Genomic DNA, 55,707 nt, shown 5'->3' on the forward strand with positions numbered 1-55,707 from the left:
GATCGCAAGGCCAAATATCTCCATTCGACGCAAACGAAAACGATCCGGATGGTCCGACGAATTCGCAAGAACTGTCATCGCTCAAATGCGATAGCCCTGAGGGCATGGACTCTCCCCATTGACAAATCCGTCGTTCCAGATCATTTATGCGCCCATGATCACGCACGCGCTCCATAATCGCTCGTATTTTTGGCTGTACCTGTAAGGGGCGGCCGAGACAGATCATATTGTCAACAAGCCGCCGTCAGGCGGCTTTGTTGTATCGGCAGCGTCCTGACGGCATTTTAGAAAAGGACGCAGAACCCTATGCTGGACGATAGCGAAATCTCACTTCTCCGCCCGCCTGTCATCACGATCCGCAATGCGCATCCGCGCGACTTGCCGGAGTTGAACGATATGATCCGGCTGCTCGCCGCCCATCACGGTGATCTCTCGGCGGCGACCCCGGAACAGCTCGAACGCGACCTATTCGGTCCGGTGCCGTGGATCACGGCGCTGGTGGCGGAAGGTGAAAACGGGCTGATCGGCTACGCCATCCTCGTGCCGCTCTACCGGGCGCAGGAGGGCCAGCGCGGCATGGACCTGCATCATCTCTTCGTGCGCGACGGCCATCGCGGCCATGGCATCGGCCAGCATCTCGTCGACCGCGCTCGCGACGTTGCCCGCAAGGCCGGCTGCGGCTATCTCTCCGTCAGCGCCGCGACCGGCAATGTCCAGGCGCACCGCTTCTACGAACAGATGGATTTCAAGGCACGTCCGGTCACCGGAATGCGCTATCTGCACGCGCTCGCATGAGAGCGGTCCACGGCAGGATCGCCGTTGACCTTCCTGTCGTCAGCGTCGATGGCGATCCCGCGTCCAGCGAAGAACCGGTCGAATGTCTCCAGGGGAAGTTCGACATTTTCGCGCGTTGCAGCCTCGTGCCCGGAGGGATTATGAAAACGGATCACGCCTGAGTTGAGCGCCGTTACCAGGACGAGATGTCCGCCCCTTGCCGGCGGCTCGGTCTCCGGCCAGCGGATGGAGTGGTGGACGGAGGCGATGAAAAATTCCGATTGCGTCAGCACTCTATGGCGACGCTCGCCCAACCTATCCCCGAGTCCGTTTTTGATGACATCGCCGCGTTTTCCGGTTTGGACAGCAGCGATGCGGTCCTGGAGATTGGCTGTGGCACGGGACAAGCAACGCAGGGCTTTGCACGCCGTGGCGTTTTTATTCTTGCGCTTGATCCGGGCGCGGAATTGATCGGCATCGCGCGGAAAAACCTCGCGGAATTTCCCAACGTGCGTTTCGCGCAAACCACCCTTGAGGCTTGGCCGGGTGAGGCGACAGCGTTCAAGCTCGTGATGGCCGCGCAGTCCCTGCACTGGGTTGCATCAGAGGTCCGACTTGCCAAATCTGCCGAACAGCTCGCGCCGGGTGGAACGCTGGCTGTCCTTGGAAGTGTGCCCATGCCGTTGGCGCCTCCGCTTGCCGCCGAATTCGCGCGTCTCTATTCACTATACGCACCGTCGCTCTCCGACCCACCGGCGGAGGCTTGGTATCTGCCGGACGGTCCCTTCGCGAAATTGCTCGGCGAGTCCGAATATTTCGAGCCGACAACGCACCGATGCTATCCTTGGAGCCGCATGCAAAGCGCTGCAAGCTATAGCGACCTGCTTCGCACGCTTTCAAGCTACCCGCTTCTGGCGGCGGACCAAAGGGAGGCGCTGCTTGCCGCGCTCGGGGAGACGATCGCCACACATGGCGGAAAGTTCGAGTTGCGATACGAAACGCATCTCTATCTCGCAAAGCGACGCTAAGACAGCCACTCAGCTGCTCACCGCGCCGGCACCGCCTTCAGGTAGGCGGCGATCGCATCGCGGTCCGAGGCCGGCAGGCGGGCGATGTTTTGCTGAACTTCTGTCATCGAGCCGCCGACACTATCGAAATCGGGGGTGAAGCCGGTCTCTAGGTAGTTGGCGATATCGCCAGCGCTCCACCCGCCCAAAGGCTTCGAGCCGGGAGTGATGTCGGGGATGCGACCCTTGCCTTCCGGATTCGGAGCGCCGGCAAGCCACTGGTCCCTCAGAAAGCCGCCAAGTCCGTCGCGCGGGGTGTGGCACTCGCCGCAATGGCCGGGGCCTTCCACCAGATACTGGCCGCGCTTGATCTTATCGTCGGCGTTGGCGATGACAACGCGGGGCTGATCGTTGAAATAGAGGAACTTCCAGCCGCCGAGCGCCAACCTGACGTCGAAGGGGAACGGCAGCTCATGCGGCGGCGCGACGTTGCTGCTCTTCGGCAAGGTCTTCAAGAAACCCCAGAGGTCGTTGATGTCCTGGTCGCTCATGCGGGTGTAAGAGCCGTAGGGGAAAGCCGGATAGAGATGTTCACCGTTTTTGCCGACGCCACGCTTCATGGCGTTGCCGAAATCCGCAAGCGTCCAGTTGCCAAGGCCCGCCTTTTCATCCGGGGAGATATTGGGAACATGAAAAGTGCCGAAGGGGCTGTTCAACGCCAGGCCGCCCGACAGGACCAACTTCGCATCGCCTTGCGCGCCCGGCGCGGCATGACAGCTCGTGCAGCCGCCCGCCCAGAACATTTGTTCGCCGTTCTTGGTATCTGGATCGCCGAGATTTGCCCAATGGCTCGCCGGTAAGGGCGATGGGGCGGCGATGACATAGAAGGCGCCGAAGCCGAAGATGACGAGGCCGACAAGGCAGAGCAGCCACCGGACAAATCGCGCAACCATGCCTCGCACTCCCCATATTGAGCGTGTATCGAGAGATACTAAAATCCGCACCGGCAGCAAAGCCGATGCGGATGCTTAAATCGTTCTTCAGTCGAAGCCGGCCTACGCTTAGTTCTTGGTGATGCGATAGGCCTGGTGACAGGCGCCACAATTGCCGCCGAGGGTTTTCAGCGCCGCGCCGACACCAGCCTGGTCTGCCGGCAACTGCGCGAGCGCGACCTCGGCGTCACTCGAAAGCTTGTTCGCCTTGGCCTTGAAATCATCGAAGTTATCCCAGACCTTGGGATTGACCTCGGTATCGGTCTTGTCGCTGTTCGGCCCGAAGTGGTCGGGGAAAGCCTTGGCGTTTTCGGCGATCGTCATCAGCGCGGCCTTGACGACACCGGCGTCGTAAGGCTTGTCACCCTTGGCGATGGCTCCGAGAGCGCCGGCAGCGCCGCCGACCTTCTTCATCAACGCAATGCGGGAATCATGCGTGCCATCGGCCGCAATGACGGAACCAAGAGCCACGCCGGCCAGGACCGTCGCGGCCACAATCGCTTTCCACTTCATCTATCTCTCCATCCGTGACCTGGACCGCGAAAGCGGCCGGCGCGTTGTTACGGCGCACATATTTGCCGCGTTCCACGCCGGCAATGAAGTCACAAAGTGGTGAGAACTGAGCAAAATCAGTGTCATATTTAAGACATATGCCAGATTTCACGCCGTTTTCCACCCCTCCCAGATGGTGAACATCGAAACCGCAAAGAGAAGCAGCCCTGCGGCCCGGCCCGCGAGGACGGTCGCCCGGGGATTAGCGACCAGCAAATCGCGGCTGCGGCCGGCGGTGACCGCAAGCCCGCCATAGACGGCAAATTGCGTCGCAATGGTCATGAGCCCCATGATGGTCGCCTGGATCCAGATCGGGCCGTAGTCCGGCTTCAGAAATTGCGGATAGACGGCGAGCATAAAAAGATAGGCCTTGGGATTGATCAGGCAGGTAACCGCACCTTGAAGAAAAGCCCGCCAGGCGGAACGACTGCCGGCAGGTCCGTCGTGGCCGACGGTGATCGAACTGCGCATCAGCGTGATGCCGATGAAGGCCATGTAGGCGGCGCCGGCCACGAGCAGCGGATTGAACAGGATCGGCACGAAATGCATCAGCAGACTGACGCCGAGCGCACCGTTTAGCGAATGCACAGCGCCACCGAGCATGATACCGCCGGCGGCAGCAAGGCCGCGATTGCTACCGCCGGTCAGGGAATTGGCAAGCACAAATAGCATGTCCATGCCCGGCACGATGATGATACCAAATAGAAGGAGAAAGTAGAGCCAGAGGTTTTCGCTATAGTTCATGTCAGTTGCCCATCGTCGCTTGCGTGCGATCCGCGGAGGAATGTGTTGATTTTCAAATCGATAGGCAGTTTATGGATCAACCCAACTGACAGGGTGCTGTCAGGAGCCTTCAAATCGCGAGGATGACATGCGCAAGGCGTCGCGCCTGTTCGAGATCATCCAGATATTACGGCTGGCAAAAAAACCGGTGACGGCTGCTGCCATCGCCGAGCGGCTGGAGGTCACAGTGCGTTCCGTTTATCGCGATATCGTCGCGTTGCAGGCGATGCGCGTGCCGATCGAAGGCGGCCGCGGCATCGGCTATATCCTGCGCCCTGGCTTCGATCTACCGCCGCTGATGTTTTCGATCGAGGAGATGGAGGCGATCGTGCTCTCGCTGGCGCTCTTGGAGCGTACCGGGGACAATGAACTGAAACTCGCCGCCAAGCGCGTCAGCGCCAAGATCGCCGGCGCAGTGCCGCAACCGCTTCGCCAGACGCTCGATGCCAATGCCTTGCACGCCTGGGGCTTTGCCGCACCTTCCACCGGCGCCATAGACCTCGCTTTGGTTCGCCGCGCCATTCGCGACGAGGAGAAACTCGAACTCTCCTATCGCGACGAATTGGGCCGCGCCACCGAGCGTGTCATCCGCCCAATCGCACTCATCTATTATGCCGAAACCGCCAACATCGTCGCCTGGTGCGAGTTGCGCCAGGCAATCCGCAATTTCCGCAGCGACAGGATTGAAGGCTGCGAGGCGACGGGACGATGGTTTAAGGGCGAAGGTGATGGACTAAGGCAGGCCTGGGTGAACGGGTGGCAAATAAACACCCCAACCGCGACCGGCTGAGGTGCTACGACATCGAGGATGCGACCGGTATTAGAGGACCATGCCGCCGGAGACTTCGATGCGCTGAGCATTGACCCAGCGGTTGTCCTGCGACAGCAGCGAAGCGATCATCGGGCCGATATCGTCGGGCAGACCGGCGCGGCCGAGCGCCGTCATGGAAGCGACGAGGTTGTTGAGTTCGGGATTGTCGCGAACGATGCCGCCGCTGAAATCAGTCTGGATCGCACCCGGAGCTACCGTGTTGACGGCGATGCCGCGGGAGCCGAGCTCTTTGGCGAGATATCGTGTCAGAACCTCGATCGCCCCCTTCATAACCGCATAGGCCGACGAACCTGGAAAGCTGAAGCGGGCAAGGCCGGAAGAGATATTGACGATGCGGCCGCCATCACCCAGGTGCGGCAACAGCTTCTGCGTCAGAAAGTACACGCCCTTGAGATGGACGTTATAGAGCTTGTCGAACTCAGCTTCCGTCGTTTCCGTGAAAGCGGCGTGATAGCCCATGCCGGCATTATTGACCAGAAAGTCGAAGCGATCGCGACCCCAATTTTGCCGCAGTGCGCGGCTGACTTCGGAGATGAAAGCGTCAAATGAAGCAACGTCGCCGGCATCGAGTTGCAGCGCCACGGCTTTTCTTCCAAGAGACCCGATCTCGGCGACTGCGCCTTCCGCTTCTGCCCGATTTGAGTGATATGTCAGGATGGTATCAACCCCGCGACGGGCGAGATGAATGGCCGTATTTCGACCGAGACCGCGGCTGCCGCCCGTGATAATTGCAATATTTGTCTTTGATTTGTCTGTATTTTCAGTCGTCATCACCGTTTCTCCAAGGAATGTTTTGTGGCGGAAAGTTACGCCCGCCGAGCCCTCTCCTTGAATGCCGGAACTCTCGAATTTCTTGCCTATTCCTCCAACTGTCTTGTCTGGCGCAATCACGCAGCTATGATGACGGCCAAGCAACACTCAGTCCGGAGATTAAGCATGTCGTCCGCCCTTAAGGATGCGCTTATGCAATTCATCGAGGCCAGCGATGGCGACGACACAGGGGTATTTCCGACCGGCATCGACGGCCTTCACATCATGCGGTCGACAAAGCTGAAGATGCCGCATCCGATGGTCTACAAGCCGTCGCTCTGCGTTGTAGTGCAGGGTGCGAAGCAACTGATGCTGAACGACAGGATGATCGACTATGGTGAGATGCAGGCCCTCATCATCAGCATCGAGCTGCCGGCATCCGGCCGGGTGATTGAGGCAAGCGCTGAGGAGCCTTACATCGCCATCTCCCTCGAATTCGATGTCGGCATGATGCGCGAGGTGATGGAGCAACTCGATGTGCCGCCAAAGCCGACAGGCGGGACAGGCCTCGGCATCTTTGTCGAGGACCTCGGTCAGCCTCTTGCCGAGTGCCTGGTGCGATTGACCAGCCTTCTGGCGACACCGAGAGCTGTTCCGGTGCTCTATCCGGCGATCATGCGCGAAATCTGTTACTGGATGCTCACCGGCCCGAATGGCGGTGAAGTCTGCAAGCTGGTTCTTCCGGACAGCCAGACGCGCCGCATCGCCGACGCCATTCACCTGCTGCGCAACAACTTCACTCAGCCGATGCGTATCGAGCAGCTTGCCGACGCCGCGCGCATGAGCCCCTCCTCATTCCACCAGCATTTTAAAACGCTGACCTCGATGACACCGTTGCAATATCAGAAGCAGATGCGGCTGCTGGAGGCCCGCCGCCTCATGGTCGCCGGCAGTGCCAACGTGGAGAATGCAGCCTATCAGGTCGGTTACGAAAGCGCCTCGCAGTTCAGTCGGGAATACGCCCGCATGTTCGGCGCGCCGCCGAAGCGGGACGTGGCGCAGATGCGAATGGCAGCGGAATGAGCATCGGCGCTAGAGGGCAACAGCGGTCACCAGCAAAATAAACGCCAGCAATCCCAAGGCAGCGCGCGCGGCATGCGACCATTCCCAGCGGTCGCGCAGCATGGTCCAGTCCGGTTTGACGGCGGTCTCGGTCCGACGACCACCAAATGGATCATGCGAGAAGAAACCCGCGCCTAGCCCTTTGAGCTCGATATCTTTGAGCCAGAAATTGTTTACTGGCTGTACGAGCAACCAGAAAACGGCGTGCATGGCAGCCATAGCGGCAAAGGCAGCAGCAGATAGCCAGAACGCGACCGTGCTGATTGGCGTCAAGAACAGAACATGTAGGATCAAAAGAACACCTACCGGCTCGGTAACACCGCCGATCGTAAATCCTGGATAATAGATCCGCTGGACCGTCAGATAGTCTTCTTTCGACAGTCGCATTTTTCCGGGCAGCTCCAGCAAATGCGCCAGTGCCATCGCCATGGCGACGGCGACGACTAAGATTGTCAGGATTTGCAATGTCGGAAACATCAGCTCTGCCTCGTAGCGGACCCTCCCGTCCCTAAACCTTCAAAGGTGCGGATCGTTCCCTATAGGCTCAAATGCCCGAGATCTCGTTAAGCACCTTGCAGCGTCAGCAGCCTGCTTTCCTCGCGTCCAAATCCCGCAATTTCCAGCCGGTCTTCGTACACCGACACAATTGAATAAGCGTTGCTGTCCTCGGTATCGACCATGCCTTTGAAGTTCAAGAAATAGGTGCCGTCCATGACACCGAAATTGCCTTCGTGGTTATGGCCGCTGAGATAGGCGACGACGTGATCATGTTCGGCGAGCAGCGTCAGCATACGATCGCTGTCGAGAGCGTTATGCGAATTCCTGGGGAAAATCGGGTAGTGGTTCATGACGATCGTCTTCTCGCCTGCAACTTTTGCCTCAAGCAGTTTGGCAGCGAGCCAGGTATATTGCGTATCGCTAACAGCAGCATTCCAGCGATGCGAGTTTGGCGCGCCGGCCTCATGCAATGCCTTCATCAGCGCCTTGGCCTCTGCCCGGCGCGGATCGCCCTCCGGCGGCGCGAAGAGGCTGATCTCATTGCCGTCCAGCGCGATGAAACGATAGCCGGCATGGGCAAAGTCATAAAAGGCCGACGGCATGCCGAGACGGTTTGCAACTTTGGTCAAATGCTCCGCCGCGACCGCAAAATCGTGATTGCCGAGCAGGAAATGCCGTTCGTGCCGCAAGGTCTCGTAGACGGGCAAAACCGCATCGAAGCTCTCCCAGCCGCCGTCGATAATATCCCCGAGGGTGACGACGAAGGCGAGATCATGCCGGTTGAATTCGGCAATCGCCTCCGCAAGCTTGGCGAGGCTCTTGGCCGGGTAGCGGTTAAGGGAAAAATTGGGTTCCAAGGCGGCATATTGCGGATCGGCGACGACACCGAAACGGAAGAGCGGGGCAGACGGAGACAGCATGTAGCCTCCCTTGGGCTAGCAGGAATGAAAACACCCGACGCCTGGACAGCGCCGGGTGCAAAAGCAAGCCTAGACAGCAAACTTACTTCGTGGCGGCTTCGTAACGTTCCAGGACGTAGTCCCAGTTGATCAGGCTATCGATGAAAGCTTCGAGATATTTCGGGCGCAGATTGCGGTAGTCGATGTAGTAGGAATGTTCCCATACGTCGACGCCGAGGATCGGCGTGGCGCCATGAACGAGCGGGTTTTCGCCGTTTGGGGTCTTGGAGATCTCCAGCTTGCCGTTCTTCACGGAAACCCAGGCCCAGCCGGAACCGAACTGGGTGGCGCCAGCAGCGGCGAAATCGGCCTTGAACTTGTCGTAACCGCCGAGGTCGGAGGCGAAGGCTGCTTCCAGCTTACCGGGTAGCTTGTTGCCGCCGCCGCCCTTCTTCATCCACTTCCAGAAATGGATGTGATTGTAATGCTGGGCAGCATTGTTGAAGAGGCCGGCGTTGGTGCCGAAGGACTTCTTCACGATCTCTTCGAGAGAAAGATCAGCAAGACCTGCTTCCGCAGCGAGCTTGTTGCCGTTGTCGACGTAAGCCTTGTGGTGCTTGTCGTGGTGATACTCGAGAGTTTCACGCGACATGAAAGGGGAAAGCGCTTCGTAATCATAGGGAAGTTCAGGCAATTCGAAAGCCATGGTCATATCTCCTCTTGGCAATAGATTGCGTCGGCAGGTGATCGGGAACATAGGAGGGGACGCAGTGAAGGGCAACCGGCGGCGTGGCAAAAAATCATGAGGTCGAGGAAAATTTACCCTTGTTTGCGCTGCAATTTTTGCCGCTCCTGACATGGGGACGCGAATGGTGAAAAAAACGATCAAATCGAGCCATGGTGAAGCGCAAGCGAAGCGGTTAGGATTCCCTGCCATATCCCCCGATTTTCAAAGATTGCCCATGATCATCGCCTGCCTGCATACCGCCGAAAGCAACATCGCCATCTATGAGGGTGCTGCAAAGCAGCTAGGTCTTCCGACCGACTGTCTTCTGCACCATGTCCGCGCCGATCTTCTCTTCGCCGCTGAGCGGGCGGGCGGACTGACGCCCGAAATCGAGGCGGAAACGGCTGCAGTCATTCTGCGCCTCGCCCAGGATGCTGATGCCGTGGTGCTCAATTGCTCGACCCTCGGACCCGCTGCATCGTTAGCGGCGGACAGATGTGAGGTACCTATTGTCAGAGCGGACTGCGCGCTCGCTGAATACGTCGGGAAGTCTTGCGGTAAAGTCACCGTCCTCTGCACAACCGAGACGACCATCGCCCCAACGACCGAACTCTTCGAAGAAGCGGCCAAGACCACGGGCGCCGAGATTGATGTCCGCCTGATCTATGGCGCATGGGTGCTGTTCCGGGCCGGCAAACAGGAGGCTTATCTGGCAGGGATCGCCGAGGCGGCGGAGGCAGCCTATCGTGAAGGGGCCAAGACGGTGGCCTTCGCGCAAGCCTCGATGACCGGAGCGGCCGCCCTATTGGCTGACGACTATCCGCGGCCGCTGGCCAGTCCGACCGCGGCATTACAGGCGGCGATGACGGCAATAACCGCGCGCTGAACCAAGACGCAGTCCGGACTCGCGGCTTCAACACGGAATGAAGGCAGTCATTCACTCATTGACAGCCTACCAACTAGTAGGTTATGGATTCAGGCGTGGAGGACCGAGGAGGAGCCGAAAGCGTCCATGGCTCGCCTCTTTAGCCTACCTACTAGTCGATACACAAAGGAAACCGATTATGCCCGCTCCTCTCTCCTTGCTCGGCGAACTCCATACCGCCATCAGCGTCGTCCCGATCGCCGCAGGGCTCTATAGCTTTGCGAAGCATGGCGGCATCCAACCGCAGATGCGATCGGGACAGATCTATCTTGGTGGATTGGCGCTGTCGGTGGTGACCTCCTTCGGACTTTCCTCTACAGGCGGGTTCAACCCGGGACACGCGCTCGGAATTGTGGCTATACTGGTGGCATCAGGTGCAATTCTAGTGGAAAGGATAAGCTTTCTTGGTCGACTGCGGGCTTATCTGAAGGCGTTCGGCCTGTCTTTCACCTATTTCCTGCTCTGGGTTCCCGGCATCAACGAAACGCTCTCGCGGCTGCCGCCGTCGCATCCGATCGGCAACGGTCCGGATTCGCCGCCGGTACAGACGGCCTTGCTCGCCTGGGTGATCCTGTTTGCTGCCGGCAGCCTCCTGCAGGCCTGGACGATCCATCGCGGCCATGCGCTATCCCGAGCTCGGGCCTAGCGCGAACGAACGGGCCGGCTATCGCGCTGGCCCACTCCTTCCTAAACATTGCGTCCGAAATAGACATTTACCTCGGCGATCCTGTCGCCGGTAAAGCGGATCATCTCCATATTGCGAAAGCTGCCTCCGTCCATCTTTTCGGCGCGATAACCAACGATCACCTCGTCGCGGTCGGGTACCAGATGTTCGATATGAATGGCGCGAAAGACCTTCTCCTTCGGCCAGCAATTCTTAAAATATTGGTCGCGGTCGATGTGATCGTCACGCGGGCTGGAAAAGGTAAAATCGCTGGTCAGCATCGGGCCGACGACATCAGGATGTTGTGCGACATAGGCGGCATATAGCCGCCGCACCGTGTCGCAACGGGCATTATCAAGAGTGCTCATGGTGCATCTCCTCTCTATCCGGCCACCGCTTTGAATGTGGATCCGGCCGTCGGCAATCCGATTGCAAAATGCAATCAGTTTTATATCATGAGACGAAGGAACCGACAAGGCGCTTTGCCGGCTTGGCATCGACTGTGGAGTGGTCCAGACTATCGCTGTTGTGGACATCAGCAGGAAGCCGCCGTCATGCCCGAGGCTCAGCAAATATTGGATAGGTTGCGCCGCCTGGCGGGCAAGGACAACCGCCCGGCCACCATGCCGGTTGGCGAAAAAAGCTACTCCGCGCTTTTCACCTTCGTTACCCGGCAGCGCGAGCGTATTGGCGGCTCGACCTTTTCCCAGGTCTCGATCGTCGCTCTTGTCGAAGGCTTCAAGGATGTGCTGAGCATGGGGCGCCATCGGCGCTTTCCTGCCGGCACGGTGCTGGTCTTGCCCGCCGGCTGGCGCGGCGATGTCGTGAACGACCCTGATCCGCAGAGCGGCGTCTATCGCGCCATCTTCATTAGCTTCCCCGACCAATTGGTGCGCCGCGCTCTCAGGGCCTTTGAGCCGGGGCGCGTGGCGTCGCAGGTCGACCTGCCGCTCGATCCGGTACTCGCCGCAGCTATCCATCATGCCGGCGAAGGGATCGCGTCTGGCGAATTGCCAACGGCGCTGATCGAGCATCGCCTGATGGAAGTGCTGATGGTGCTCGGCATCCGCGGCGCCCTGCCGGCATCGCCCGAAACGACGGCCGAGGCGGTGCGCGCGCTGGTGCGCTGGCAGCCGGACCGAGCCTGGACCGCCGACCTCATTGCTGCCGAACTCGGCACCAGCAACGCAACGCTGCGACGGCGCCTGTCGCAGGAAGGCTCGTCGCTGCGTGAAGTGATGGCAAGCGAACGCGTGGCCCTGGCAACCACGCTTTTGACAGAAGATGGACTGTCGCTGCGCGAGGCAGCGCTTGCCACCGGCTATCGTTCACCCCGCCGCTTTGCCGAACGACTACGCAACGCTTGAGCGTTGTCGGACGAAATTTGAGCGTTTGCGCGCGCCAGAGCGCCAGGACGATCTGTTAGACCCTGCCCAATGAGAGCTCAAAAGGCTGAAACACGAAAGGGCAAGACCATGCGAAACATTCCCATCTCCTCGGAGCTATCGCCGCCATCGCAACACTTGCAGCCGGCCGGCCGGCATTCGCTGCTGATCTCAAAGTCACATTCGATAAGAGCGATGGCCGTATGCTGTTGCCGGAAAACGCGTCCTGTATTGCTACGGCGAACGGCAAGTCAGCGCCTGGGCCGAACAAGAGCCTCGCGCTGTCGTGGTCAAAGGGGCCGACAGGTACGCGCTCCTACGCGCTGACGATGGTCGACCCTGATGTGCCGGCCGATTTCTCATTATTCAACAAGGATAACAAGAGCATTCCCAAGACGTTCAAGCGGATCGAATTCGTTCATTGGGTGCTCGCCGATATCCCGGCCTCGCTGACCAAACTTCCGGAAGGCGCCGATGGCGATGGTCCTCCGGAGGCCGGATTACCGCTCGAACGCACCGCCCACGGCAGGCGGGGACAGAATGGCGCAGGCGGCGGCTCCTTGGCGAATGGGCCGCATGGGGGTTATATGGGTGCCTGTCCGCCCTGGAACGACGAACGGGTCCATAGCTATCACGTCACTGTCTATGCACTCGATGTCGACCGGCTCAAACTGCCCGATCTCTTCACCCGCGCTGATCTGCTTGCCGCGACGAAGGGACACGTCCTCGCGTCGGGCAGCCAGGAACTATTTTATACGACGAATGCAAAGGCCAAGAGATGACTGTTCAGACAAGATGGGATGCGGCCGCGCCGGCTGAGCCGGAAACAGCTTATTGGATGCGGAATCTGATCATCTGCCTCCTCGGCTCCTTCACCACTATCGTGGCGATGACGCTTTTGCTTCCCTTCCTGCCCCTCTATGTCGAAGAACTTGGCGTCATCGACAAGGCCGAAACCGTGCAATGGTCCGGCATCGCCTATGGCGCCACCTTCTTTGCCGCTGCCTTCGTCGCGCCGCTTTGGGGCAGGCTCGGCGATATTTATGGCCGCAAGCTGATGCTGGTGCGCGCGAGTCTCGGCATGACCGTGGCCATCTCGCTGATGGGGATGGCGGGCAACGTTTGGGAATTGGTAGCGCTGCGAATGTTCACCGGGCTTGCCGGCGGTTATGCCTCTGGCTCGATGGTCCTGGTGGCGACCCAGACGCCGAAACATCGCTCGGCCTGGGCGCTTGGGATGCTGTCCTCCGGCGTCATGGCCGGCAATCTGGTCGGACCGCTGATCGGCGGCGCGCTGCCGCCTGTCATTGGCATTCGCCGCACGTTCCTGCTCGCCGGCGGTGTGATCTTCTTGACGTTCCTGGCGACCACCTTCCTGATCAAAGAAGAGAAATCGCCGGCGCGGAAGAAGGCGGCGAAGGCAAGCCGCAGCTGGGCTTCCATCCCTGACAAGCGGCCCGTTGTCGCGATGTTATCGATCGGGCTGTTGCTGATGCTTGCCAACATGTCCATCGAACCGATCATTACCGTCTACGTCGCGCAATTCGTCGATGATGCACATGTCACGATGGTTTCGGGTCTGGTCATGGCCGTTGCCGCGCTCGGCAGCATCCTTTCAGCCTCCTGGCTCGGCAAGCTTGCCGACCGCATCGGCCATTGGACCGTGATCATGGCAGCTCTTGCGGTCGCCTCGCTGCTGTTGATCCCACAGGCGTTCGTAACGGCGGCCTGGCAATTGATTGCATTGCGTTTCCTGATGGGTATTGCGCTCGGCGGCCTACTGCCGTGCATCACCGCCGTTATCCGTCATAATGTGCCGGATGCAGCAGCCGGCGGTATTCTCGGCCTGGCCACCTCCTCGCAATTCGCTGGTCAGGTGGTCGGCCCCGTCATGGGCGGCTTCGTCGGCGGCCACATCGGGATGCGCGCCGTGTTTCTCGGTACCTGCGTGTTGCTGGCGATCGGCGCGGTCTATTGCTGGTGGGTCAGCCCGAAAGAGGAGACGGCCCCATAGGGGACGCGTCAATCACTTCCGACGTCACGTCACCACGTCAATCCGAACAGCATCGAATAAATGACGAACCCGGTCGCCGCGATGACACAGAGCTGCAAAAACAGCCTGTAATAGTCGAAAACATAGACAGAAGCGGGAATAGAAATTTTCATGGCGGCCTCCTCGGTGATTTTGCCGACCAACGTCATTTTACCACAAATACCACTTTCGCATCGCCTAATTTAACTACTTCCGACCGCAGATGAGATCGACGCCGGAACGAGCGAGTGCCTCCAGCGTCTCGCGCGTATCGCCTGCGCGCGCGCGCACGGCGAGCGAATGCATCACAGCGGAAGCAAGTCTTGCGAGGGTCGCCGGATCGGCATCCGTCGGGAGTTCGCCCCGCTCCACCGCAAGCTCCATCCGTTCCTTGATCGCGTCGTCGAAGTCATTGAGGCTGCGGCCCAGCACCTCCCGTATACGGGCATGCTGAATGGCCTCCGCTGTTGCGGTGCTGATCAGAAAGCATCCGCGTGCCGCGGTATCGCCGTGCAGATATATTTTCAAAGCTCTGGCATAAACGCTCGCTAGGTTCTCCCGCAGCGGCAAAGCTGGATCGAGAGCTTCCGACAGCACATCCATGCTGTCTTCGCGATAGTCCTCCAAGGCATCCAGATAGAGCTCTTCCTTGTCGCCGAACGCGCCGTAGAGGCTCGGTCGATTCAGCTTCGTCGCAGCACTCAGCGTATCAAGCGAGGCCGCGGAAAATCCCTTGTCCCAAAAAACCTCCCGCGCCCGCCCGATCACCGTCTTGGCATCAAAGGCACGGGGGCGGCCCTGCTTTTTCTCGCTCTTCATATTTTATACCGTTTCGCATAAAAATCTTGACCGAGCGAATTTTATGCGAGATGGTACAAATGTTCAACGGATATTAGCGCGAAGCTTCATGCCTGCGCCGAGAAGGAGAGAGACCCGATGAAACTCTATATGCACCCTGCTGCATGCTCCCTGTCGCCGCACATTGTTTGTCGGGAACTCGGTCTCGAAATCGAGCTAATCGAAGTCGATCGTAAGACGCATCGGACGAATTCGGGTGACGACTACCTTGCCATCAACGGCAACGGTTACGTACCGGCCTTGATGCTGGATGACGGCAGCGTACTGACCGAGGGGCCCGCGATCGTGCAGCTCCTCGTGGAACGCTCGCCGGAAGGATCACGTCTGTTTCCGAAGGCCGGGACCTACGCCCGCAGCCAAGTGCAATCCTATCTGAACTTCGTCACCTCCGAGCTGCACAAGCCGATGGCGATGTTGTTCAACTCCGCTTACGAAGGCGCCCATGCCGGCATCCATGAGCTGGTGTGCAAACGGCTGGATTGGTTGAACAGCCGGTTTGCCGGCGCCTATCTAACCGGCAACAATTTCACGATCGCCGACGCCTATCTCTTCGTCTGCCTGAATTGGTCGCCCTGGATCAAGTTCGACCTCACCCGCTGGCCGGCGTTACATGGGTTCATGGCCCGCGTCGGCGCAAGACCAAAAGTCCGCGAGGCGCTCCAGGAAGAGGATCTCGAAGCATTCGAGGCCGATGGCATCTTCTTCGCGCCGCAGTCCTACATCGACTCTGCCGGTCGTTCCGGAACGCCGGTGCGGCCGTAAAGTCCTCTTGGAATTCCTCGGGCCGAGCTTGAACGGCCCTGCCCCTTTTTGCTGCCGTGCGCTTTGCCTAAGCTCGGCGCGTTCGTCGCTGCAATCGATTCACGGGAATCGATTGCTCGGGCAAAGCCCGATCACTCTTCGCTGGCGCTCCGTCCATAAGCCCAGTCCATGTAGAGCTCCAGCGCCTTGCGGGCGATCGGACCCTGTTGGAATTCGCGGTCATCGAGGCGGTTAACGGAGACGACCTTGGAGTAGTTACCGGTGGTGAAAATCTCGTCGGCAGCCATGAATTGCTCAACAGAGAGTGTCTCCTCACGCACATCGAAACCTGCCTGGCGCAACAGACCCATGACGCGGGCTCGCGTGATGCCGGCGAGGAAGGTGCGGTTGGCGACCGGCGTGTAGATAACACTGTCCTTCACCATGAAAACGTTGGAAGATGCAGTCTCGACGACATTGCCGTTTACGTCGCGCACCAGCGCATTGTCGAAGCCGCGCTTTCTCGCCTCCAGAATCATGCGGCCGCTGTTCGGATAAAGCGAACCGGTTTTGGCGTCGGTCATCGCGGTTTCCGGCGACGGGCGGCGGAAGGGCGAGACAGTGAGAGTCACGCCGCCATGACCACCGAGCGGTGCTTCGAATAGGCACAACGCGAATCGAGTCGATTCCGGATCGACAGCAACGACGCTGCCGGGCGAGCCATGCTCGCCCCAATACATGGGCTTGATATAGATCGGGATCTTGCCGTCGAATTTCTTGACGCCTTCCAAGGCGAGCGCCTCGATGTCCTCGGCCGTCTTGAGTGGCTTCAGGCCCATCGCGAGCGCAGAGCGGTTGATGCGCTGGCAATGGAGGTCGAGATCGGGTGCGATGCCGTCGAACCAGCGCGCACCGTCAAACACGGTCGAACCCAGCCACATGGCATGCGAAGTCGGGCCGATCAGCGGCGGATTACCGGAAAGCCATTCTTCATCGACATAGGTCCAAGTTGCTGTGCGGGGGGATGTATCGACGACCATGATGAGCTCCTCCTGAAAGCGGGAAGAAAATGCCCATGCAACCTGGAGGTCAAGCCGAAAATTCGATCCAAAATCCATTCGCAACAAAGCACCGGAAGCCGCATTCCCCGCGCAATTTTCATGCGCCGAAACAATAGCTTGACGAATGGGTAAACCAGGAAAAATGATGGAACATGCCAATAGCAGCAGGATAGGCGGGATTCAGATGAGAGCTATGTATTATGAGGCCTTTGAGGCCAAGCCGGATATTCGCACCCTCCCCGATCCCACGCCAGGGGAAGACGGGGTCGTCATCGCCATCGGCGCGACAGGACTTTGCCGCAGCGATTGGCATGGCTGGATGGGCCATGACCCTGACATCAAGCTGCCGCATGTGCCCGGCCATGAACTGGCCGGCAAGGTGGTGGCGACCGGCCGGGGCGTCGTTCGCTTCAAGGTTGGCGATCGCGTAACCGTGCCGTTCGTTTCCGGCTGCGGCCACTGCGCCGAATGCCATTCCGGCAATCAGCAGGTCTGCCCGAACCAATTCCAGCCCGGTTTCACCCATTGGGGTTCCTTTGCCGAATATGTGGCGATTGATTATGCCGACACCAATCTTGTGCATTTGCCCGAGACGATCGACGATGCGACGGCGGCAAGCCTCGGCTGCCGTTTCGCCACGTCGTTTCGCGCAGTTGCCGATCAGGCCAGAACGCGGCCGGGAGAATGGATCGCCGTGCACGGCTGTGGCGGCGTCGGGCTGTCTGCAATCATGATCGCGAGCGCGCTCGGCGCAAATGCCATCGGCATCGATATTTCCGACGAGAAGCTGGCTTTCGCACGCGATTGCGGCGCCGTCGCAACGATCAATGCGGCCAGCGTCGCCGATGTCGCGGAGGCCGTGCGCGAAATTACTAAGGGCGGCGCGCATGTGTCGATCGACGCGCTCGGCCATCCAGTCACCTGCTTCAATTCGATCAAGAATCTGCGCCGCCGAGGCAGGCATGTGCAGGTCGGCTTGATGCTCGGCGAACATAAGGCGCCACAGATCCCGATGGCGCAGGTGATCGGCCATGAGCTGGAAATCTATGGCAGCCACGGCATGCAGGCCTGGCGCTACGACGCGATGCTGGACATGCTTGCCGCGGGAAAGATCGCCCCGCAAAAGCTGATCGGGCGCAGGATCAGCCTGGAGGAAGCCGTGCCGGCGCTGATGGAGCTGACCAAGGCGGAGGGTGCGGGCATCAGCGTCATTACACGTTTTTAGGCATCCTTTCCCCTCCGGAAGAGGTAGGCGAGAACGCTCCCCTTTCATTGATCGACGCGATGCCGCTGCTATCTTTGCCGAGGGGCAGACATAGGAGGGGAATTCCATGACAGTGCGGTTCATCCTATCAATTGACGGCGGTGGTATTCGCGGGCTCGTTCCGGCGCTGGTCGTTGCCGACCTCGCGAAGCGGCTCAACGGCCTGCCGATGCACAAAGCCTTCGATCTGATCGCCGGCACGTCGACGGGCGCCATCATCGCAGCCGGGCTCACCTGCCCGCACCCTTCCGGCAACGGCGACGCCGCTTGCGTGCCGGACGATCTGGTCAATCTCTACGCCAAAGAGGGACAGGATATTTTCGGCACAACGCTGCTGTCGAAAATCATCAATCTCCGCGGACTGACGGAAGAGCGCTACGATGCCACGCCATTGGAAACGAAGCTGCAGGCTCGGTTGGGAACCGCCGAGATCGCCGCCGGACTGACCAAAGTGCTGATTACGGCTTACAACATCAAGGCGCGCCAGGCGCTGATCATGTCCAACTCCGACGATCAAAACAGCCATTTCCGCTTTTGGCAGGCCTGTCGCGCCACTTCCGCCGCGCCGACTTATTTCGAGCCGGCGCTGATCGAAAACTTCGCGAAAGCCGCCGATGATCCCGACCGCTTGGTCCCCTTGGTCGACGGCGGCGTTTTCGCCAATGATCCTATTCTGGCAGCCTATGTCGAAGCGCGCAAAATGGGCTGGGAGAAAAGCCGCGACTCTGTCTTGGTTCTGTCGCTCGGCACCGGTCAGCAGAATAGGCCGATCCCCTATCAACAGGCAAAGAGCTGGGGTGCGCTCGGCTGGATCAACCCGGCGAACGGCACGCCGCTGATTTCTGTTTTGATGCAAGGGGAAGCATCGACCGCCTCCTATGAGGCCAATTCCCTGCTCAACCCTGTCGGGACGAAAATGATTGATGGTTCGACACAGGTCACGTCGGGCAATGTCGGCAAGCTTGCCTATTTCCGCATCGATGGCCCGCTCGTCGGCGCCAACGACGAAATGGACGATGCATCAGCCGGCAATATCGCGGCTCTGACGAACGTCGCGCAGCAATTCATCATCCGCAATACGGCAGCGTTGGACGAGGTAGCGAAACGGATCCTGGCGGCGAAGGGAAAATAAACGGCATCGCCAGCGGACCATCGATCGCATCTCCAAACTGGTGGACGCCGATCGCATCGATGATGCCGACCGCTACTCCACGCTTGCCGGCTTCATTCTCTGGCGGCTGCGCCATTTGCCGCATGAGGGCGAGAACTTCACATCTGGCAATCTCACCTTCGAGGTGATCAAACTCGCCGGGCGCAATATCGACAAGGTCCGGATTGTCCGGATGGAATATCCAATCTGATGAAGAGGATTTTATCATGGCGTGGTCTGCCGGCCAGTATGTGAAATTCGAAGATGAACGCACACGCCCAGTGCGCGATCTCCTGGCGCAGGTGCCGCTGGAGCACATCGACCGTGCCATCGATCTCGGCTGCGGGCCCGGCAATTCGACGGAAATGATCGTGGAGCGCTACGGCGCAATTGGCGTCTCCGGCCTCGATAGCGACGAAGACATGCTGCAGGCGGCCCGCAAGCGCATGCCCGGCACGGAATTCGTCAAGGCCGATCTGGCCACTTGGCGGCCGGAAGAACCTGTTGATCTGCTTTTCGCCAATGCCGTCTTCCAATGGCTGCCTGATCACCTCGACATTTTCGAGCGGCTGATGGACGGGCTCAAGCCAGGCGGCGTGCTCGCCATCCAAATGCCGGACAATCTGACCGAACTCAGCCACCTCATGATGGAGGAAACCGCGAAAAACGGCCCCTGGAGTGAGGCTTTCGCGAAAAGGAGCGTACGCCGCAGTCCCCTGCCCTCGCCATCGGTTTATTACAACCGCCTGATCGGTAGGTCGGCGCGCCTCGACATCTGGCACATCAACTACAATCACCCGTTGGAAAATGCCGCGGCCATCGTCGAATGGGTCAAGGGCACGGGCCTGCGCCCCTACCTCGATCATGCCGGCGCCGAGTACCGCGAAGCCTTCACGGCCGACTATCTCGCACGCATCGAAAAGGCCTATCCCCCGTTGGCCGATGACAAGGTCTTGCTGCGGTTTCCGCGGCTGTTCATAATCGCCGTGAAGAAGTAAGGCCCCTTTAGCATTTATGCCGCGGGGGCGCCGGCTGACGGGATCGCATCTCGGATCGCAACCCCTTTCGAAAAGCGATTCCGGTTTGCGCGATCTTGGGTTAGAACATCTTTGCCCAAGCACGAACGCAGCCGCTGAAGGAGAAGATGAATGTCGTCCAAAAACCTGATCTCCCAACCTCAGACGGAGGTGCATTCATGACCGGCTTCACCGTCCCCCCCGCTCCGCCGCTGACGCTCGTCATCTTCGGTGCAACCGGCGACCTGACGCGCCGGTTGCTGATGCCAACGCTGATCAACATGACTAAGGCGGGCATGTTGGGCGACGATCTGCGTGTGCTCGGCGTCAGCATCGAACCTGGCGGCGACGAGTTCCTGGTCAAGCATCTTGACACCTTCCTCGCCGCCAACGGAATGCAGCAAGCGCAGCAGAGCGACGCCTGGCAAAGGTTGAAGACACGCATCTCGTATATTTCCGGAGACTTCACCCAGGGCGCAATCTATCAGGAAATCAGCAGGCGGCTGCAGCGTGCGCCGAGCGCCAATGCCGCCTTCTATTTTGCCGTGCAGCCGCGATTTTTCGGCGACATCACCAGCCGTCTCGCCGAGCATGGGCTTCTTGACGAAACCGCCGGCGTCTTCCGACGCATCGCTATTGAAAAACCGTTCGGCCATGACCTCGCATCCGCGCAGATGTTAAACGCGACGCTTCTGCATAGCGCGGACGAGAGCCAAGTCTATCGCATCGACCATTTCCTCGGCAAGGAAACGGTGCAGAACATCATGACGACGCGCTTTGCCAACATGATGATCGAAGCACTGTGGAACAACAACTACGTCGACCATGTGCAGATCACAGCGGCGGAGTTTGTGGACGTCGGTACGCGCGGCAAGTTCTACGACGCGACGGGTGCTTTGCGCGATATGGTGCCGAACCATTTGTTCCAGCTTCTTGCCATGGTGGCCATGGAGCCACCGAACAGCTTCGACGCAGAATCCGTCCGCAACGAAAAGGGCAAGGTGCTAAAGGCGCTGCGCCACTATTCGCAAGAGGAGGCGGCGAAAAACGCGGTGCGCGGCGCTTATACCGCCGGGCCGCTCGACGGCAAAGATCTGCTGGCCTTCACAGAGACGCCCGATGTCGCGCCAGACAGCAATACCGAAACCTACGTCGCGCTGAAACTTTACGTCGACACCTGGCGTTGGGCAGGCGTGCCCTTCTATCTGCGAACGGGCAAGGCCTTGAGGGCGCGTGACACTGAAGTCGTCATCACCTTCCGGCAGGTGCCTTTCGCGCAATTTCCCCGCGCGCCCTCGCGACCGGACTTGCCGCCGAACAAGCTGATCATTCAGGTGCAGCCGAACGAAGGACTGCAGATGGGCATCTCCATCAAATCGCCGGGGTTGGTACTGAAGACCGCACCGATCGAGCTCGACTTCCGCTATGCCGATCATTTCGACATCAGCCATCAGACGGGCTATGAATCGCTGCTCTACGAACTCTTCCTTGGCGACCAGACCCTGTTCCAGCGCGCCGACAGCATCGAGGCTGGCTGGGCCGCCGTGCAACCCTTTATTGATCTCTGGGCCGCCAATGGCAGCAAACCCGATCCCTATGCGCCGGGGAGCATGGGACCGGCCTGTGCGGACGAGCTCATCGGGCGCGACGGCCGCGTCTGGCATAAGATTGGAGACGATTGAGGCGTAAAGCGGAAGGCAGCGCGCTCCTATCCTCCGGCAAAGGCTACCTCCAGCCCCACGCCCATAAAGGCTCGGTCTTCAGTACCGCGCTGACCATGGCCAACACTCCATCGCGTCGGCCAGAGCAAACGTTCGAGCCCCGTGGCGGAGGCGCCGTCCAAGGAGGTCCATAGCGGATTGCCATGGGGGCGGTATAGCAGGCCGCCAGGTCCCATGCCGGCATGCAGAGCGATCTCGATGTCGAAAGCCTCCCCTACCGCAAGATCGGGTCCGAACCAGTAATGCGGGCTGCGGCCGGGCTCACCGCCGAGGATCAAGGTTAGGGTTTGCCGTGCACCGCGTAAACCGACCCAGAGCGGGGCGATGGCATCGGAATTGAACGCAGAGAAGAGGGTTTGGGCCGGCGGATGTACCGCCTCCGGCATATGGCCCGATATTCGCAATTCGATGACGCGATCACTGTTCATCGGGCCGGTAAAGCCGGCCGGATGCATCCCGGTCGATAGGGTTTGCCAGCTTTCAGGGTCGGCTGGCTTGAAAGGCCATTTCAATCGTTCACGGACAACACCGTCTGTATCCAGCACCTGATAGCGAAAGCTGTCCGCATCGAGCGCCGCCTGGATGCAATGAAGATATTCCACGCCCTCCGGCATTCTATGCGCGGTACCCGCGCCGGCGGTACAAAGCTGCAGGACGCCGTGATAAACTTGGACGTCGAAGGCGAGGATATGGCTGCAGACATAGGCGAGAACATCCGCCTCGACCAGAATGTCCCAAAACCGACTGGCGTGATCCCGACCGATCTCTCGCTGATACGATCCGGAAAATCCGTTGATTGGGAAAACCGGGTGATGGCCGAGGACGATCTTATGACGCGCGTCGCCGTGCTGTTTCAGCGTCGCCTCCAGCCACTCCGTCTCGACATGGCCCTCGCCGCCGAGCCTGGTCCATAGCGTATGGACGAAGACCAGAAGGAGATCACCGCGACGCACCCAGTAAGATAGCCCTTCCTGGCCAGGGGGCCCGTTTTCCGGAAGCCGGAGGACCTCGCGAAAGACCTGCTCGCTCATTTCGTCATAGGTGGTGTGGTTGCCCGTCGTGTGCCAAAGCGGCGTCTTTTGACGATCGAGCCAGCCCATTTCATGGTCGAACCAATGCCGCCATTGCGCCCTCAGAGCCGCCGGATCGGCGGTCAGGCCGATGATTTCGTCGCCCGGAAACAGGACGAATTCCGGTGGCGGATCAAGTCGGCGCAGAACAGCGTTGACGGCAGCAAAGGTTTTCTCGTGCAGTCCGCCCTGAACCCCGGAACAGGAATCACCATAAAGCACGAACTGGTGCCCGGGCCCGTTCGGCAAAAGAGAAGGAATAATGTTCGCAGACATGGGACAGCTTGCAACCTGCTGCATGATCAAACAAAAAAGCCCCCGCGACCAGACCGCCGGGCGCTCGTTGCCAATGACAGCATATTACAGGAGCTGGCTCAACCCCAGCACGTAGCAATCAATTCGTCGTTGCTGATTTCGCACAACTTACAGCAGCAATGGTATTATTGTCTGAATTCTGAACTCTCTCTAAGGACGGCATAGCCGGTCGCTCCCCGCATAGATAGTTGGATCAATAACCATCAGTGATGCGCCTGTTGGGTGATTTAGGCCAGCTTGCCAGATGTCCTACTTGAAAGCGGCCGGAACGTATATTCGGTGCCATCAATGGTTACGACCTTCGAGTTTGGAAAGAAATCCGAGGCGCCCGAACAACCAACCGGCCCGCATAAGTATAAGGGCTGCCAAAAACCGCTTCACATATTCCCTCTGATCTTAAAAAATTAGGCTTCAACTGCAGCGCACGCCGGACGTGCGCTTTTTCTGCCGATAAAAGGAATACATCATATGCGACGTACAGCAGAAATAATCTCAACCCTAAGAAATCCTACGTTTGGCCATTACAAACATGGAGTGTGAAGTGTTGCGGCTTTTTGCATCGCATACGAAAACCCGCGGACATGCCGCGTGGTTTTGTCAGCAATAACAGTTGGTTACAGGAACTGGCTCAATCCCGGCACGGAGTTGACGACCTCATCGACCACTTCATCGCCAGCATGTTCGCGGGCGGTCGCAATGGTTTCCCTGGCGAGCGAAGAAATTTCGCCCATGTTGAGGCCGCTGCTCATGAGGGACTGGCCAAGCGCCATGAGGCCACCACCTGCGCCAACGGCGTTGAGGAGGCCGCCGAGCAGACCCCCACCGGAGGTTTCTTCGCCATTGTATTGCGCCACCAGATCAGAAGCACCGGGGATGGCGTCGATCATCTTGGTGACAGGGCCATCCGGCGCTTCGCGCTGAAGGAAGCCAAGCATCATGCCAACGGCTTTCTCCGCAATATCGGGGGAAATGCCGGCTTTCGTTGCGATCTGATCAATAATCTCGTTCATTCTGGCCTCCTACCTGTTACCTATGACGTTAACGTCACCGCAATTGAATGCGCCCGCCGACTCGAGCCGTGCCGGGTTGTGCCCGACTCTACCGGAAGCATCACCATGAAGCGAGCGGTTGTCCCCATTCAAGTCTCTTCTTATAACAGCGTCAGGACAAATCAATGAACAGCCCCTGGCAATCTGTTGAAGGTTGCTGTGCCGCCGCCCAAAGGGAGACGACACCTCATGCCGCGGCAAGACGGACAGATTTTCCTCGGCGCCAGTCGCAATCCGGACAACAGCGTCAAGAAGGACGAATATCTGACACTACCTGCAGTGTCACCGTCTTGCCCGTGCCGGTCGCACCGGTGACAAGACACCATGGCGGTTGCCGAATTTCACCGGAAACCGTGCTCGCCCAGCTTGGCAACCGCGTCCAGCATGCGTTGCGCGCCTACTCGCCGCGCGAACAGAAGGCAGTACAGACGGCCGCCGAAACCTTCCGACTCAATCCCGCCTTCGATTGCGCTGAGGTCATCACCACGCTCGGCACCGGCGAAGCGCTGGTCCCCATGCTTGAGGGCAAGGGAGCGCCCTCGATTGTCGAGCGCACCTTGATCCGCCTGCCGTCCGGCCGCATTGGTCCGGTGAGCGATGCCGAGCGCCAGGCGGTCATCAATGCCAGCCCGGTCGCCGGCCTTTATGACCAGACGGTCGATCGCGAATCCGCGTTCGAAATCCTCGCCGCTCGCGCCCGCAAAGCGGTCGAACAGGATGCCGCCAAACAGGACAGCGGCAGCGCCGGCGGCCGCTGGACATTTCCCGGCTTGGACGGTGACAATGATAAGCCGGCAAGCCGCGGCCGTTCCGTCTACCAGCGCGAGACGGTCATGGAAGCAGCGGTGAAAAGTGTCGCGCATACGGTCGCAACGCAGGTCGGGCGGGCGTTGGTTCGCGGGCTTCTGGGTAGCTTGAAGCGGTAAAGGCTTGCTCTCACTCGAAGGTCGGCCACGAGCTTACATGTTGATGTTTATCTTCGCAAATTCGCGGGTTGAATTGTTGCGACGGAGGTTCCCTGCGTGTCATTGAGGCCGATTTTGTCGCGAAACCAAGCGTAGCGCGAAAAGCTAAACTGATGCTACTAGATCGCTCGACTAGGTCCAATGTCATCACGAGCAGGCTTGTTGCCATTGCGCGCCACAACGGCATGGAGGGCCGGCCCTCGAGGAAGAGAGCCGAACCGAAGGTCTGGAGAGGAGAGTTGCCTGCGGCAACATCCCTCGAGGGGAGTTGCTATTTCACCGGCGCCACAAGCGAGAAGAACGCGCCTTGCGGGTCGGTGCATTGGACGATCCAGCTACCGCCGGGGACTTCCATCGGGCCGTTGACGACCTTGCCGCCAGCTTCGTTGACGCGGCCGACAGCAGCATCGATGGCCGGGACATTGAAGTAGAAGTTCCAGGCGGCCATCGGCATTTCCGCCGGCTTGGTCATGATGCCGCCGAAGTCTCGGTCGCCGATCTTGAAGATCTTGTAAGTGCCCATCGGACCCATGTCGAAATCGGAGCTTGATTCCCAGCCGAACATATCGCGATAGAAATCAAAAGCCTTCGGTCCATCGCCGGCGTAGAGCTCGTGCCAGCCGACATAGCCGGGAGCATTGGGTTCGGCTGGCTCCCAGCCCTGGTCGCCAGGCTGCGGCGTGAAGATGCAGAAGGCGGCGCCATAGGGATCGGCGACGACGGCGAAACGGCCGACACCGGGAATATCCCCTGGCTCGCGATAGACCTTGCCGCCCTTTCCGGCGATCGTCTTGGCAGCCTCATCGACATTGGGCACGCTGATATAGCCGGTCCAGCAGGGCGGCGTGCCCATGGCCTTGGCCTCTTCCGGCAGGATCATCATGCCGGCGATCGGGCCTGCGCCGGCGCTGAACAAAGTATAGGCCATTTCGATTTCCGGCATGCCGGCATCCTTGGCATCCCAGCCGACAACCTTGCGGTAGAAGGCCTCTCCCGCCGCCATGTCGGTGGTCATGAGTTCGTACCAGACAAAATATCCCTTCGCAGCCATTGTAGCTCTCCCTATTGCTTGCGGCGGTAGTTGGCGATCATGAACTCTTTCCAGCTCCCGTCCGGTTGGCCGACGCTGGAGGAGAAGACGCGTTCATTGTCGTTGATGAATGTGATGGCTTCACGATAGCTGGCCGACTGGCCTTCATGCTCGAAGTCCGGTCCTGACGTGTCGAGCACCAGCGTGCGGCCGCTCTGATCGAGCGTGCCTTCATAGACCCACATGTGGTTCATCATGCTGCCAATCCAGGTACCGATATATTTGCCCTTGTCGGGATCATAGCCGAGGGTCAGCAGCGTCGCGGCCGCGCGGCCGCCGGGCATCGTGCCCTCACCTTCGCATAAAAACCAAAGGCCATGCAGCGCGCGGACATTCTCTGTCCAGGCACCGTGATCAACCTTGCCGTCCGGATCTGCGGCATTGACGTCCCATATGCCGAGCAGCTTTTGCAGGAATGCGTGTTCTTCCGTCAGTTCCGCCTTCATCGCGTCCCTCCTTTGCGACTGGCCGAGCCCTCTACCCCGCAGTGCTCTAAACACGGCACCTCGGTCTTTGTTCCCATGCGACGTTCCGCGGAAAGTCGCATGGCATCAGCTAGTGGCAGGAGGATTGCGCTTTCGGGATTTCCTCGTATTCGTCGTGACGGCGCACGAAATCCATGGTGCTGGCTTCGTTGCGGCCCTTCGGCGCATTGTCTAGGATCATCAGCGTGCCGATCATCTCCTCGCCGCCGCGGGCATAGCTGGAATAGGTGTGGAAGACATTGCCGGCTTCATCCTTGTAGAAAGCGCTGAGCCCAGGGAGCTCGTCGTGGCCGTTCTTGGCGTCCATAGCGCTGAAATTATAGAACACCTTTTCGCCGGCAAGCTGCTCCTCTGTGAAGGAGACGTTATAGTCGAAATTGAAATCATTGGCGCAAGACGACACCCAAGGGAACTTCCAACCCATGCGCTTCTTATAAGCCTCGATCTTGTCGATCGGCGCGCGGGCAACGGCAACGAGGGTGACGTCGTGATGATTAAGATGTGGCAGCGTGCCGTCGAAATGATCGGCAAGAAAGGAGCATCCGGGGCATCCGGCTTCCCACTTCGGACCGAGCATGAAATGATAAACGATCAGTTGACTGCGACCGTCGAAAAGATCGGCGAGCGAACTCTTTCCAGTGGGCGTGTCGAAAACATAATCCTTGTCGACTTTGACCCAGGGCAGCGCCAAGCGTTCGGCATTGATGCGGTCACGCAAATGCGTCGCTTCCTTCTCCTTGGCAAGCAGTTCACGGCGGGCCTCCAACCACACCTCACGCGAAACGATTTGGTTCATTGCCTGCGCCCTCCTCGGCATCTGCTACGTGCCAATCTTGACAAATACATTGATATCAATATTAATGAATCATGTCAAATGTGATTGAAATTCCCTTCGAGACAACACTACTAGTACGCGATAGCTGCCTTTGCCTGCAGGTGCAGCGCGCCGCCCGAGCTTTGGCACGCCGTTTCGACGAAGCCTTGAGGCCGCTCGGACTTACCAACGGCCAGTTTTCCCTGATGATGTCGTTGAACAGGCCGGAGCCCGCGGCCATGGGGCCCGTCGCAACCCTGCTCGCAATAGATCAAACGACGCTCACAGCGGCCTTAAAGCCGCTGACGCGCCGAGGCTGGGTGAACATTCTTCCCAATCCGAAAGACCGCCGTGCTCGATTGCTCGGCCTGACCCCGTCAGGCAAGGCGGTACTCGCGGCGGCCGTGCCTATCTGGAAGCTGACGCACGCCGAAGTGGAAGCGCGGCTGCCCGACGGCAACGCGGATCGGCTGCGGAAGGTTTTGTTGGCGCTGTCCTAAGCGCTGTTTCGCATGCGGGGATCGGCACCAAAATCGCTGCGCGCGAAACCAATGCGACTTTTCGGGAAATCGCAGAGCGCCTGAACTCCAGTCGGCGATAGTCGGATACGCCAGGTCTGGCGTTCGACGGGTTCGCGCGCAGCAAAGGCATGGGCCGTCAAAAGCGCAATATTCTTGCCGTCTTGGGGGTCTCTGACGGACCGATAGAGGATCGTTTGAATTCCCCCCGCCCGCGCGGCGTCGGCGAGCGACTGGCAGGCTTCGTAGTTGACGGGATCGGTCCAAGCTTCGCGATCCCGATCCAACGGCGAATGGGTAAGATCGATCGATTCGCTGGTCGCAACCGCTGCGGCGAAGGCGGTATATTCCGCCGCATTGGCGGGCAGGGGCGTCCCGGGAGAGTCGCCAAAGAAAAGCAGCCGGTAAAAACTCATCTCGGCCAGCGCCGTTTCGACCTGCTCGGATGCATAAAAGACGCCGAGGGTACGTCCAGCCCGTCTGAAGCGCGAGCCATGTGGGTAGAGCGCTCCGTAGCGGAAGGGGGTGGCCAGCAGATAATCCAGGCCGCCGCATTCCGGCGGAAGCGCCGGCTTGCTCTGCTCCAGCAGATGTTCGAGAAGCGCCTGCTCTTCCAGCGTATCGACCAGTTTCAACGTCGAGACCTGATGTTGCGCCTCCACCAGCCGCCAATAGCGGCCGGAGATCGGCCGAGCCTCAGACGAGAGCGCGACGGGCGTCCAGATAGGCAAGGACATCGGTCAATCCGGAAATGGAGGTGATCTTTTCAAGCGGCGTTGCGCCGAAGGCGAGATTGACATTGCGCAGCCATTGCCGCGCCACGGCTTCATCGCCGCCGACAATGGCATCGAGCGAGCGGAACAGACGTATGAAAAGCACGGCGAGTTCAAATGATTTGCTGTGCCGCTCCAGAAGATGATCCTGCCGTTTCATGCGCGAGACCGTCGCTTCCGAAACGCCGATCACCGCAGCGAGCATGCGAGCATTCAGCCCCAGTCGGTCGGCAGCATTGACGACCGCGTTGGTGATGACAAGAGTCTCACTGGGATTTGCATGACCTATCGCTTGGGCAGATATCATGGGCCTTATCCTTTCTCAAGAAAATATATAGCAAATTTCTTGCAAAAGAAAAGGAGCGGTGCGCCGAATAGCGTACCGCTCCTTTATGCCGACTACTCCGTCGACCTGAGAGATGGGAAAGTCTATTCTCAGGCAACCGTGAACGGCACTTCCGTCGAGGTGCGCATGGCATGGCTGTAGGGGCAGACGATGTGGGCGGCAGCGGCAAGCTTTTCAGCTTCGGCCTTGTCCATGCCGGGAATGTGAACCGATAGAGACACTTCGATGCCGAAACCGCCGCCATCTGCGCGCGGGCCGATGCCAACCGTTGCAGTTACCTTGGCGTCTTCGGGGATCTTGACCTTCTGTTGGCCCGCAACAAATTTCAGGGCGCCGAGGAAGCAGGCGGAATAGCCGGCGGCGAAGAGCTGTTCGGGGTTCGTGCCGGTAGCGCCGTCGCCGCCGAGTTCCTTCGGCACAGTCAGGGTGACGTCGAGGACGCCGTTTTCAGATACGGCGTGGCCGGCGCGGCCGCCGGTGGCAGAAGCCTTGGTGGTGTAGAGGATAGGCATGTCAGATCTCCTTGCTGGTTGGATAAGTTTTAATATCGCACGATTTAGTCGTGCGCAACATATTTTTGCGATTTGCTTTTGAAAAGTGAACCTGTGACAATGAGGCCAACAAGAAAATGGCGGAGCAGCGATGACGGACAAGGTGCAGGAGCGGGCAATCCCCGATGACGAAAAGCGGTTGGAGCGGCAGCTCTGTTTTGCCGTCTACGCGACCGCGCATGCCTTCAATCGCGCCTATAAGCCGATCCTTGATCGTGTCGGCCTGACCTACCCGCAATATCTGGTAATGCTGGTGCTTTGGGAAAAAGGCTGCCTACCGGTCAAAACCATCGGCGAGCAGCTCGACCTCGATTCAGGCACGCTGTCGCCACTGTTGAAGCGTCTCGAGCAGGCTGGCCTAATTGGCCGCATGCGCGACCCGAAAGACGAACGGCAGGTCATCGTTTCCCTGACCGAAAAGGGCGCCGGTATGAAATGCCAGGTCAACATGATCATGGCCGCCATCGGCGAAGCCGTCGGCTGCGATATGAATGAAATGGCCAGTCTGCGCGACCGACTGCAACAGCTGAGAGCGAATTTAACGGCCGAATGAGAGCCGCTGCCTGATCAAACCATGCAGAAAATTAAGCCTGCGTCACCAGGATTGGGGCGCGTTCAGGCACGCGATCGTAGAGATCGATAACATCTTGATTGAGCAGACGGACGCAGCCAGAGGAAACGGCCTTGCCGATAGAGCGCCAATCGGGATTGCCGTGCAGACGGTAAAGCGAATCCTGCTTATCCTCGAAAATATAAAGCGCGCGCGCACCGAGCGGATTCTTCAGGCCTGGATCCATACCACCATTGGCAATGGAATATTGGACAAGTTCCGGCTGGCGGGCGACCATTTCGTCCGGTGGGTTCCAGCGCGGCCATTTCTTGCGCCACTGGATGATACCGCGACCCTGCCAGGCAAAGCCTTCGCGGCCGACGCCGATACCATATCGCATCGCCGTGCCGCCCGGCTCGGTAACATAGAGGAAACGCTCCCGCGTATTGACAACCACGCTGCCTGGCGGCTCGCCGGTCGGATTGACGACACGCTGTCGATAGTATTTCGGATCAATCTGCTCGTATGGTATTGCCGGAAGATGAAAGCCGCCATCATCCATCGCCGCGTAGATCACAGCAGGATCCGGCTGCTCGCCACTATAGCTGGAAAGCAAGCTGTCGGAGGGACGATAGGCGGAGCCACTATATTGCACCGGACTGACGATCGGGTTGCTTTCGACCGTAGAAGCGCAGCCGGCGAGCGTCGAAACGGCGCCAATGCCCGCGAGGGCGAGGAAATTACGTCGGGAAAGAGAAGAAGGCAGACTCATGTCGACAGCATCATTCCTGTTGGAAGGGAACCCAAAACTATCCGATTCGGCTCCCGGCGAGATTCACAGAGACTGGAATAAAACTAGAGAGCGTCGTCGGGCGCGGCTATCGCACATATGCAACATCACGAAAATTTGTTTCAGGACATTATAGCACTACAACTTCCGTCTTTGCAGGCACACGATTATAGAGATCGATCACATCCTGGTTCAGCATGCGGACGCAGCCGGATGACGCTTCCTTGCCGATCGACTGCCAGTCCGGTGTGCCGTGAATGCGATAGAGCGTGTCCCTGCCATTCTGGAAAATATAGAGCGCCCGGGCGCCAAGGGGGTTGGTCGGCCCCGGATTCATGCCGCCGCGATCAGCCGAAACCGGCTTGATCTCCGGTTCGCGAGCCACCATTTCGGCCGGCGGCGTCCATCGCGGCCATTTCTGCTTCCACTGAATAACGCCTTTGCCGTGCCAGGCATAACCGGCCGCCCCGAGGCCGACCCCATAACGCATTGCCTTGCCACCCGGCTCGACGAAATAGAGAAAGTGGCTTCTGGTATCGACGACGATCGTGCCCGGCCTTTCGTTGGTTTGGTAGTCCACTTCCTGACGCAGGAAACGCTGGTCTATGCGGGTATAGGGGATGGCCGGCAGGGTGAAATCATCTTCGCTCTTCTGCGCGTACATGGCCTGATGCACTGGATTGAAGGTCGGCAGCCCGTAAGTCTGATGGAATTGCGTGCGGAAGAGATCGCGCGCTTGCGGCACCGGTTGGATCGGCAGGCGCCCCACCTTCTGCGGATCGATACCTTCAGGTCGATAAAAGATAGGCGTAGTTTCCTGGGCAAACCGATCGGGATCGGTCGCCCCGGTATCGGGAATAATGCTGCACGCCGACAGCGTGGCAAAAGCGGCAGCAGCAAGTACGCGGCGGGAAACGGGCAGGAAATCGGCCATCGTTGGAAACCAGTTGGGATATGGATCGGTCAGCCGCATGATGACCGGCCCGGCTGGCGCGAGGCTGGCGTCGGTTACAAAGATATTGCGCCAATCAGCCAAACTTCTGTTTTCCCCTGCCTTGGCATGGGTTAGATCTTTGGGAGACGGAGGATAGCATGAACATCGACAGTCTGGACCCCAACACTTTTGCTCCGGCAAGTCGCGATGCATGGCTCAAGCTGGTGAACAGAGCCCTGAAGGGCGCAGATTTCCAGGAGGCGCTGGTATCGCGAACGGATGACGGCATCGCAATCGAGCCACTCTATGTCCGCCGCCCCGATGCGATGCCATGGGCCCGCCGCCATATCGACCGGCCTTGGATCGTCAGCCAGCGTATGGATGATCCGGATATCGAGCGTGCTTTCTTCCAGCTCGGCGAGGATCTCGCCAACGGGGGCAGCGGCGTCAGCCTGATCTCGAAATGCGGCTCGTCTGCCTTTGGTATCGGCATCGATGCAGCGGCGGAGGGGCTGACGGCAAGATTGGCGTCAGCAGTTGCAGACAAAAACATCTCGCTGCGCCTGGAAGGCTGCTCTTCGGCTTTTGCCGATGCATTCGTTACCGCACTTGGCAAATATTCCAATCGCCCAACGATGCATTTCGGCCTCGACGCCTTCACCTTGATCACCAACGAGATAGCGAACAGCTGTCAGCGCCTGAGCAAAGCCGGATTTGCCGGCACCCTCCTCAATGCCGATGGCAGGGCAGTCCACAATGCCGGCGGAACAGAGGTGCAGGAACTGGCTGTGATGGCCGCGGCTCTCGTCGGCCATATGAAGATGCTGGATCAGACGGGCACCAGCCCCGATGCGGTTCTCGGCATCACGAGCCTCTGCCTCACCGCCGATCAAAACCAATTCGTCACGGTGGCGAAAGCCCGCGCGGCACGCATGATCTTTGCCCGTATCGCCGAAGTCTGCGGCATATCCGATCCACCAGCGGCCCACCTTTTCATGCAAACGAGCTACCGCATGCTCACCCGTCTGGACGCGGAGACCAACATCCTGCGCAACACCATCGCCGTCTTCGCCGCCGGCACGGGCGGCGCGGATGAGATTTCGGTACTGCCACACACGCTGGCCCATGGCATCCCCGATCCGCTGGCACGACGCCTGGCGCGCAATACGCAGACCATCCTAATTGCCGAAAGCCATCTCGACCATGTCGCCGATCCGGCCGCCGGAACCGGTGGCATAGAGGCGCTGAGCCAGGCTCTGGCCGAAAAGGCCTGGGAGATTTTTACGGGCATCGAGCGGGATGGCGGGTTGGCAAAGGTCATCGCTAGTGGCCAGCTTGCGGCGATGGTGGCCGAAGCAAGAGCGAAGCGGGCTACAAAACCAATCGTGGGGACGACATTGTTCGTCGCGAAGGCGCAGCGGCCGGTTACAGTTTTGGGAGAACTTGGGGCTTTGGCGGAGTGCATGGGGCTAACGCCGGTGCGGTTGGACGAGGGAGTCGAGGCATGACGTTGGCGTTTGAAGTATCGTCGGAGGCTGCCGCGCTATGACCTGCGTCCCCGATTTCGCTAACCTCGAATGGCAAGAGCCGAAAGCGTCTAAACCGAAAACCGACGCACCTTCATGGCAAACCCCGGAAGATATCGCCGTCAAGCGGGTCTACGACACGGCCGATCTTGCCGGCTTGAAATTCCTCGACACCTATCCCGGCGCGGCCCCCTTTGTGCGCGGCCCCTACCCGACTATGTATGTCCAGCAACCCTGGACCATCCGCCAATATGCGGGTTTCTCCACTGCCGAGGAATCGAATGCCTTCTACCGCCGCAATCTCGCGGCCGGTCAGAAGGGCCTCTCGGTCGCCTTTGATCTTGCCACCCATCGCGGATATGACAGCGATCATCCGCGCGTCGCCGGCGACGTGGGTATGGCCGGGGTGGCGATCGATTCCATTCTCGATATGCGCCAACTCTTCGATGGCATACCGCTTGGCGAAATGAGCGTGTCGATGACTATGAACGGCGCGGTGCTACCCGTGATGGCGCTCTATATCGTCGCCGCAGAGGAACAGGGCGTTTGCGAGGACAAGCTCTCCGGCACGATCCAGAACGACATCCTCAAGGAGTTCATGGTCCGCAACACCTACATCTATCCGCCAGAGCCCTCGATGCGGATCGTTTCGGATATTTTCAGCTATACCAGCCAGCGCATGCCGAAATTCAACTCCATCTCGATTTCTGGCTATCACATGCAGGAGGCCGGTGCGACGGCGGACCTGGAGCTCGCCTATACAATAGCCGACGGCATCGAATATGCCCGCGCCGGGGTAGCCGCGGGGCTCGATATCGACAGCTTCGCGCCGCGCCTCTCCTTTTTCTGGGCGGTCGGCATGAATTTCTTCATGGAAGTCGCCAAAATGCGTGCAGCCCGTCTGATCTGGGCCGCATTGATGCAAAAGAACTTTGCGCCGAAGGATGAGAAATCGCTGGCGTTGCGGACCCACTGCCAGACGTCCGGCTGGTCGTTGACGGCACAAGACCCGATGAACAACATCATCCGCACCATGGTCGAAGCCATGGCGGCGACGCAGGGCCACACGCAATCCCTGCACACCAATTCCTTCGACGAAGCGCTTGCTCTACCGACGGACCACTCGGCCCGCATAGCCCGCAACACGCAGATCCTGCTGCAGAAAGAATCCGGTACGACCGAAATCATCGATCCCTGGGGCGGCTCAACCTACGTCGAGCGACTGACGCATGATTTGGCCGCTCGTGCGCTCACCCATATCGAAGAGGTCGAAGCGCTCGGCGGCATGGCGAAAGCAATCGAAAAGGGCATTCCGAAGCTGCGTATCGAAGAGGCGGCCGCCAAGACGCAGGCCCGCATCGACAGCGGCCACCAGACCGTTGTTGGCGTCAATTTCTCACGACCGGAACAAGACATCGACGTCGACGTGCTGAAGGTGGACAACTCCGAGGTCCGCGCGCGGCAGCTCTCAAAACTCCAGCAGTTGAAGGGCACGCGCGAGACGGCGGCCGTGGAGACCGCGTTAGAGGCGCTGACCGACGCCGCGCGCAACGGCAGCGGCAATCTGTTGGATTTCGCCGTCAAGGCGGCGCGAGCGAGAGCTACGGTCGGCGAGATTTCGCTGGCGCTGGAAAAGGCCTATGGCCGGCATGTCGCGGAGATCCGAACCATATCCGGCATCTATCGCAAGGAAGTCGGCATCGCCGATGCTCTCTTCAACAGGGCCGTCGCCAAAGTCGAAGCGTTCCGCAAGGCAAAGGGCGAAAAGCCGCGCATCCTCGTCGCGAAGATGGGGCAGGACGGCCATGATCGCGGCCAGAAGGTCATCGCCACTGCCTTCGCGGACCTGGGCTTCGAGGTCGTCGTAGGCGCGATGTTCCAGACGCCGGAAGAGGTCGCCGATCTCGCGGTTCGGGAAAGCGTTGACATCATTGGCGCCTCTTCGCTTGCTGCCGGCCATCTGACGTTGGTGCCGGAACTGAAGGAAGCGCTCACCCGCCGCCACGCTGGCAATATCCTCATCGCCGTGGGCGGCGTCATCCCGCCCCAGGATTTCGCAGCATTGGAAGCGGCCGGCGCCGACGCGATTTTTCCGCCGGGGACTGTTATCGCGGAAGCGGCAGCGGTGCTAATGGATCGGCTGATGCGCTAACTCTTACGCAGCCACACTCCTGAAAAACTGGATGCTCTGTTCGATTTCTCCCTGCACCGCGGAATTGTGGCTGCCCTGAACCGTCGCCAGTTCTATCTTTACCCCACCGGCAAGGGCGCGTTTGGCGAGCAGCGCCAATCGGGGTTCGATGTTGGCCTCTTGGTTGGCGTGCATCACCTTCAAGGGGCATTTGAAGCTGTGGGCGTAGCAGATCGCCGAGCGCATCTGGAATTCGCGCGGGTTCTTTGCGTTGAAGCGGATATCCTCCGGATAACGATGGAAGAAGGCGAAGGCATCCGGATTACCTGACATAGGAGTGGCCGCGCGGAAGCGTTTGCTTGACATCGCCGCAAGCATCGCCAGCGTGCCGCCGACGCTGTGGCCGGCAAGGAACAGGCGGTGCGGATCAACGCCCGGCAGATGGCGCAGGCGATTGGATGCGGCCAGTACGTCCGCAACTTCGTCGTAGAAACCGGAGAAATTGCCCTTCTGGCCGTTTTCGCCACGCGTCGATGGTATCATGACGACATAGCCGGCATCGATATAAGGCTTCATCAGCAGCCAGTGGCCCTGACCAATGGCGTTGCCGCCGTGCAGGAACAGCACCGCCGGCTTCGGCTTCGGCGTACGCTCATAGCGCGACACCCAAGCGACGAGCTCCAGTTCACCTCCCAAGCCGCTGCGATAGAAAATCTGTTCGGCGCCAGTGGGCGCGACCAGCGGTTCATATTTGTCAGGTGCCGGCCCCTTGTTCAGGAGATCGGTCCGAAACTTGTGGCGCTCCTTGGCATAATCACCGGTCAAAAGCGGCGGATCGGCTGGCGCGTCTGCAGGTTTAGCGGCCTTCGGATCCACGACATTGGTCTCGGTGGTCTTAGTCTCGGTCGCCTTGGCATCGAGGACCTTAGTTTCGGTAGCCTTAGCGATGTTGGGAGCTAACATTGTTACGGCAAGACCGGCAAGAACGGTACGGCGACTGGGGCGGAATGCGTTGTCTTCAGACCTTGTCATATGCTTTGTCCAAGTATGCCCGGCGAATCGAAATCTGCACGGGTTGAAAGGCGCCGCCAATTCACATTGTGGTGAGGAATCAACCTAGCCTATTCATCAACAGCGGGAGCCTTCGCGTCAATTAGCGCCACCAAATTTTCCAACCGATCCGCCTCATAGGGCGGCTTGTCGGGTCTCAGACGAGCAATTCGCGGAAAACGCATGGCGACACCGGATTTGTGGCGCGTCGAACGGTTAATTCCTTCGAAGGCAATTTCGAGAACAAAGCCGAAATCGCGATCCGCCCTGACCGCTCTCACCGGGCCAAAACGATCGATGGTATTGTCGCGCACAAACTTGTCGAGCACTTCCAGCTCGGCATCTGTGAAGCCAAAATAGGCTTTGCCGACCGGCACCAGTTGTTCGCCCTCCGGTGTCATCGACCAGACGCCGAAGGTGAAATCGGAATAATAGCTCGAACGTTTGCCATGGCCGCGCTGGGCATACATCAGCACCGCATCGACATTGTACGGATCACGTTTCCATTTGAACCACGGCCCCTTTGCGCGACCGGCGAGATAAGCGCTATCGCGGCGCTTGATCATGACGCCTTCGATAACGGGATCGGGCGGAGAGGAACGCAATTCGTCCAATTCCTCCCAGGAGGTAAAATCGACCAGCGGCGAGAGATCGAAACGATCGCGGGGTGCGGCCTCGATGATCTCCATCAGCCGCCGGCGCCGGTCGATAAAGCCGCGGCCACGGACGTCCTCTTGGCCATCGAACAGCAGATCATAGGCACGGATGAAGGCGGGATATTCCTCCAGCATCTTCGCCGTCACCGTCTTGCGGTTCAGCCGCTGCTGCAGGTCGGAGAAGGTACGCGTCGGGCTGTTGGAGCGCGCCGTACCGCCGATCAGCAATTCGCCGTCGACCACGCCCTCGAAGCTCAAAGCGTCGACGATATCCGGGAAAGCGCCGGATATATCGTCACCAGAGCGGGAATAAAGCTTGCTCGTCGCAGCCGCTCGCGAAAGCTGGACGCGGATACCGTCCCATTTCCACTCGGCCGCATAGTCCAAGGGATCGAGTCCACTGAGATCGCCAGGCTCGACTGGATTGGCGAGCATGACGGAATGAAAGATCGCCGGCGTCGCCAGCACAGGCTTGTCACTACTGCCTTCCAGCCATTGGAACAGGCTTTCATAAGGGGGCTGTAGTCCATGCCACAGCGTTTCGATCTCGGTCACGTCCTTGCCGCTCAGCTCCGCCAAAGCCTGCTTGGCAAGCCGCGCCGACACGCCGATGCGCAGCGCGCCGGTGGTAAGCTTCAGAAAGGCAAAACGGCCTGACGTGTCCAGCCGGTCGAGCAGGTCGCGAACGAAACTGCGCACTTCCGTACGCCCCAGCGCATTCATCCGGCGCACGACGTCGCCGAGCTTCGGCTGCTCGCCCGCCGGGCGAACGATATCGCTTTCCTTGTCCCAGACCAGCGAGATCGTCTCGGCGAGATCACCGACATAATCGTAAGAATAGCGAAACAGCACCTCGTCCATGCGTTCTAGCACGAGGTCGCGCAGCATGGCGGGCTTGACGTTGCGTACTTCCAGCGTACCCGCGATTGCAGCAAGACCGTATCCGCGATCCGGGTCGGGCGTATCGCTGAAATAGTCGGTGAGCAGTTTCAGCTTGCCATTGCGGCTCGGCGTCAGCACCAGTCGATCGAGGAGGTCTGCGAAGGCTTTCATCAGTCGCCCTCGTCTTCATAGCCGATTAGATGCAGAGGTTTGGCCGAGATGCCTTGCAATTCGCACCAGCGCACCAGGGCTTCTTCGCGGCCGTGGGTGACCCAGACTTCGCGCGGGTTCAACTCCGAAATGGTCTCCGTCAGCTCCGGCCAATCACAATGATCCGAAATGACCAGCGGCAGCTCGACGCCGAGCTGCTTGGCGCGCTGGCGCACCATCATCCAGCCCGACGCGAAGGCGGGCAGCGGGTCATGGAACCGCCGCGCCCAGCGGTCTTGGAAAGCGGAGGGCGGCCCGACGACGACTGCACCCTTGAAGATCGACTGATCCCGGCTTTCGATCGTTGCCGGCAATAACTCGCCGAGAGCGATGCCCTGCCCCGCATAGTAGCGGCACAAGCTCTCCAGCGCGCCGTGAATATAGATTGGCTTGTCATAGCCGGCATCGCGCAGCAACCGGATGACACGCTGCGCCTTGCCGAGCGCATAGGCGCCAATGAGATGGGTGCGCTCCGGAAATCGCCTGAGCGATGCAAGCAGCTTTTTGGTTTCGTCCATCGGATCGGGATGATGAAACACCGGCAGTCCGAACGTCGCCTCGGTAATGAAGACATCGCAGGCAACAGGGACGTATGCCGCGCAGGTCGGGTCCGGCCGCCGCTTGTAATCGCCGGATACGACGATGCGTAACCCATCCTTCTCCACTGCGATCTGCGCAGAACCGAGCACGTGACCAGCCGGATGAAACCGTACCCGCACGCCATTGATCGTCAGCTGCTCGCCGAAACCGACGGCCTGTTCGGATCCGGCAAACCCGTCACCACAGCGTATCCGCATGATGTCCAGCGTCTGGCGCGTGGCAAGCACTCGACCATGGCCGGCGCGGGCATGATCGGAATGGCCATGCGTCACCAGCGCCCGCTCAACCGGTCGCACGGGATCGACATAAAAGCCGCCGATCGGACAGAACAGCCCTTCAGGCGCGGGATAAAGCAGTTGATCTGGTCTCATAAGGCAAAGGATAGCGTGATTTGTGCAATTATGTAGCGATCATTGGGGCTTTTTGATCGAATCCGCGTTCTGGCTGTCGATCAGGCAAATCAAAGACGAGGACATCTTCGCTATGCGGCTTCGCCTTTGCCACGACAACACCGTTCGGATCGACGATCGCGCTGCTACCGTAGCTGAACCAGCCATCATCATTGCTACCGATAACGTCTGATGCAATGACCCAACATCTAGTATGCTTAGCGCATATTTGCAGGCCCGATATTCCCGGCTGGTGCCACTTTTCCGCCTTGCGAGGCCGCAGCATCAGATTGATGGGGTTGCAGATCAGCCCAGCGCCATTTCTGGCGAGACGAGTCGAGGTATAAGGGTATCTCAAATCGGCGCAGATATTGATGCCAAAGCGCCAATCGCCCAGCGTCCAAACTGGAAAATCAGTTCCGGGTGTGCAGCCGCTTTCCTGCGGATGCGCCTTGGCGTAGACCCCATCTATCCGCCCGGCCCTGACGACGATCGCGCTGTTGTAGATCGACTCTCCTCGCCGCTCGAAAAGGCCGATGATCGCGGTTGTCTTCTCTAACGCGCATCGGCCGACTAGGGTATTCAAGGCAGGATCATCGAGAGATAGTGCGCGCCGCCTGGCAGTTGCCGCTTTGTAGCTATGTCCCTGAAGATAGCATTCGGGGAAAAGCGCGAGATCGATGCCTTGCTCGTCCGCCCATGCCAGGTCGCGCGCAAGTACATCCGCGACCTTATCGACGGCATCGAATATTGCTAGACGTTGAAAGGCTGCAACCCGCATATCGAAGGACTAGCACGGTTCCTGAGTCGCCCACAGCGCGAAACCCGCTCCACTATTGCATCATCCGTTCGAACCGTCGATCCGGCACCAGCCATATGCAGGCGACGATGAAATAGATTCCGAGGGAGATGAATGGGTTAATAGCGGCAAGTATGATCGAGAGGATGTAAAGGCAGACGGAAAGTGTGGCCTTACGATCCGAACCGAGCGTTTTGGCGAAATCTGAATCCCTGCCATGCACGCGGATCAGCATCAGGCTGAGGATGTAATAGGCGACACCGCACATCAGCAAGATGAAGCCATAAACCATCACGGGAGTCATGGCGAAGTTGTTTTCGTCCATCCAGCCGGTGGCGAAGGGCATCAATGACAGCCAGAAAAGCAGATGCAGATTGGCCCAAAGCACGCCGCCCCTGACATGCTTCACCGCCTGGAACATATGATGGTGGTTGTTCCAGTAGATGCCGACATAAATGAAGCTCAGCACATAGGAAAGCAGTGTCGGGATCAGCGGCACGAGCGCCTGCAGCCCCTCGCCGTGCGGCGTTTTCAATTCCAGTACCATGATGGTGATGATGATGGCGATCACGCCATCGGAAAAGGCCTCGATGCGCCCCTTGCCCATAAATCGGCTTCCCCTCTTCTTCGCGTGGACCCCAATATGGAATCGACTCCAGGGCCAGCGCAGGGAGGCAGGATTACAGCAGATACGGATGTGTTCAAGCAAGGCGGTCACAGGTACTTGTTAGAAGCATCGCGATCTCCCCGGCTCCGACTGGACGCGAGAAATAGAAACCCTGGGCGTCGTGGCATCGGCTCACGCGCAGGAATTCGAGCTGCTCGTCCGTCTCCACCCCTTCCGCGACGACGGCGAGGCGCAGCCGGCGCGCGAGCGAGATGACGGCGGAGGCGATGGCGACGGTCGTCTCGTCGCGTGGCAACGCCTCGACGAAGGAGCGATCCATTTTGAGACGGTCGAAGGGGAAAGTCTTCAGCGCCGCCAAGCTGGAATAGCCGGTGCCGAAATCGTCGATTGACAGGCGCACACCAAGCGCCTTCAGTGCCAGCATCACATGCAAGGCGCGCGGCACGTCATGCATCAGCGTGCTTTCGGTCAACTCCAACTCCAGCCATTGCGGGCCGAGACCGCTTGCCTCTAGTGCTTCGGTGACATGGGCGGCAAGCGCCGGATCGCTGAACTGCCGGGCCGAAACATTGACGGCGATCGTGACCGGGGGCAGGCCCATCACCTGCCACTCCTTGGCCTGCCGGCAGGCCTCGTTGAGCACGAACAAGCCGAGCGGAATGATCAGCCCAGATTCTTCCGCCAGCGGGATGAATTGGCCAGGAGGCAATATGCCATGACGCGGATGCCGCCAACGCACCAGCGCTTCTACGCCGACGATATGGCCGCTCGCGACATCCACCTGCGGCTGGTATTCCACGAAGAACTGATTGGCGCCGATGGCGTTGCGCAATTCCTCCTGCTCGCTCAACGGCATGACACCCGCCGCGTTCGGCTTATGGGTATGATACTGCAGCCGATTGCGGCCATGCTCCTTGGCCTTGTACATGGCCGCATCCGCGCAGGCGATCAGCTCCTCGGGCGTCTCGCCGTCGGCGGGAAACGCCGCGACGCCGATGCTGCTTGTCACGGAAACCTCAATATCTCCGATTACCACCGGCTGCGTAATCGCTTTTTGCAGCTCACGCAGTCGGCGCGTGATGCCGGTGTCGTGCCGCGACTGGTGGACGAAGACCAGCAGGAATTCGTCGCCGCCAAGGCGCACCACCATGTCGGAGGCCCGCAGGCTGTCGACCATACGCGTCGTCAGCTCCTTCAACAGCTCATCGCCGGCGCTGTGGCCGCGGCTGTCATTGACTTGCTTGAAATTGTCGAGATCGACATAGGCGACCGTCACCTTGCGGCCATTGCGCCGGGCCTTGAACAGGATCTTCGCCATGTTCTCCTTGAGAAAGGCGCGGTTCGGCAGACCGGTCAGATCGTCGTGGTGAGCCATGAAATAAATGCGATCTTCGGCCCGCTTGCGCTCGACGGCGATGCCAGCGATGTGGGTCGACATGGCGATCAGCTCCATCTCCCGTTCAGTCGGCTCGCGCACAGTGCTGGAATAGAGCCCGAAAGTGCCAAGCACGTTGCCCTGCGAGGTCTTGATCGGCGTCGACCAACAGGAACGCAGATCGAATTGCGCGGCAAGCCCGCGAAAATCCTCCCAGAGGAGGTCAGTCTGCGTGTCGTTGACGAAAACCGGCTTGCCGCGCCAGGCGGCGGTCCCGCACGAGCCGACTTTCGGGCCGATGGCAATACCATCGATCAAGCGGCTGTAGGCGGCAGGCAAATTGGGCGCGGCGCCATGGGACAGATGTATGCCTTCGTGATCCAACAGCAGCACCGACCCTTTGATGTCGGCCATTTGGTCTTCAACCATCAATACCAGAGCCTCGAGGATCATCTCCAGAGGCTCGCTCTTGGCGATCATTTCCAATAGCTCGGCCTGGCTACGGCGCAGATGCTCCTGGCGTTTGCGCTCAGTGATATCGCGCGAGGTGCAGATCAGACCGATCACCTCACCATGGCCGTTGCGTAGTGGTAACTTCGAGGTCAGCCGATAGTTCGGGTTACCACCGCTCGCGGAGGGAATGACCTCCTCCATATCGATCCGCGGCTTGCCGGTGGCGATGATTTCCTGCTCGATATGGTAGTATTTCGTCGCTCGATCCAGCGGTATCAAATCGAAATCGGTCTTGCCAGTGAGCGCACTTGCTCTTTCCAATCCGAGACTTTTTGCCGTGGCGGCATTGGCGAAGACGAAGCGGCTTTCGCGATCCTTGACGAAGAGAAAATCCGGCAGTTCATGCACGATCGCCTTGAGGCGCAGTTGCTCGATGCCATCGGCGACGTGGTGCGCGTTCGCGGCCATCAGCGCCTCCGTCGCAGCCAACAGACGCTCCGTCTCGATATCGAGCGTCCGACCGCGCTCGCCTGTCCGCGCGTGCTGAAGGGCCGGCTTATTCATGATGCGCATTCTCCCATTGCAGCCGCAGGCGCGACTTTTCTCAAATGTCACAACCGAAACGCGATCAGTATAGTTCGCGCTCCCTTCAAGCCTCTTAAGCGGATGGGTGAATGAAAGAATAAAAGGGCGAACATCTGAGAAAGCGGAGGCCCACCGTCGCGAAAATAAGCCTCTTTCCGTGCCATATCGGCACAGACTCGCGTGGCACATTTTATGCTTCGGAAAGGACGACTCCTGGAGCCGATACTGTGAAGAGGACTGATTTGTTATGATTGACTTGACGCGGACATTCCCATGTGAGGCGGCTTGAAAGAGGCCGCACCCGGAGAGAGAACGAATCACTGAGATGCAGGTGATGATGGAGGCACGTCACACTTCAAGCCTGTCGGCTTACCTTGTTGGGGTTTTGCAGATCTCAACAAGGGAGTTGGAAGCATGACTGCCTCTTATGAAGATGTTTAACGTGCGGCTGCGCACGAAGACGAAGAACCGCATCGTCACGGTGTTCGATCGCTATCCGGAGCAAACGGCGCAGTTGAAGAAGGTCGGTGACCTGTTCGGCAACCCGGCCGCGTCCAATACAAGCATCTGAAGATCGGAGGAACCAACAAGGCGCGGGTTGCCATTGCGCGCCTGGTTGGGATTGACGCCGTTGCAGCGATCCACTGGAGGCAAGCAAAAACTCGGCGAGACATCGAAGATGGTGAGAGCGAACACTTCGCCGCCTGCTCATCATCGGCGCGAACGCCGTGGTGCGGCAGGCTCGCCGGCGCGGCACCCCAGAAGCTTCGTGGCTCGGGCACATACTTACCCGTAAGCCACCCATGCTCGTGACGGTCGCTCTCGCCAACAAGATGGCCCGCATCGTGTGGGCACTTATGGCAGAGGGCGGCGTCTATAAAGCTCCAGCTGTGGCGGCATAACCCGCCCGGCCAGAGGTCGTCGAGATGTAGGAAGGTCAAACGGAAGGTATGGCGCAACAGTCGATGAGACGGGGTCGGGAAAGCCAGGAGCCTCCGGAGTGCTTCCAGCACGCCGCATTGATTTGGAGCCCGGTCCGCGAACTCCCATACGGGCCAGCGACAGATGAACGGTCGCACCAAAGGCCGGACAGATGTCAGCACCCGACTTCGCGCGTGATACCCAAAAACTATTCTTCTATTCAACGGGGCGTCCACAGACGGAGACTGGTTCGAGAGCCGAAGGACAACTCCTGCGGACGGAAGAGATTTAGCCGATCGGCGAAGTTGCCGGTCAAAGAACAACCGAACCCAAGGAAATGCCCGCAAATGCTGGCGCTTTACCCCTTGTGTTCTTTCATTGGAGCAATCAATGGTCCAGCGCCGCGCGTTCATCGCCTATATCGCCGCCTCGGCCGCGGCCGGCCTATTTGCCCAACGCGCCCGTACGGCACCGCTCGCCGAGATCGCGGGCGCCGAGATGCGTGGACCGATCGATGCGATCGCCTATAGGGCGACGCCGGGCGCCAACGATATCAAAAGCGGCAAGCTCCAGGCGATGATCGACAACGCCGCGCGCAACAACGCGCCGGTCTTCCTCCCGCCGGGCAACTATAGCGTCTCGAACCTCATATTGCCCGACAATACCCGCATCACCGGCATTCCCGGCGCATCGCGGCTCGTTTATGGCGGCGAGGGCCATCTGATGAGCGCCGACAAAGCCAAACGCATCGAATTGTCCGGCCTCGTTCTCGATGGCGGCAACCGGTGGCTTGCCGACTATGCCGGCGGGTTGCTGCAATTTAACGGCGTCAACGAAGTCCTTATTGATAATTGCGAAATCGCCGGCAGCCGCAAACATGGGCTGCAACTGGAGCGCTGCGGCGGGCGGATCGAACGCAGCCGCATATCGGGCGCCGCAGAGGCTGGCCTATATTCCGTCCAATCGGCCGGATTGACGATCACGGCCAATGCGGTCGAGGATTGCGGCAACGGCGGCATCCTCGTCCACCGCTGGGAGAAGGGCGCAGATGGCAGCATCGTCACCGGCAACCGCATCGCCCGCATCGGCGCCAATGGTGGCGGCACCGGCCAGAACGGCAACGGCATCAACATTTTTCGTGCCGGGGGAGTTCTGGTCTCCGGCAACCAGATCGCCGATTGCGCCTTTACCGCCGTGCGCGCCAATTCGGCATCGGACGTGCAGATTATAGGCAATCAATGCCTGCGCTCCGCCGAAACGGCAATCTTCTGCGAATTCGAGTTCGAAGGCGCCGCGGTCAGCAACAACCTCGTCGACGGCGCCGCGAATGGCATCGCGATCGCCAATTTCGACAAGGGCGGCCGGCTCGCCAGCGTCACCGGCAATATCATCCGCAACCTGTCGCTGACAGGACCCTACGCTCAGGAGAGCGGTTTCGGCATCGGGATCTCGGCCGAAGCCGAAACGCTGATTGCTTCGAACCTTATCGAAAATGCCCCGCTCTGGGGCTTGAAACTCGGCTGGGGTCCCTATCTCCGCAACCTCGTCGCCACCGGCAACATCATCCGCCGAGCCCCTATCGGCTGCGCCGTCTCCGTCGTCGACGGCGCCGGTGCGGCTGTCATTTCCGACAATCTGTTCCAAGAAACGACAAAGGGCGCCATCATCGGCTTTCGTTGGGACAAACCGGCTTCCGGCGACTTGACGTCGACCGGTGGTCAAGAGTTTCCACAATTGACCATAGAGAACAATAGGCTGGCCTAGACTTCCTATCTCCAGCTCGGCTCCCGCCGCTCGAAGAATGCTGCCACCCCTTCCCTTGCTTCTTCTGTTTCCCACGTATCGGCCAGTTGTGTGATGACACGGTCGATGAGTTCGTCGGTGATCGGCATACCGAGAGAACGGGCCAATGCTTTGGCCCGCGCGGCGGCCTGCGGCGAAGCGGCGAGGAAGTGGCGGATTTCGGACTCGACGGTTTCGTCGAGCGCGTCTTCGGGAACGACGCGGGTCAGCAATCCGACAGCATGGGCTTGCCAGGCGTCGACGATCTTGCCGGAGAGGAAGAGCGGGCGGGCCTTGGCCTCGCCGATGCGAGCGATCACAAAGGGGCTGATGGTTGCCGGGATGATGCCGAGGCGAACCTCCGTCAGGCCGAAGCGGGCGGTGGCCGCGGCTATCGCCATATCGCAGACGCTGAGGATGCCGAGACCGCCACCGAAGGCATTGCCATGCACCCGGGCGATCAGCGGCTTCGGCAATTCGTTCAAGGCCTTGAACAGCATGGCCAGCCGACGGGCTTCGGCGATGCGCCCGGCACGGGTGGCGTCGAACTGCGCGCGCATCCAACCGAGATCGCCGCCGGCACAGAAGCTTGCACCTTCGCCGGTAAGGACCACGACGCGCACGCTCGCATTTCGGCCAAGATCGTAAGCGGCCTCGGTCAGGGCATCGATCATCTCGGCCGATAGGGCATTATGCTTTTCCGGGCGCGCCAAAGTTAGACGTGCGACGCCGTGCTCCCCGATAGCGATATGGATTGTTTGCAATGTCATGCGACGCTCCTGAGGCTGCTGGCAAAGGCGGCGGCGTGGGCAAGTTTTTCCTCATCGAGACCGGTCTCGAAGCCGTGCAATATCAGATAATGCTGAACCGCCGCGGTATCGATATTGCCTTTGGCGCCGGGCGCGAAGGGACAGCCGCCGAGACCGCCGGCGGCAGCGTCGAATACCCTTAGACCCCGATCCAGGGCTACACCGATATTGTCCAGCGCCCGGCCGGAGGTATCGTGAAAATGGCCGGCCAGCATCGTGGCGGGGAGATCGGCAAGCACGGTTTCCAGCATGCTGTCCACCGCCTCCGGCTTGCCTCTACCGATCGTGTCGCCAAGGCTGATTTCGTAGCAGCCGAGCTCCTGCAATTGACGGGCGACGCTTGCGGCATTCGCCGGCGGCACAGCGCCTTCATAGGGGCATTCGACAACACAACTGACGTAGCCGCGTAGCGGGATGCCGCGATCGCGGCTCGCCGCTGCCACTGGCCGGAACCGTTCGATGCTTTCGGCGATGGAGCAATTGATGTTGCGGATTGAAAAGGTTTCCGAGGCCGATGCGAAGATCGCCACCTCATCGGCGCAAGCGGCAATCGCGGCCTCGAAGCCCTGCATATTCGGCGTTAGCACCGCATAGCGCACGCCAGGCTTCCGTTTGATCCCTGCCATCACGCCGCCCGCATCGGAAAGCTGCGGCACCCATTTCGGACTGACGAAACTGGTGACTTCGATACGCTCGAAACCGCATTCGGAGAGCAGATCCACCAGCTCGATCTTGCTCACCGTGTCGATCAGCCGCTTCTCGTTCTGCAGGCCGTCCCGCGGCGCCATTTCGACGATGGTGACGTGGTTGGAGGGGCGATCGGTCATTTTGCGTCCTCCGGCCGGAGCGACAGCAGAACCGCGCTCTCGCTGGTTTGATCGCCTTCGCCGACGTGCAGGCTCTCCACCACGCCATCGCGTGTCGCCGTCAGCGTCAGCTCCATCTTCATGGCTTCCATGATGATGAGTGCCTCACCCTTCGCCACCATATCTCCTTCCTGGACCCGAACGATCTTGATGAGACCAGGCATCGGCGCAGTCAGCCGGTCGCCACCGATGGCCTCTTCCTCAGCGCCATCCAACGGGTCGGTTCGATGGAAATGATGGGTATGGCCATCAAGGAACAACGTCAGGCCGTGCAGCATCTGGAAAAAGTCGGCACTTAATTGCCGCCCGTCGATCTCCACGTGACAAATGCCGTCGCCGACACCGACGATGCGAATACCGACAGCACGATCACCAAAATGCACGGAGAAGTGATTTTGTCCTTTCGCAATCACGCGGCAGTTCGTATGGCCGCCGCCGTGATGCAGCGCGACGGGCCGGCTCACCTCGGCCCAAAGCTGCCAGGCGCCAAGCGCTTGCCACGGGTCGCCTCCCAAGGATCGCGCCATACCCCCTGCCTCGATGAGGGCGGCAATGGCAAGCACGATATCATCCGGTGGAGATCCAGCAGTCAGCGCCTTCGCCTCGCGGTCGATCAAGCCGGTATCCGGGTGACCCGCAACGAAATCCGGCTGCTCGCTCAAGCGGATCAGAAAGTCGAGGTTGCTTGTTGTTCCGGCCACCTGCGTGTGCTGCAGCGCTCGCGTCAACTTGGCGAGCGCCGCCTGGCGCGTTGCGGCGTGGACAATGAGCTTGGCAATCAACGGATCGTAAAAAGGCGTGATGCAGTCACCCTGACGCACGCCGGTGTCGATGCGCGCATCGCCATCAGCAAATCTGAGGTGCGAGAGGGTGCCGGTCGATGGCAGGAAACCCCGTGACGGGTCCTCGGCATAAAGCCGCGCTTCGAACGCCCAGCCGTCAACCGCGAGATCGGCTTGGGATTTCGGCAGCGGTTCGCCATTGGCAATCCGTAATTGCCATTCGACGAGATCGACCCCGGCAATCGCCTCAGTGACCGGATGCTCGACCTGCAGGCGAGTGTTCATTTCCATGAAAAAGAACCGATCCGGCGACATTCCGTCCGAAACATCGGCAATGAATTCGACCGTTCCGGCGCCGCGGTAGTCGATTGCGCGCGCCGCGCGGACGGCGGCTTCGCCCATGGCGCTGCGCATCCCCTCCGTCATGCCGGGGGCCGGCGCCTCCTCAATCACCTTCTGGTGCCGCCGCTGCAAAGAGCAATCGCGCTCGAAGAGATGCACGACATTGCCATGGCCGTCGCCGAAGACCTGGATTTCTATGTGACGGGGCTGGGTTAGATATTTTTCGATCAGGACGGCATCGTCACCGAAGGCCGATTTTGCCTCGCGCCTCGCCGCATCTAATGCCGCCGTGAAATCCTCCGGCCGGTCGACACGCCGCATGCCCTTTCCGCCGCCGCCGGCCCGTGCCTTGATCAGCACGGGATAGCTGATCTCCGTTGCCCGCTCCGCGAGGAACGCCGCATCCTGTTTGTCGCCGTGATAGCCGGGAACGACAGGCACGCCGGCCCGCTCCATCAATGCCTTAGCTGCATCCTTCAGGCCCATGGCACGGATCGAGGCCGGTGACGGGCCGATAAAAACCAGCCCGGCTGCATCGACTGCCTCCGCGAAATCGGCATTTTCCGAGAGAAAGCCATAGCCGGGGTGAATGGCTTCGGAGCCGGAACGCTGCGCCGCAGCGATAATGCGTTCCATCGAGAGATAGCTCTCGCTCGCGGCCGCCGCGCCGATATGGACCGCCTCATCAGCCAGCCCTACATGCGGTGCAGCGATATCGGCATCGGAATAAACGGCGACCGTGCGGATGCCCATCTGCCTTGCGGTACGGATGATCCGGCAGGCGATTTCTGCTCGATTGGCGATCAATATCTTCGAAAACATGGACAAACCTATTGCGCGGCGATGACCTCGACTTCGAGCAGCCAAGCGGTATCGAAAATGCCCGCTATCACCACCGTCATCGCAGGGGCGAGCGAGCCCAGATATTCGCTGCGGATCTCGCGGTTCTCTAGCGTATGGTGACGATCAGCGAGATAGGTGGTGACCTTGACGATGTCGGCTTTGCTCATTCCGGCGGCCTTGAGCTGGGCGTCGACATTGAGCCAGACCTGACGCGCCTGCGCCGGAAATCCGTCTGGAAGTGCATCGTCGGCCGTCGTCGGTATCTGGCCGCTGATGAACAGCAATTTCTCGAAGTTTTCGAGCTTCACCGCTTGGGCGTAGCCGCCGCGCGGCTGGGGTGCGTTCTTGGCATTGATGATGTTGCGTTTCATCCCAATCTCCTTACATCCTGAACAGGCCGAAGCGCGTGTCTTCTATTGGCGCATTGAGCGCAGCCGAAAGCGACAGCGCCAGCACATTGCGACTCTTGCGCGGATCGATGATGCCGTCGTCCCATAGCCGCGCCGAGGCGTAGAGCGGATGGCTCTGGGTCTCGAACATTTTCAGGGTCGGCTGCTTGAAGGCCGCCTCCTCCTCTTTCGTCCATGGCTTGCCGGAACGGGCTAGGGCCTCGCCGCGTACCGTCGCCAGCACGCCGGCCGCCTGTTCTCCGCCCATGACGGAGATGCGGCTGTTCGGCCAGGTCCAGAGGAAGCGTGGCGAATAGGCGCGGCCGGCCATACCGTAATTGCCGGCGCCGAAGGAACCGCCGACCAACATGGTGATTTTCGGCACATTCGTCGTCGCCACGGCCGTCACCAGCTTGGCGCCGTGCTTGGCGATGCCTTCGGTTTCGTATTTCCGGCCGACCATGAAGCCGGTGATATTCTGCAGGAAGACCAGCGGGATCTTGCGCTGCGAACAAAGCTCGACGAAATGCGCCCCCTTCAGCGCCGATTCCGAAAACAGAACGCCATTGTTGGCAATGATACCGACGGGGATGCCGTGGATATGGGCAAAGCCGCAGACCAACGTCGCGCCATAGCGCGCCTTGAATTCATCAAAGCGCGAGCCATCGACAATGCGCGCGATGACTTCGCGCACATCGTAGGGAGTGCGCAGATCGGCGGGCACTATACCGAGAATATCCTCCGGGTCGTAGAGCGGCGGCTCCGGTGTGCACAGCTCGACAATCGTCGGCTTGTGGCGATTGAGATTGGCGACGGCTTGCCGCGCCAAGGCAAGCGCATGGGCATCATCCCGTGCCAGATAGTCGGCGACGCCGGAAAGGCGCGTGTGCACATCGCCGCCGCCGAGATCCTCAGCCGACACCACCTCGCCGGTGGCAGCCTTGACCAGCGGCGGCCCGGCTAGAAAGATCGTCCCCTGCCCCTCGACGATGATAGTCTCGTCGGACATGGCCGGCACATAGGCTCCGCCGGCGGTACATGAACCCATTACCACGGCGATCTGCGGAATGCCCGCAGCCGACATATTGGCTTGATTGTAGAAGATGCGGCCGAAATGATCGCGGTCCGGAAAGACTTCGTCCTGGTTGGGGAGGTTGGCTCCACCGGAATCGACCAGATAGAGGCAGGGGAGACTGTTCTCCGCCGCGATCTCCTGCGCCCGCAAATGCTTCTTTACCGTGATCGGATAATAGGTCCCGCCCTTCACGGTGGCGTCGTTGCAAACGATCATGCATTCGCGACCGACCACGCGGCCGATCCCGGCGATCAGCCCGGCACCCGGCGCTTCATCGCCATACATGCCGTGCGCGGCCGTCGCGCCGATTTCGAGGAAAGGCGTCGCCGGATCGATCAGTCCGACCACCCGGTCACGCGGTAGCATCTTACCGCGATTGACATGCCGCTCACGCGCCTGAACGCCGCCACCTTCCGCCGCCCGCAAGGCCGCCGCCTCGGTCACCCCGATCGCCTCCAGCATCGCGGCGCGATTGTCCCTGAAACGGTCCGTATGCATTGAGATTTGTGATTTCAGGACGGTCATGCAGCATCACCAAAAATCGGGCGTGAAAATTCAAAATCAGATGGTCTCGGCAAACAGCTCCCGCCCGATCAACATGCGGCGGATTTCGGAGGTGCCGGCACCGATTTCGTAGAGCTTGGCATCGCGCAACAGCCGACCGGCTGGATAGTCGTTGGTGTAGCCATTGCCGCCGAGGGCCTGGATACATTCGAGCGCCACGGCAGTCGCTTTCTCGGCGGCGTAGAGGATACAGCCGGCAGCGTCTTTGCGATTGGTTTCGCCGCGATCGCAGGCGGCGGCGACCGCATAGACATAGGCGCGGGCGGCATTCATCGTCACATACATGTCGGCAAGTTTGCCCTGCATAAGCTGGAATTCGCCGATCGGCTGGCCGAACTGCCTGCGTTCATGTAGATAGGGCAGCACGACATCCATGCAGGCGGCCATGATGCCGAGCGGGCCGCCGGACAGGACAACGCGCTCATAGTCGAGGCCGGACATCAGCACGCGGACGCCACCATCGATCTGACCCAACACATTCTCCGCCGGCACCTGGCAATCGATAAAAACCAGCTCGGAGGTGGCGGAGCCGCGCATACCGAGCTTGTCGAGTTTCTGGCCTACCGAGAAACCCTCGAAACCCTTCTCGACCAGGAAAGCGGTGATGCCGCGCGGGCCGGCATCTGGCGCGGTCTTGGCATAGACAACCAGAACGTCGGCATCCGGGCCGTTGGTGATCCACATCTTGCTGCCGTTCAACACATAGCGGTCGCCACGCTTTTCAGCCTGAAGCTTCATCGAGACGACGTCGGAGCCTGAGCCGGGCTCGGACATGGCGAGCGCGCCGATGTGTTCGCCGGAAATCAGCTTCGGCAGGTAGCGCGCCTTCTGTTCGTCGGTGCCGTTGCGGTTGATCTGGTTGACGCAGAGATTGGAATGGGCGCCATAACTCAGGCCAACCGAGGCCGAGGCGCGGCTGATTTCCTCCATGGCGACGGCATGCGCGACATAGCCCAGGCCGGCCCCACCAAATGCTTCGTCGGCGGTGATTCCAAGCAGTCCAAGATCGCCCATCTCCCGCCATAGGCCCATCGGGAAACCGTTGTTGCGATCGAACTCGTCGGCATGCGGTGCGATACGCTGGCCGGCAAAGCGGCGTACGCTCTCGCGCAGCGCCTCGATCTCCTCGCCGAGCGCGAAGTTCAATCCCCCAGCATACATTTGCTTTCTCCTCCCGCTTTTTCCGATGGATGATCCAGAGCGGCTATGCAGCTCCTGGGTTAATACTCTCTCCTCGCCCGCCATCACGCCGCATCGGCTGGAACGTGGCGCTTTTCCTCCGGCATTTCATAGGTCTTCAGCTTCTCGGAGATCTGCGCCATGACTTTGCGAGCTGCAGCCTCTTTGATCAGCCCGAAGCCTCTAATCTCACCGAACAATGACAGTATGGTTAGGGCCGCCGTTTCATTGTCCGCGCGCAGACCGTTGAGAACGCGGTCGACAATCGCCTCGTATTCACTGATCAACCGGCGTTCGAGCCGGCGCTCCGGCAGATAGCCGAAGGGGTCAAACGGAGTGCCACGCAACCGCTTCATGGGCGCGAGCCGGCGCAGCAGCGGCAATATCCAGGGGCCGAATTCACGCTTCTTCGGCCGGCCGTTCGGGTCCTCGCCGCTCAGGATCGGCGGGGCGAGGTTGAAGGCCAGCTTGAAATCGCCTTCCATTTCGTCGCGCAAGTGGGCCTCGAAAGCAGGATCTGTCAGCAGCCGCGCTACCTCATATTCATCCTTATAGGCCAGCACACGCGCATAGGTGACGGCGACGGCAAAAGGCACCTTGTCTGAAAGCCGTTCCCTTGCCGCCGCAACGGTGGCGCGCTGGACAAAGGCGTGATAGCGATCGGCAAGCGCAGCGTTCTGATAGGCGGTCAGATGCTCCTTGCGATGGGCAATCAGCTCGTCGAGGCACATCTCTGCCAGCGTCTTTCCGGCATCCGGCTCCGTCATCATCTCGTGCACGGATTGCGGATCACTTGCCAGCAGACGGCCCCAGTGGAAGGCGGCGAGGCTAGCCTTCACTGCAACGCCGTTCAGCTCGATCGCCTTCTCGATGGCCTGCAGCGAAAGCGGCAACAAACCGCGCTGCCAGGCAAAGCCGGTCAGAAGGATATTGGTCGACATGGCGTCCCCAGTAACCGCGGTTGCCACATGGCTAAAATCGAGGAAAACGGATTTATCGGTGACGGTCTTCGCGATCGCATGCTGCACCGAGCCAATCTTAAAATCGAAGTCGCGATTGCGAACAAAGTCGGCAACCGGCATCAGGCCGGTATTGACTATGGCCGTCGTGCGGTTCGACGCGCAGAGCGTAATCGCATCCTTGGAGGCGCCGACCACTTCGTCGGCAGCGAGGAGCAGATGGGCGCCGCCATTGACGATGCGCGAAGACGTGACGTCTGCCTCACTGTAGCCGATGCGCAGATGGCTCATGACCGCGCCGCCCTTCTGCGCGAGGCCGGCCATGTCGAGGATCATCGGAACTTTGCCGTCGAGATGGGCGGCCATGCCGAGGATCGCACCGATCGTCAAAATGCCGGTGCCGCCAACGCCGGCGATAGCGATGTTCCAGGGACGATCGCCGATCAAAGGCACCTCGGGCATCGGAACCTCGGCATCCGCACGCTCGAGCGCCACGCGCTTGCGACGCTTGCCACCATGGACGGTGACGAAGGAGGGGCAGAAACCTTTGACGCAGGAGAAGTCTTTATTGCAGCTCGACTGGTTGATTTGCCGTTTGCGGCCGAACTCCGTCTCCAGCGGCTCGACGGAAATGCAGTTGGATTGCACCGAACAATCGCCACAGCCCTCGCAGACAGCCGGATTGATGAAGACGCGCTTGGCCGGGTCTTCCAATAGGCCGCGGCTTCTGCGCCGGCGCTTTTCCGCGGCACAGGTCTGGACGTAGACGATCGCCGAGCAACCCTCGGTCTCGCGTAGCGTCAGCATGACCTGATTGATATTGTCGCGATGCAGAACTTTGACGCCAGGAGCCAGGTCCGATGACGAGTAGGCCGCAGGATTTTCCGCGAGCAGATAGATCGGCGAGACACCTTCGCCGTGCAACTGGCGGGTCAAGAGCTGGGGCGTCAGATAGCCGTCGATTGGCTGGCCGCCGGTCATGGCGACAGCGTCGTTGTAAAGCAGCTTATAGGTGACATTGACCTTGGCGGCGACCGACTGACGGATGGCGAGAATGCCGGAATGGAAATAGGTGCCATCACCGAGATTTACGAACATGTGCTTCTCGTCGGTGTAGCGGGCAATTGCCGTCCATGGCACACCCTCGCCGCCCATTTGCGAGAAAGTTTCGGTGTTGCGGTCCATCCAGGTGACCATATAGTGACAGCCGATGCCGGCCATGGCGCGGCTGCCTTCGGGAACTCGAGTCGACGTGTTGTGCGGACAGCCGGAACAGAAGAACGGCGTGCGCTGCAGGGGTGCGACGTGTGTGCGGCTGATCTGGCCGCGTTCGGCGAGATAGGCAAGCTTGGCAGCAATCTGATCGTGGAGGGAAGAATCGAGGTCGAGTTTGACGATGCGCCCGGCAATGGCCCTCGCCACTGAGCCAACGGTCAGCGCCGCCGACAGGCTGAGATAGGGTTTGTCGTGTTCGTCGAACTTGCCGACTATGCGCGGGCGGACGTCGGCGCGCCAATTAAAGAGCTGCTGCTTGATCTGGTTTTCGATGATCTCACGCCGCTCCTCGACGACTAGCACCTCGTCCAGCCCTTCGGAGAAGTGCCTGACGGCCTCCGGCTCCAGCGGCCAGGGCATACGGACTTTTAGGATGCGCAGGCCGATCGCGGCCATTTCCCTGGGGCCGATTTCGAGTTCGCGCAGCGCCTGCAACACGTCCTCATAGGCCTTGCCGGAGGAAATTATGCCGAGGCGGGCATTCGGCACATCGTGAATAATCTCGTCGACGCGATTGGCGCGGGCAAAAGCGATGGCGGCGTAGGCCTTATAAGTCTGTAGCCGGTCGTCCTGGACGAGCGGCGGGTCGGGCCAGCGCAGATTGAGGCCGCCGGGCGGCAGTTCGAAATCGGTC

General features: G+C 59.9%; 54 protein-coding genes and 5 pseudogenes (1 of these 59 only partly in view). 23 read left to right on the top strand and 36 right to left on the bottom strand.

Annotated features, from left to right (window positions below; all coding sequences use genetic code 11):
• Positions 1–306 precede the first annotated feature (306 nt).
• Positions 307–795, top strand: a complete 489-nt coding sequence (locus PY650_RS18700; RefSeq protein ID WP_285880984.1) for a GNAT family N-acetyltransferase — start codon at positions 307–309, stop codon at positions 793–795.
• Between the two features lie 41 nt (positions 796–836).
• Here PY650_RS18700 and PY650_RS18705 read toward each other — a convergent pair.
• Positions 837–1,055: pseudogene (locus tag PY650_RS18705) on the bottom strand (hypothetical protein); the annotation flags it as partial.
• Here PY650_RS18705 and PY650_RS18710 point away from each other — a divergent pair.
• Positions 1,056–1,802, top strand: coding sequence for a class I SAM-dependent methyltransferase (locus tag PY650_RS18710; protein ID WP_285880986.1), 747 nt, complete (start codon positions 1,056–1,058; stop codon positions 1,800–1,802).
• Between the two features lie 17 nt (positions 1,803–1,819).
• Here PY650_RS18710 and PY650_RS18715 read toward each other — a convergent pair whose 3' ends face one another.
• The 3 genes from PY650_RS18715 to PY650_RS18725 all read right to left on the bottom strand — a co-directional run bounded on the left by PY650_RS18715 (position 1,820) and on the right by PY650_RS18725 (position 4,069).
• Positions 1,820–2,734, bottom strand: coding sequence for a cytochrome c (locus PY650_RS18715; protein WP_285880988.1), 915 nt, complete (start codon positions 2,732–2,734; stop codon positions 1,820–1,822).
• 108 nt (positions 2,735–2,842) lie between these two features.
• On the bottom strand, positions 2,843–3,286 hold the full coding sequence (locus tag PY650_RS18720) for a c-type cytochrome (protein ID WP_285880991.1): 444 nt from the start codon (positions 3,284–3,286) through the stop codon (positions 2,843–2,845).
• A 147-nt stretch (positions 3,287–3,433) separates the two neighbouring features.
• On the bottom strand, positions 3,434–4,069 hold the full coding sequence (locus PY650_RS18725) for a LysE family translocator (RefSeq protein WP_285880992.1): 636 nt from the start codon (positions 4,067–4,069) through the stop codon (positions 3,434–3,436).
• A gap of 127 nt (positions 4,070–4,196) precedes the next feature.
• Here PY650_RS18725 and PY650_RS18730 point away from each other — a divergent pair, with 127 nt between their 5' ends.
• Complete coding sequence (locus PY650_RS18730; RefSeq protein ID WP_285880994.1) at positions 4,197–4,898, top strand: helix-turn-helix transcriptional regulator; 702 nt, start codon at positions 4,197–4,199, stop codon at positions 4,896–4,898.
• 30 nt (positions 4,899–4,928) lie between these two features.
• On the opposite strand, the gene PY650_RS18735 is transcribed toward PY650_RS18730, so the two are convergent.
• On the bottom strand, positions 4,929–5,711 hold the full coding sequence (locus tag PY650_RS18735; RefSeq protein WP_285880995.1) for an SDR family NAD(P)-dependent oxidoreductase: 783 nt from the start codon (positions 5,709–5,711) through the stop codon (positions 4,929–4,931).
• A 165-nt stretch (positions 5,712–5,876) separates the two neighbouring features.
• Between PY650_RS18735 and PY650_RS18740 the strand changes: the two genes are divergently transcribed.
• Complete coding sequence (locus PY650_RS18740) at positions 5,877–6,773, top strand: AraC family transcriptional regulator (protein ID WP_285880997.1); 897 nt, start codon at positions 5,877–5,879, stop codon at positions 6,771–6,773.
• A 9-nt stretch (positions 6,774–6,782) separates the two neighbouring features.
• On the opposite strand, the gene PY650_RS18745 is transcribed toward PY650_RS18740, so the two are convergent.
• From PY650_RS18745 to PY650_RS18755, 3 genes are all read right to left on the bottom strand, one after another.
• Positions 6,783–7,289, bottom strand: a complete 507-nt coding sequence (locus tag PY650_RS18745; RefSeq protein ID WP_285880998.1) for a DUF1772 domain-containing protein — start codon at positions 7,287–7,289, stop codon at positions 6,783–6,785.
• Positions 7,290–7,375: 86 nt separating this feature from the next.
• Positions 7,376–8,230: a metallophosphoesterase gene (locus PY650_RS18750; protein WP_285880999.1), complete on the bottom strand. Its 855-nt coding sequence runs from the start codon at positions 8,228–8,230 to the stop codon at positions 7,376–7,378.
• A gap of 82 nt (positions 8,231–8,312) precedes the next feature.
• Positions 8,313–8,915, bottom strand: a complete 603-nt coding sequence (locus PY650_RS18755; protein ID WP_120703556.1) for a superoxide dismutase — start codon at positions 8,913–8,915, stop codon at positions 8,313–8,315.
• Positions 8,916–9,171: 256 nt separating this feature from the next.
• Between PY650_RS18755 and PY650_RS18760 the strand changes: the two genes are divergently transcribed.
• Positions 9,172–9,822 (top strand): aspartate/glutamate racemase family protein, encoded by a 651-nt coding sequence (locus PY650_RS18760; RefSeq protein WP_285881000.1) that lies wholly within the window; start codon positions 9,172–9,174, stop codon positions 9,820–9,822.
• A gap of 178 nt (positions 9,823–10,000) precedes the next feature.
• Positions 10,001–10,507, top strand: coding sequence for a hypothetical protein (locus PY650_RS18765; protein WP_285881001.1), 507 nt, complete (start codon positions 10,001–10,003; stop codon positions 10,505–10,507).
• A gap of 41 nt (positions 10,508–10,548) precedes the next feature.
• Here PY650_RS18765 and PY650_RS18770 read toward each other — a convergent pair whose 3' ends face one another.
• Positions 10,549–10,893, bottom strand: a complete 345-nt coding sequence (locus PY650_RS18770; protein ID WP_285881003.1) for a nuclear transport factor 2 family protein — start codon at positions 10,891–10,893, stop codon at positions 10,549–10,551.
• A 186-nt stretch (positions 10,894–11,079) separates the two neighbouring features.
• Here PY650_RS18770 and PY650_RS18775 point away from each other — a divergent pair, with 186 nt between their 5' ends.
• The 3 genes from PY650_RS18775 to PY650_RS18785 all read left to right on the top strand — a co-directional run bounded on the left by PY650_RS18775 (position 11,080) and on the right by PY650_RS18785 (position 13,924).
• Positions 11,080–11,892 carry a helix-turn-helix domain-containing protein gene (locus PY650_RS18775; protein WP_285881004.1) on the top strand — a complete coding sequence of 271 codons (813 nt, stop codon included), beginning with the start codon at positions 11,080–11,082 and terminating at the stop codon, positions 11,890–11,892.
• A gap of 221 nt (positions 11,893–12,113) precedes the next feature.
• Entirely contained in the window at positions 12,114–12,692 is a 579-nt protein-coding gene (locus PY650_RS18780) for a YbhB/YbcL family Raf kinase inhibitor-like protein (RefSeq protein ID WP_285881007.1), read from the top strand.
• Entirely contained in the window at positions 12,689–13,924 is a 1,236-nt protein-coding gene (locus PY650_RS18785) for an MFS transporter (RefSeq protein WP_285881009.1), read from the top strand. Before PY650_RS18780 ends, PY650_RS18785 begins: the two co-directional genes overlap by 4 nt.
• Positions 13,925–13,953: 29 nt before the next feature.
• Here the strand turns inward: PY650_RS18785 and PY650_RS18790 are convergent, their stop codons facing one another.
• Both PY650_RS18790 and PY650_RS18795 read right to left on the bottom strand, forming a co-directional pair.
• Entirely contained in the window at positions 13,954–14,076 is a 123-nt protein-coding gene (locus PY650_RS18790; protein ID WP_285871638.1) for a hypothetical protein, read from the bottom strand.
• A 73-nt stretch (positions 14,077–14,149) separates the two neighbouring features.
• Positions 14,150–14,761 (bottom strand): TetR/AcrR family transcriptional regulator, encoded by a 612-nt coding sequence (locus tag PY650_RS18795; RefSeq protein ID WP_285881010.1) that lies wholly within the window; start codon positions 14,759–14,761, stop codon positions 14,150–14,152.
• 117 nt (positions 14,762–14,878) lie between these two features.
• Between PY650_RS18795 and PY650_RS18800 the strand changes: the two genes are divergently transcribed.
• The gene (locus PY650_RS18800) at positions 14,879–15,562 is read left to right on the top strand and encodes a glutathione S-transferase N-terminal domain-containing protein (protein ID WP_285881011.1); all 684 of its coding nucleotides are present in this window, start codon (positions 14,879–14,881) and stop codon (positions 15,560–15,562) included.
• 131 nt (positions 15,563–15,693) lie between these two features.
• On the opposite strand, the gene PY650_RS18805 is transcribed toward PY650_RS18800, so the two are convergent.
• Positions 15,694–16,581, bottom strand: a complete 888-nt coding sequence (locus PY650_RS18805; RefSeq protein WP_285881012.1) for a branched-chain amino acid aminotransferase — start codon at positions 16,579–16,581, stop codon at positions 15,694–15,696.
• A 205-nt stretch (positions 16,582–16,786) separates the two neighbouring features.
• Between PY650_RS18805 and PY650_RS18810 the strand changes: the two genes are divergently transcribed.
• The 5 genes from PY650_RS18810 (at position 16,787) to zwf (ending at position 21,714) form a co-directional block, all read left to right on the top strand.
• Positions 16,787–17,827 (top strand): zinc-dependent alcohol dehydrogenase family protein, encoded by a 1,041-nt coding sequence (locus PY650_RS18810; protein ID WP_285881013.1) that lies wholly within the window; start codon positions 16,787–16,789, stop codon positions 17,825–17,827.
• A gap of 106 nt (positions 17,828–17,933) precedes the next feature.
• Positions 17,934–18,998 (top strand): patatin-like phospholipase family protein, encoded by a 1,065-nt coding sequence (locus tag PY650_RS18815; RefSeq protein WP_285881014.1) that lies wholly within the window; start codon positions 17,934–17,936, stop codon positions 18,996–18,998.
• A 28-nt stretch (positions 18,999–19,026) separates the two neighbouring features.
• On the top strand, positions 19,027–19,227 hold the full coding sequence (locus PY650_RS18820; protein WP_285881092.1) for a transporter associated domain-containing protein: 201 nt from the start codon (positions 19,027–19,029) through the stop codon (positions 19,225–19,227).
• Between the two features lie 16 nt (positions 19,228–19,243).
• The gene (tam, locus tag PY650_RS18825; RefSeq protein WP_285881015.1) at positions 19,244–20,014 is read left to right on the top strand and encodes a trans-aconitate 2-methyltransferase; all 771 of its coding nucleotides are present in this window, start codon (positions 19,244–19,246) and stop codon (positions 20,012–20,014) included.
• Positions 20,015–20,211: 197 nt separating this feature from the next.
• Positions 20,212–21,714: a glucose-6-phosphate dehydrogenase gene (gene zwf / locus PY650_RS18830; protein ID WP_285881016.1), complete on the top strand. Its 1,503-nt coding sequence runs from the start codon at positions 20,212–20,214 to the stop codon at positions 21,712–21,714.
• 26 nt (positions 21,715–21,740) lie between these two features.
• Here zwf and PY650_RS18835 read toward each other — a convergent pair whose 3' ends face one another.
• From PY650_RS18835 to PY650_RS37415, 3 genes and pseudogenes are all read right to left on the bottom strand, one after another.
• Positions 21,741–23,099 (bottom strand): metallophosphoesterase family protein, encoded by a 1,359-nt coding sequence (locus tag PY650_RS18835; protein WP_285881018.1) that lies wholly within the window; start codon positions 23,097–23,099, stop codon positions 21,741–21,743.
• A gap of 653 nt (positions 23,100–23,752) precedes the next feature.
• Complete coding sequence (locus PY650_RS18840) at positions 23,753–24,148, bottom strand: hypothetical protein (RefSeq protein WP_285881019.1); 396 nt, start codon at positions 24,146–24,148, stop codon at positions 23,753–23,755.
• 301 nt (positions 24,149–24,449) lie between these two features.
• A pseudogene (locus PY650_RS37415) lies at positions 24,450–24,532 on the bottom strand (helicase HerA-like domain-containing protein); the annotation flags it as partial.
• Here PY650_RS37415 and PY650_RS18845 point away from each other — a divergent pair.
• Positions 24,532–25,113 (top strand): annotated as a pseudogene (locus PY650_RS18845) (helicase HerA-like domain-containing protein); the annotation flags it as partial. The pseudogenes PY650_RS37415 and PY650_RS18845 sit on opposite strands and share 1 nt — an antisense overlap.
• Positions 25,114–25,423: 310 nt before the next feature.
• Here PY650_RS18845 and PY650_RS18850 read toward each other — a convergent pair.
• The 3 genes from PY650_RS18850 to PY650_RS18860 form a co-directional block, all read right to left on the bottom strand.
• On the bottom strand, positions 25,424–26,203 hold the full coding sequence (locus PY650_RS18850) for a VOC family protein (RefSeq protein WP_285881021.1): 780 nt from the start codon (positions 26,201–26,203) through the stop codon (positions 25,424–25,426).
• An 11-nt stretch (positions 26,204–26,214) separates the two neighbouring features.
• The gene (locus PY650_RS18855) at positions 26,215–26,688 is read right to left on the bottom strand and encodes a DUF1579 domain-containing protein (RefSeq protein ID WP_285881022.1); all 474 of its coding nucleotides are present in this window, start codon (positions 26,686–26,688) and stop codon (positions 26,215–26,217) included.
• A 109-nt stretch (positions 26,689–26,797) separates the two neighbouring features.
• Positions 26,798–27,523 (bottom strand): DUF899 domain-containing protein, encoded by a 726-nt coding sequence (locus PY650_RS18860; RefSeq protein WP_285881023.1) that lies wholly within the window; start codon positions 27,521–27,523, stop codon positions 26,798–26,800.
• 71 nt (positions 27,524–27,594) lie between these two features.
• Between PY650_RS18860 and PY650_RS18865 the strand changes: the two genes are divergently transcribed.
• Entirely contained in the window at positions 27,595–28,041 is a 447-nt protein-coding gene (locus PY650_RS18865; RefSeq protein ID WP_285881024.1) for a MarR family winged helix-turn-helix transcriptional regulator, read from the top strand.
• On the opposite strand, the gene PY650_RS18870 is transcribed toward PY650_RS18865, so the two are convergent.
• The 3 genes from PY650_RS18870 to PY650_RS18880 form a co-directional block, all read right to left on the bottom strand.
• Entirely contained in the window at positions 28,038–28,796 is a 759-nt protein-coding gene (locus PY650_RS18870; protein WP_285881026.1) for an RES family NAD+ phosphorylase, read from the bottom strand. The genes PY650_RS18865 and PY650_RS18870 overlap by 4 nt on opposite strands.
• On the bottom strand, positions 28,756–29,139 hold the full coding sequence (locus PY650_RS18875; RefSeq protein WP_285881027.1) for an MbcA/ParS/Xre antitoxin family protein: 384 nt from the start codon (positions 29,137–29,139) through the stop codon (positions 28,756–28,758). The genes PY650_RS18870 and PY650_RS18875 overlap by 41 nt, the downstream gene beginning before the upstream one ends.
• 128 nt (positions 29,140–29,267) lie before the next feature.
• Entirely contained in the window at positions 29,268–29,690 is a 423-nt protein-coding gene (locus PY650_RS18880; RefSeq protein ID WP_285871622.1) for an organic hydroperoxide resistance protein, read from the bottom strand.
• A 130-nt stretch (positions 29,691–29,820) separates the two neighbouring features.
• Here PY650_RS18880 and PY650_RS18885 point away from each other — a divergent pair, with 130 nt between their 5' ends.
• Positions 29,821–30,282 carry a MarR family winged helix-turn-helix transcriptional regulator gene (locus PY650_RS18885; protein ID WP_285881028.1) on the top strand — a complete coding sequence of 154 codons (462 nt, stop codon included), beginning with the start codon at positions 29,821–29,823 and terminating at the stop codon, positions 30,280–30,282.
• Between the two features lie 31 nt (positions 30,283–30,313).
• Here PY650_RS18885 and PY650_RS18890 read toward each other — a convergent pair whose 3' ends face one another.
• Both PY650_RS18890 and PY650_RS18895 read right to left on the bottom strand, forming a co-directional pair.
• On the bottom strand, positions 30,314–31,051 hold the full coding sequence (locus PY650_RS18890; protein WP_285881029.1) for a L,D-transpeptidase family protein: 738 nt from the start codon (positions 31,049–31,051) through the stop codon (positions 30,314–30,316).
• Positions 31,052–31,199: 148 nt separating this feature from the next.
• Entirely contained in the window at positions 31,200–32,003 is an 804-nt protein-coding gene (locus tag PY650_RS18895; RefSeq protein ID WP_285881093.1) for a L,D-transpeptidase, read from the bottom strand.
• Positions 32,004–32,161: 158 nt separating this feature from the next.
• On the opposite strand from PY650_RS18895, the gene PY650_RS18900 reads away from it, so the two are divergent.
• Together PY650_RS18900 and scpA are read left to right on the top strand one after the other, a co-directional pair.
• On the top strand, positions 32,162–33,511 hold the full coding sequence (locus tag PY650_RS18900; protein ID WP_285881031.1) for a methylmalonyl-CoA mutase family protein: 1,350 nt from the start codon (positions 32,162–32,164) through the stop codon (positions 33,509–33,511).
• Between the two features lie 37 nt (positions 33,512–33,548).
• Positions 33,549–35,681, top strand: a complete 2,133-nt coding sequence (gene scpA, locus PY650_RS18905; protein WP_285881032.1) for a methylmalonyl-CoA mutase — start codon at positions 33,549–33,551, stop codon at positions 35,679–35,681.
• Between the two features lie 3 nt (positions 35,682–35,684).
• On the opposite strand, the gene PY650_RS18910 is transcribed toward scpA, so the two are convergent.
• The 6 genes from PY650_RS18910 to PY650_RS18935 form a co-directional block, all read right to left on the bottom strand.
• Complete coding sequence (locus PY650_RS18910; protein WP_285881033.1) at positions 35,685–36,692, bottom strand: alpha/beta hydrolase family protein; 1,008 nt, start codon at positions 36,690–36,692, stop codon at positions 35,685–35,687.
• 89 nt (positions 36,693–36,781) lie between these two features.
• Complete coding sequence (locus tag PY650_RS18915) at positions 36,782–38,419, bottom strand: cisplatin damage response ATP-dependent DNA ligase (RefSeq protein WP_285881034.1); 1,638 nt, start codon at positions 38,417–38,419, stop codon at positions 36,782–36,784.
• Entirely contained in the window at positions 38,419–39,429 is a 1,011-nt protein-coding gene (locus PY650_RS18920; RefSeq protein WP_285881035.1) for a ligase-associated DNA damage response exonuclease, read from the bottom strand. The genes PY650_RS18915 and PY650_RS18920 overlap by 1 nt, the downstream gene beginning before the upstream one ends.
• 28 nt (positions 39,430–39,457) lie before the next feature.
• Positions 39,458–40,228, bottom strand: a complete 771-nt coding sequence (locus PY650_RS18925) for a carbon-nitrogen hydrolase family protein (protein ID WP_285881037.1) — start codon at positions 40,226–40,228, stop codon at positions 39,458–39,460.
• Between the two features lie 52 nt (positions 40,229–40,280).
• Positions 40,281–40,853 carry a TMEM175 family protein gene (locus PY650_RS18930; protein ID WP_285881038.1) on the bottom strand — a complete coding sequence of 191 codons (573 nt, stop codon included), beginning with the start codon at positions 40,851–40,853 and terminating at the stop codon, positions 40,281–40,283.
• 94 nt (positions 40,854–40,947) lie between these two features.
• Positions 40,948–43,266 (bottom strand): sensor domain-containing protein, encoded by a 2,319-nt coding sequence (locus PY650_RS18935; RefSeq protein WP_285881040.1) that lies wholly within the window; start codon positions 43,264–43,266, stop codon positions 40,948–40,950.
• Between the two features lie 451 nt (positions 43,267–43,717).
• Between PY650_RS18935 and PY650_RS18940 the strand changes: the two are divergent.
• From PY650_RS18940 to PY650_RS18950, 3 genes and pseudogenes are all read left to right on the top strand, one after another.
• A pseudogene (locus tag PY650_RS18940) lies at positions 43,718–43,887 on the top strand (IS110 family RNA-guided transposase); the annotation flags it as partial.
• Between the two features lie 7 nt (positions 43,888–43,894).
• Positions 43,895–44,189 (top strand): annotated as a pseudogene (locus tag PY650_RS18945) (transposase); the annotation flags it as partial.
• A gap of 409 nt (positions 44,190–44,598) precedes the next feature.
• Positions 44,599–45,972: a TIGR03808 family TAT-translocated repetitive protein gene (locus PY650_RS18950; protein WP_285881041.1), complete on the top strand. Its 1,374-nt coding sequence runs from the start codon at positions 44,599–44,601 to the stop codon at positions 45,970–45,972.
• A gap of 5 nt (positions 45,973–45,977) precedes the next feature.
• Here the strand turns inward: PY650_RS18950 and PY650_RS18955 are convergent, their stop codons facing one another.
• The 7 genes from PY650_RS18955 to PY650_RS18985 form a co-directional block, all read right to left on the bottom strand.
• Complete coding sequence (locus PY650_RS18955; protein WP_285881042.1) at positions 45,978–46,760, bottom strand: crotonase/enoyl-CoA hydratase family protein; 783 nt, start codon at positions 46,758–46,760, stop codon at positions 45,978–45,980.
• A complete protein-coding gene (locus tag PY650_RS18960; RefSeq protein ID WP_285881043.1) occupies positions 46,757–47,626 on the bottom strand; it encodes a hydroxymethylglutaryl-CoA lyase in 870 nt (289 codons plus the stop codon). Before PY650_RS18960 ends, PY650_RS18955 begins: the two co-directional genes overlap by 4 nt.
• Complete coding sequence (locus PY650_RS18965) at positions 47,623–49,611, bottom strand: acetyl/propionyl/methylcrotonyl-CoA carboxylase subunit alpha (RefSeq protein WP_285881044.1); 1,989 nt, start codon at positions 49,609–49,611, stop codon at positions 47,623–47,625. Before PY650_RS18965 ends, PY650_RS18960 begins: the two co-directional genes overlap by 4 nt.
• A gap of 8 nt (positions 49,612–49,619) precedes the next feature.
• Complete coding sequence (locus tag PY650_RS18970; RefSeq protein ID WP_285881046.1) at positions 49,620–50,003, bottom strand: RidA family protein; 384 nt, start codon at positions 50,001–50,003, stop codon at positions 49,620–49,622.
• A gap of 10 nt (positions 50,004–50,013) precedes the next feature.
• Complete coding sequence (locus PY650_RS18975; RefSeq protein ID WP_285881047.1) at positions 50,014–51,621, bottom strand: carboxyl transferase domain-containing protein; 1,608 nt, start codon at positions 51,619–51,621, stop codon at positions 50,014–50,016.
• 36 nt (positions 51,622–51,657) lie between these two features.
• The gene (locus tag PY650_RS18980) at positions 51,658–52,821 is read right to left on the bottom strand and encodes an isovaleryl-CoA dehydrogenase (RefSeq protein WP_285881048.1); all 1,164 of its coding nucleotides are present in this window, start codon (positions 52,819–52,821) and stop codon (positions 51,658–51,660) included.
• A gap of 83 nt (positions 52,822–52,904) precedes the next feature.
• Positions 52,905–55,707, bottom strand: the 3' portion of a protein-coding gene (locus PY650_RS18985) for an indolepyruvate ferredoxin oxidoreductase family protein (RefSeq protein WP_285881094.1). It continues 689 nt past the right edge of the window; 2,803 of the gene's 3,492 nt are visible here — the last part of the coding sequence; the start codon falls outside the window, past its right edge; it ends in the stop codon at positions 52,905–52,907.

Origin of the sequence: Martinezella calliandrae, from assembly GCF_030272695.1 — a bacterium.
Classification (GTDB): Bacteria; Pseudomonadota; Alphaproteobacteria; order Rhizobiales; family Rhizobiaceae; genus Rhizobium; species Rhizobium calliandrae.

Excerpts from the sequence above, each read along its gene's own strand:
- PY650_RS18765 (WP_285881001.1), top strand. The coding sequence starts at position 10,001 with ATGCCCGCTCCTCTCTCCTTGCTCGGCGAACTCCATACCGCCATCAGC.
- PY650_RS18850 (WP_285881021.1), bottom strand. The coding sequence starts at position 26,203 with ATGGCTGCGAAGGGATATTTTGTCTGGTACGAACTCATGACCACCGAC.
- PY650_RS18770 (WP_285881003.1), bottom strand. The coding sequence starts at position 10,893 with ATGAGCACTCTTGATAATGCCCGTTGCGACACGGTGCGGCGGCTATAT.
- PY650_RS18780 (WP_285881007.1), top strand. The coding sequence starts at position 12,114 with ATGCTGTTGCCGGAAAACGCGTCCTGTATTGCTACGGCGAACGGCAAG.
- PY650_RS18950 (WP_285881041.1), top strand. The coding sequence starts at position 44,599 with ATGGTCCAGCGCCGCGCGTTCATCGCCTATATCGCCGCCTCGGCCGCG.
- PY650_RS18730 (WP_285880994.1), top strand. The coding sequence starts at position 4,197 with ATGCGCAAGGCGTCGCGCCTGTTCGAGATCATCCAGATATTACGGCTG.
- PY650_RS18725 (WP_285880992.1), bottom strand. The coding sequence starts at position 4,069 with ATGAACTATAGCGAAAACCTCTGGCTCTACTTTCTCCTTCTATTTGGT.
- PY650_RS18840 (WP_285881019.1), bottom strand. The coding sequence starts at position 24,148 with ATGAACGAGATTATTGATCAGATCGCAACGAAAGCCGGCATTTCCCCC.
- PY650_RS18955 (WP_285881042.1), bottom strand. The coding sequence starts at position 46,760 with ATGACATTGCAAACAATCCATATCGCTATCGGGGAGCACGGCGTCGCA.
- scpA (WP_285881032.1), top strand. The coding sequence starts at position 33,549 with ATGACCTGCGTCCCCGATTTCGCTAACCTCGAATGGCAAGAGCCGAAA.
- PY650_RS18750 (WP_285880999.1), bottom strand. The coding sequence starts at position 8,230 with ATGCTGTCTCCGTCTGCCCCGCTCTTCCGTTTCGGTGTCGTCGCCGAT.
- PY650_RS18775 (WP_285881004.1), top strand. The coding sequence starts at position 11,080 with ATGCCCGAGGCTCAGCAAATATTGGATAGGTTGCGCCGCCTGGCGGGC.
- PY650_RS18835 (WP_285881018.1), bottom strand. The coding sequence starts at position 23,099 with ATGTCTGCGAACATTATTCCTTCTCTTTTGCCGAACGGGCCCGGGCAC.
- PY650_RS18870 (WP_285881026.1), bottom strand. The coding sequence starts at position 28,796 with ATGTCCTTGCCTATCTGGACGCCCGTCGCGCTCTCGTCTGAGGCTCGG.
- PY650_RS18895 (WP_285881093.1), bottom strand. The coding sequence starts at position 32,003 with ATGGCCGATTTCCTGCCCGTTTCCCGCCGCGTACTTGCTGCTGCCGCT.
- PY650_RS18970 (WP_285881046.1), bottom strand. The coding sequence starts at position 50,003 with ATGAAACGCAACATCATCAATGCCAAGAACGCACCCCAGCCGCGCGGC.
- PY650_RS18715 (WP_285880988.1), bottom strand. The coding sequence starts at position 2,734 with ATGGTTGCGCGATTTGTCCGGTGGCTGCTCTGCCTTGTCGGCCTCGTC.
- PY650_RS18965 (WP_285881044.1), bottom strand. The coding sequence starts at position 49,611 with ATGTTTTCGAAGATATTGATCGCCAATCGAGCAGAAATCGCCTGCCGG.
- PY650_RS18885 (WP_285881028.1), top strand. The coding sequence starts at position 29,821 with ATGACGGACAAGGTGCAGGAGCGGGCAATCCCCGATGACGAAAAGCGG.
- PY650_RS18855 (WP_285881022.1), bottom strand. The coding sequence starts at position 26,688 with ATGAAGGCGGAACTGACGGAAGAACACGCATTCCTGCAAAAGCTGCTC.
- PY650_RS18915 (WP_285881034.1), bottom strand. The coding sequence starts at position 38,419 with ATGAAAGCCTTCGCAGACCTCCTCGATCGACTGGTGCTGACGCCGAGC.
- PY650_RS18755 (WP_120703556.1), bottom strand. The coding sequence starts at position 8,915 with ATGGCTTTCGAATTGCCTGAACTTCCCTATGATTACGAAGCGCTTTCC.
- PY650_RS18930 (WP_285881038.1), bottom strand. The coding sequence starts at position 40,853 with ATGGGCAAGGGGCGCATCGAGGCCTTTTCCGATGGCGTGATCGCCATC.
- PY650_RS18900 (WP_285881031.1), top strand. The coding sequence starts at position 32,162 with ATGAACATCGACAGTCTGGACCCCAACACTTTTGCTCCGGCAAGTCGC.
- PY650_RS18875 (WP_285881027.1), bottom strand. The coding sequence starts at position 29,139 with ATGATATCTGCCCAAGCGATAGGTCATGCAAATCCCAGTGAGACTCTT.
- PY650_RS18700 (WP_285880984.1), top strand. The coding sequence starts at position 307 with ATGCTGGACGATAGCGAAATCTCACTTCTCCGCCCGCCTGTCATCACG.
- PY650_RS18810 (WP_285881013.1), top strand. The coding sequence starts at position 16,787 with ATGAGAGCTATGTATTATGAGGCCTTTGAGGCCAAGCCGGATATTCGC.
- PY650_RS18815 (WP_285881014.1), top strand. The coding sequence starts at position 17,934 with ATGACAGTGCGGTTCATCCTATCAATTGACGGCGGTGGTATTCGCGGG.
- PY650_RS18880 (WP_285871622.1), bottom strand. The coding sequence starts at position 29,690 with ATGCCTATCCTCTACACCACCAAGGCTTCTGCCACCGGCGGCCGCGCC.
- PY650_RS18745 (WP_285880998.1), bottom strand. The coding sequence starts at position 7,289 with ATGTTTCCGACATTGCAAATCCTGACAATCTTAGTCGTCGCCGTCGCC.
- PY650_RS18960 (WP_285881043.1), bottom strand. The coding sequence starts at position 47,626 with ATGACCGATCGCCCCTCCAACCACGTCACCATCGTCGAAATGGCGCCG.
- PY650_RS18890 (WP_285881029.1), bottom strand. The coding sequence starts at position 31,051 with ATGAGTCTGCCTTCTTCTCTTTCCCGACGTAATTTCCTCGCCCTCGCG.
- PY650_RS18980 (WP_285881048.1), bottom strand. The coding sequence starts at position 52,821 with ATGTATGCTGGGGGATTGAACTTCGCGCTCGGCGAGGAGATCGAGGCG.
- PY650_RS18805 (WP_285881012.1), bottom strand. The coding sequence starts at position 16,581 with ATGGTCGTCGATACATCCCCCCGCACAGCAACTTGGACCTATGTCGAT.
- PY650_RS18975 (WP_285881047.1), bottom strand. The coding sequence starts at position 51,621 with ATGACCGTCCTGAAATCACAAATCTCAATGCATACGGACCGTTTCAGG.
- PY650_RS18790 (WP_285871638.1), bottom strand. The coding sequence starts at position 14,076 with ATGAAAATTTCTATTCCCGCTTCTGTCTATGTTTTCGACTATTACAGG.
- PY650_RS18860 (WP_285881023.1), bottom strand. The coding sequence starts at position 27,523 with ATGAACCAAATCGTTTCGCGTGAGGTGTGGTTGGAGGCCCGCCGTGAA.
- tam (WP_285881015.1), top strand. The coding sequence starts at position 19,244 with ATGGCGTGGTCTGCCGGCCAGTATGTGAAATTCGAAGATGAACGCACA.
- PY650_RS18910 (WP_285881033.1), bottom strand. The coding sequence starts at position 36,692 with ATGACAAGGTCTGAAGACAACGCATTCCGCCCCAGTCGCCGTACCGTT.
- PY650_RS18795 (WP_285881010.1), bottom strand. The coding sequence starts at position 14,761 with ATGAAGAGCGAGAAAAAGCAGGGCCGCCCCCGTGCCTTTGATGCCAAG.
- PY650_RS18920 (WP_285881035.1), bottom strand. The coding sequence starts at position 39,429 with ATGAGACCAGATCAACTGCTTTATCCCGCGCCTGAAGGGCTGTTCTGT.
- PY650_RS18785 (WP_285881009.1), top strand. The coding sequence starts at position 12,689 with ATGACTGTTCAGACAAGATGGGATGCGGCCGCGCCGGCTGAGCCGGAA.
- PY650_RS18925 (WP_285881037.1), bottom strand. The coding sequence starts at position 40,228 with ATGCGGGTTGCAGCCTTTCAACGTCTAGCAATATTCGATGCCGTCGAT.
- PY650_RS18800 (WP_285881011.1), top strand. The coding sequence starts at position 14,879 with ATGAAACTCTATATGCACCCTGCTGCATGCTCCCTGTCGCCGCACATT.
- PY650_RS18935 (WP_285881040.1), bottom strand. The coding sequence starts at position 43,266 with ATGAATAAGCCGGCCCTTCAGCACGCGCGGACAGGCGAGCGCGGTCGG.
- PY650_RS18740 (WP_285880997.1), top strand. The coding sequence starts at position 5,877 with ATGTCGTCCGCCCTTAAGGATGCGCTTATGCAATTCATCGAGGCCAGC.
- zwf (WP_285881016.1), top strand. The coding sequence starts at position 20,212 with ATGACCGGCTTCACCGTCCCCCCCGCTCCGCCGCTGACGCTCGTCATC.
- PY650_RS18720 (WP_285880991.1), bottom strand. The coding sequence starts at position 3,286 with ATGAAGTGGAAAGCGATTGTGGCCGCGACGGTCCTGGCCGGCGTGGCT.
- PY650_RS18760 (WP_285881000.1), top strand. The coding sequence starts at position 9,172 with ATGATCATCGCCTGCCTGCATACCGCCGAAAGCAACATCGCCATCTAT.
- PY650_RS18865 (WP_285881024.1), top strand. The coding sequence starts at position 27,595 with ATGTCAAATGTGATTGAAATTCCCTTCGAGACAACACTACTAGTACGC.
- PY650_RS18735 (WP_285880995.1), bottom strand. The coding sequence starts at position 5,711 with ATGACGACTGAAAATACAGACAAATCAAAGACAAATATTGCAATTATC.